The following is a 56431-nucleotide window of genomic DNA, read 5'->3' as shown; positions in this document are numbered from 1 at the left end:
CTGGAGATCGCCTTCGACGACGGCGCGCGCTTTCGCATCCCGTTCGAGCTGATGCGCGTGTACTCGCCCTCGGCCGAGGTGCAGGGCCACGGGCCGGGCCAGGAGGTGCTGCAGACCGGCAAGCGCGAGGTCACGCTGCTGGGGCTGGAGCCGGTCGGCCACTACGCGGTGCAGCCCGCGTTCTCCGACGGCCACGGCTCCGGCATCTTCACCTGGGAGTACCTGTACTTCCTGGGCCGCGAGCAGGCGCAGCTGTGGGAAGACTACGAGCGCCGGCTGCGGGAGTCCGGGCTGGACCGCGACGCCCCGATGCCGCCCCGGCCCGGCCACGGCTGCAGCCACTGACCGCGCCGCGCACGACTGTTGCGCAAACCCCCACGCAATCCCCGATCTGGGGCAGGGGTGTGGTCCTGCGCACACCGCTTGTCGCCTAGCATCGACCGCTTATGTCATCCACCCATTTCGGTTTCCAGACCGTCGAGGAGACGGAGAAGGCCGGCCGCGTGCGGCAGGTGTTCGATTCGGTCGCGCCCAAGTACGACCTGATGAACGACCTGATGTCCGCGGGGCTGCACCGCATCTGGAAGCGCTACACCGCGCTGGTCGCCAACGTGCGCCCAGGCCAGCGTGTGCTCGACATCGCCGCCGGCACCGGCGACCTGACGCGCATGTTCGCGCGCCAGGCCGGGCCGAGCGGCCTGGTGGTGCACACCGACATCAACGAGGCCATGCTGCGCACCGGCCGCGACCGCCTGCTGGACGACGGCATCGTCGTGCCCAGCATGGTGTGCGACGCCGAGGCGCTGCCGTTCGCCGACGGCAGCTTCGACCTGGTGAGCGTGGCCTTCGGCCTGCGCAACATGACGCACAAAGACCAGGCCCTGGCCGAGATGTGCCGCGTGCTCAAGCCCCGGGGCAAGCTGCTGGTGCTGGAGTTCTCCAAGGTCGCGCAGCCGCTGGAGAAGGCCTACGACTGGTACTCCTTCAAGGTGCTGCCGCGCCTGGGCCAGCTGGTCGCCGGCGACGATGCCAGCTACCGCTACCTGGCCGAATCCATCCGCATGCACCCGGACCAGCAGGCCCTCAAAGGCCTGATGCAGGCACAGGGATTCGGTCATGTGGACTATCACAACATGACCGGTGGCCTGGTGGCCCTGCACGTCGGCATCAAGTGCTGACCCGCTCGCTTTTTTTGACCTGACCGACGACGAGGAGACCTCGATGAAACTCTGGACCGCGATTCTGGCCGGCGCGCTGGTGCTGACGCTGGGCACCGACGCCGATGCCCAGCGCCGCCTGGGCGGCGGCCGCTCCATTGGCAAGCAGTCGAGCAACGTGACGCAGCGCGAGGCGACGCCGCAGCCGCCGGCCGCGCCGGCGCAATCGGCCAACAACGCCGCGCCGAGCAGGGCGCAGCAGCCCGGGCCGGCCACGGCGGCGCCGCAGCAGCCGCCCCGCCGCCCCTGGGGCGCCATGCTGGGCGGCCTGGCCGCCGGCCTGGGCCTGGCCTGGCTGGCCTCCTCGCTGGGCCTCGGCGAGGCCTTCGGCCAGTTCCTGCTGATCGCGCTGCTGGTCCTGGTGGCCATGGTGGTCATCGGCGCGGTGATGCGCATGCGCCGCGGCGCCCAGCCGCAGGCGGCCGGCCGCGGGCCGCTCGCGTTCCAGGGTGCCAGTCCGGCCGCGCCGCAGGCGCCCCAGGTGCCGCGCAGCTACCGGCCCGAGAACGTCGGCAACGATGCCTCGGCCCGCCCCTGGGAGCGCGGCACCCTGTTCGACGCCGGCAGCGGCGGCGCCGGCAACGCCGGCATCGTGATCGGCTCGGGCCTGAGCGGCTCGCAGAACTGGGGCGTGCCGGCCGGTTTCGACACCGAGGGCTTCCTGACGGCTGCCAAGCGCAACTTCGTGACGCTGCAGGCCGCCTGGGACCGCGCCGACATCCCCGCGCTGCGCGCGATGATGACCGACACCATGGTCGGCGAGCTGCAGTCGCAGCTGCGCGAGCGCGAGGCGCACACCGGCGGCCAGTCCAACAGCACCGACGTGGTGATGCTGGACGCCAAGCTGCTGGGCATCGAGGACCTGGGCGAGGACTACATGGCCAGCGTGGAGTTCTCCGGCATGATCCGCGAGGAGCCGTCGACCGGACCCAGCCCGTTCCGCGAGGTCTGGAACATGACCAAGCCCAAGAGCGGCCATGTCGGCTGGCTCGTGGCCGGCGTGCAGGCCCTGCAATGAGATGACCGGAACGCCCCTGCGCCCGCCGGATGCGGCGCAGACCGGCCGTCAATTGGAGAAATAATCGGGGGACCATGGCGACATCGTCCCCCTTCTCCTTTCTTGGCGAGCTGCTCGACCGCGCGAGCCGGACACTGCAGCCGCCGGCCTGGGCCGTCGAGGAATTCCAGCGCCGGCTGGTGCTGCTGCTGAACCACGTGCTGATGCAGGAGGAGCAGGCCATGGAACGGCTGGCCCGCCACGCCGGCCGCGCGGTACGCTTCCAGTGGCGCCAGTACACGCTGCACCTGCAGGCCACGCCGGCCGGCCTGCTGGACCTGGCCGACGCGCTGGCCGTGCCGGACCTCACGCTCACGGTGGCCGAGGACTCCCCCGCCGCGCTGGCCCGCGGCGCGCTGCGCGGCGAGAAGCCCGGCATCCGCATCGAGGGCGACGTGCAGCTCGCCGCCGACGTGAACTGGCTGATCGAGCACGTGCGCTGGGACATCGAGGAAGACCTCTCGCGCCTGATCGGCGACGCACCGGCCCATGCACTGGGCCAGGCCGGCCGCGCTGCGTCGGCCGCGCTGCGCAAGTTCGTCGCGTTCGGCAAGAAGGCGCCCCGGTGAGGCAGTTCGCCCGGGGCGCCTACATCTCCTGGATCGCCCTTCGCTACGGACTGGACGAACTCGTCCTGTCCTCCTTCCACCATCCCTGGCTGCACCGCGTGGCGCGGCTGCTGTCGGTCGGCCGCGACCTGAGCGCGCCGCGCGGGCAGCGGCTGCGCGAGGCGCTGGAGCGGCTGGGCCCGCTGTTCGTGAAGTTCGGCCAGGTGATGTCCACGCGGCGCGACCTGCTGCCGCCGGACATCGCGGACGAGCTGGCGCGGCTGCAGGACCGCGTGCCGCCGTTCCCGTCGGAAGTGGCCGTGGCCACCATCGAGCGCGCCTTCCGCAAGCCGCTGGACCGCATCTTCGTGCAGTTCGAGCGCGAGCCGGTGGCCAGCGCCTCGATCGCGCAGGTGCACTTCGCGGTGCTGCGCGACCGCCAGGGCCACGCCCGCGAGGTCGCCGTCAAGGTACTGCGCCCCGGCATGCTGGCCACGATCGAGAAGGACCTGGCGCTGATGCGCATGCTGGCCACCTGGGTCGAGCGCGCCTCGGCCGAGGCCAAGCGCCTGAAGCCGCTGGCCGTGGTCGGCGAGTTCGACAAGTACCTGCACGACGAGCTGGACCTGCTGCGCGAGGCCTCCAGCGCCGCCCAGCTGCGCCGCAACATGGACGGGCTGGACCTGGTGCTGATCCCCGAGATGTTCTGGGACTACTGTGCGCCGGACGTGATCGTGATGGAGCGCATGACCGGCGTGCCGATCAACCAGACCGCGCGCCTGCGCGAGGCCGGCGTGGACATGAAGAAGCTCGCGCGCGACGGCGTGACGATCTTCTTCACCCAGGTGTTCCGCGACGGCTTCTTCCACGCCGACATGCACCCCGGCAACATCCAGGTCAGCCTGGCGCCGGAGACCTTCGGCCGCTACATCTCGCTGGACTTCGGCATCGTCGGCACGCTGACCGAGTTCGACAAGGAATACCTGGCGCAGAACTTCACGGCCTTCTTCCGGCGCGACTACAAGCGCGTCGCCGAACTGCACATCGAATCAGGCTGGGTGCCGCCCGGCACCCGCGTGGACGAGCTGGAGGCGGCGATCCGCGCCGTCTGCGAGCCCTACTTCGACCGGCCGCTGAAGGAGATTTCGCTGGGCATGGTGCTGATGCGGCTGTTCCAGACCTCGCGCCGCTTCCATGTGGAGATCCAGCCGCAGCTGGTGCTGCTGCAGAAGACGCTGCTGAACATCGAGGGCCTGGGCCGCGACCTGGACCCGGACCTGGACCTGTGGGCCACGGCCAAGCCCTTCCTGGAGAAGTGGATGCTGGACCAGATCGGCCCGCGGGGGCTGCTGCGCCGCCTGCGCGAGGAGGCGCCGCGCTACGCCAAGCTGGTGCCCGAGTTGCCACGGCTGCTGCACGACTACCTGGCCCGCCGGCCCGACGACCACCGCGCCGAGCTGCTGGAGCTGCTGGCCGCGCAGAAGCGCAGCAACCAGCGGCTGCACAAGCTGCTCTACGCTGGCATGGGTTTTGTATTCGGCCTGCTCGCCATGCAACTGATCGTGGGCGTCCGGTTCTTCTGACCGGCACGGCGATAATCCGGCGCCGTCCAGCCCGCGCCCCCCGAGAACCCGCCGCCCCGACCGGCCCCCGTGAAAGGAACTTCATGAAGCTGCCTGCCCCGCGTCTCGCGTCCCGCCTCGTTGCCGCGACCCTGACCGTGGCGTCGCTCGTCGCCGGCCTGGCCCATGCCCAGGAGGAGCCCGTCCTCAACATCTACAACTGGGGCGACTACATCGCCGAGGACACGATCCGCAACTTCGAGAAGGAAACCGGCATCAAGGTCCGCTACGACCTGTTCGACAGCAACGAGGCGCTGCACGCCAAGCTGGTGGCGGGCATGTCGGGCTACGACATCGTGGTGCCGGGCTCGCACTTCGCCAAGCTGCAGATCCAGGCCGGCCTGCTGCAAAAGCTGGACAAGTCCAAGCTCCCGAACCTGGCCAACCTGGACCCGGCGATCCAGGCCCAGCTCGCCAAGGTCGATCCCGGCAACGAGCACCTGGTCGACTGGCTGTGGGGCTACACCACGGTGGGCATCAACGCCGACAAGGTCAAGGCCGCGCTGGGCGGCGCGCCGCTGCCGGACAACGTGTGGGACCTGGTGTTCAAGCCGGAGTACGCGAGCAAGCTCAAGGGCTGCGGCGTGTCGTTCCTGGACACGGCCTCCGAGATCATCCCGATCGCGCTGAAGTACGTCGGCAAGGACCCGCGCAGCAAGAACCCGGCCGACTACGAGGAAGTCGCCAGGATGCTCAAGGCCGTGCGGCCCAGCGTCACGCGCTTCGCCGGCTCGGGCTCGGACTACATCGACCAGATGGCGCGCGGCCAGCTGTGCGCGGTGGTCGGCTGGTCGGGCGACATCATGATCGCCAAGGACAAGTCGGCCAAGGCCAGGCAACCGCAGAACCTGCAGGTGCTGCTGCCCAAGACCGGCGGCCTGCTGTTCTTCGACACGATGGCGATCCCCAAGGACGCCAAGCATCCCGAGAACGCGCACAAGTGGATCAACTACATCCTGCGGCCCGAGGTGCACGCCTCGCTGACCAACAAGGTCTTCTACGCGAACCCGAACAAGGCCTCCATGAAGTTCGTGAACCCGGCGCTGGCCAAGGATCCGGCCGTGTTCCCCGACGCCGCGGCGCTGGCCGCGATGATCGCGCCGGACAATGCCGACCCGGCCACGCTGCGCCTGATGACGCGCACCTTCACCAACTTCAAGGCCAACCGCTAGAACATGGCCCAGCCACAGTCGTCGCGGACGTCGTTCCGCTCCGCCGCGCCCCTCCAGGAGGCACCGCCAGCGGCCCGGCAAAGCCGGTTCCGCGGCGGTCGCCGGCATGGCCTGCTCCGCGGCCTTCTGTCTGCTCGGGATTGAAATGAACGCTGCCGCCGGCGATGCCTTCCTGCGCATCGACGCCGTCACCAAGGACTTCGGCAGCTTCCGCGCCGTCGACGACCTGAGCCTGTCGATCGCCCGTGGCGAGATCTTCGCGCTGCTGGGCTCGTCGGGCAGCGGCAAGAGCACGCTGCTGCGCATGCTGGCGGGCTTCGAGTCGCCGAGCGCGGGCCGCATCCTGCTCGACGGCAGGGACCTGGCCGGCCTGCCGCCGTACGAGCGGCCGGTCAACATGATGTTCCAGTCCTATGCGCTGTTCCCGCACCTGTCGGTGTGGGACAACGTGGCCTTCGGGCTGCGCCGTGACGGCGTGCCCCGGGCCGAGACGGCCGAGCGCGTGGACGCGATGCTGCGCCTGGTGCAGATGGAGTCCATGGCACGGCGCAAGCCGCACCAGCTCTCCGGCGGCCAGCAGCAACGGGTGGCGCTGGCGCGCAGCCTGGTCAAGCGGCCGCAGCTGCTGCTGCTGGACGAGCCGCTCGGCGCGCTGGACAAGAAGCTGCGCGAGGCCACGCAGATCGAGCTGGTCAACATCATCCGCAGCATCGGCGTGACCTGCCTGATCGTCACGCACGACCAGGAGGAGGCGATGATGATGGCCTCGCGCATCGCGGTCATGAGCGCCGGCCGGCTGCTGCAGATCGGCGCGCCGGCCGATGTCTACGAAAACCCGGCGTCGCGCTTCGTGGCCGACTTCATCGGCAACGTGAACCTGATGGACGGCACGGTGGCCCGCGCGGCCGACGGCGCGGCCGAGGTGCACTGCGCCGACGTGGTCCACCGGCTGGCCGGGCCGCTGGCCGGCCACGACGGCCGGACCGTCACCGTGGCCGTGCGGCCCGAGAAGATCCGGCTGGACGCCGAGCCGCCTGCGCAACCGGCCAACCGCGTGCGGGGCGTGGTCAAGGCCTTCTCGTACTTCGGCGACTGCACGATGTACCACCTGGAACTGCCCAGCGGCGCGCGGCTGAAGGCCAACGTGGAGAACGACGAGCGCCACGGCGAGCTGGACTTCGCGATGGGCGACGCGGTCTGGGCCTCCTGGGCGCCCGGCGCGCAGGTCGTGCTGACCGAATAGCGCCATGGCCTCGTCTCGCGCGTCCTGGGGCCGCCGGCTGGTGGCCGGCGTGCCGGCCGCCTGGCTGCTGGTGTTCTTCCTGCTGCCCTTCCTGCTGGTGCTGCGGATCAGCCTGCTGCCCAGCGACGGCGTGCAGCTCGGCACGCTGTTCACACAGGTCGACGGCCAGTGGCGTTTCACCGGCCAGTTCGAGTCCTATGCCTTGATCCTGCAGGACAGCCTGTACCTGTCCACCTACGGCCGCTCGCTGCTGTACGCCGCCGTCACCACGCTGGTCTGCCTGGCCATCGGCTACCCCTTCGCCTATTTCATGGCCCGCGCGTCGGCCACGCTGCAGCCGCTGCTGCTGATGGGGGTGATGCTGCCGTTCTGGACCAGCTTCCTGCTGCGCGTCTATGCGTGGAAGGGCCTGCTGGACGCGCAAACCGGCTGGATCGGCCGGCTGCTGATCGACCTGGGCATGGACCGAGCGCTGTTCCGGCTGGGCATGATCCCGGCCGAAGGCCAGCTGATGTACAGCCCGTTCTCGCTGGTGCTGGGCATGGTCTACACCTACCTGCCGTTCATGGTGCTGCCGCTGTACGCCACGCTGTCGAAGATGGACCTGCGGCTGCTGGAGGCCGCGCAGGACCTCGGCGCCACGGCCTGGCAGGCGTTCTGGCGCGTCACCGTGCCGCTGTCGAGGAGCGGCATCGCCGCCGGCGCCATGCTGGTGTTCATCCCCTGCGTCGGCGAATACGTGATCCCGGAACTGCTGGGCGGACCGGAGACGCTGATGATCGGCCGCGTGCTCTGGGACGAGTTCTTCGCCAACAACGACTGGCCCGTGGCTTCGGCCGTGGCCGTGCTGATGGTGCTGCTGATCCTCCTGCCGATGGCGCTGCTGAACCGCAGCCAGGAGCAGGCCGACGGAGGGCGCCGGTGAAGCCCACCCCCGCCGCCCGCTGGACCGGCATCCTGTGGCTGCTGGCCGGCTTCGCCTTCCTGTACCTGCCGATCGTGGCGCTGGCCGTGTTCAGCTTCACCGACTCGCCGGTGCCCAACGTCTGGGCCGGCTTCAGCCTGCGCTGGTACCACAAGCTGGCGCAGGACGAGGACATACGGCGCGGCCTGTTCCTGTCGCTGCGCATCGCCGCGGCCACCGCGACCGGCGCCGTGGTGCTGGGCACGCTGGCCGCGCTGGCGCTGGAGCGGCTGCCGCGCTTTCGCGGCCGCGCGCTGTTCGCGGCGCTGGTGCGCGCGCCGCTGGTCATGCCCGAGGTGCTGGTCGGCCTGTCGCTGCTGCTGATGCTGGTCTCCGTGCAGCGCGCCTTCGGCCATCCCGAGCGCGGACTGGCCACGATCTGGCTGGGCCACCTGCTGGTCGGCACGGCCTACGCCACGGTGGTCATCGCCGCGCGGCTACGCGACCTGAATCCTCAGCTGGAAGAGGCCGCCCAGGACCTGGGCGCGCGCCCGGCCCAGGTGTTCTTCCTGGTCACGCTGCCGGTGATCGCCCAGTCGCTGCTGGCGGCCTGGCTGCTGACCTTCACGCTATCGCTGGACGACGTGGTGATCTCGGCCTTCCTCTCCGGGCCCGGCTCGACCACGCTGCCGCTGGTGATCTTCTCGCGCGCGCGGCTGGGCCTGGACCCGACCGTGAACGCGCTGGCGACCGTGGTGATCGCGGTCGTGGCGGTGTTCGTGGTGCTGTCCAGCTACCTGATCGCCGCCCGCGAACGGCGGCTGCAGCGCGAGCAACGGGCGGCGCGCCAAGGCGGTTGAGCGACACGCCCGCGGGGCCGGCCAACCTATAATCGCAGGTTTTGCAAGCGGCGGGCAGGGGCCCGCTCGCACCCTATCCTTCCCCGCCTTTCCATGCCCATCTACGCCTACAAGTGCAGCGCCTGCGGCCATGCCAAGGACGTGCTGCAGAAGATTTCCGACGCCCCCCTGACGGTCTGCCCGTCCTGCGGCGCCGCGGCATTCGCCAAGCAGGTCACCGCCGCCGGCTTCCAGCTCAAGGGTTCGGGCTGGTACGTCACCGACTTCCGCGACGGCGGCGGCAAGGGCGGCAAGGGTGCCGGCAACACGGCCGGCGAATCCACGGGCACCGCCTCCGGCGGCGAGGCGGCTGCCCCCGCGGCCGCGCCCGCCCCGGCCGCTGCCAGCCCGGCACCTGCGCCGGCCGCCGCGCCGGCGCCCGGCACCTCCTCCAGCTGACGCCGGCATCGGCCGCCTGCCACCATGAACGCCTTGCGCCGCTGGCTGCTGTCGGGCCTGCTCGTCATCGTGCCGCTGGCCGTCACGCTGGGCGTGCTGAACTGGGTCATCGGCCTGATGGACCAGACGCTGTGGCTGCTGCCGCAGCGCTGGCAGGACTGGCTGATGGCCGAAGGCCAGTTCGCCGGCTCCAACCGCATCCGCGGCGTCGGCGTGCTGCTCACGCTGGCGATCCTGCTGTCCGTGGGGGCCGTGGCCAGCAACTTCATCGGCAAGCGCCTGCTCGAATGGGGCGACGCACTGGTGCGCCGCATCCCGGTGGTGCGCTCCATCTACACCAGCGTCAAGCAGGTGTCCGATACCGTGTTCTCGGAAAGCGGCAACGCCTTCCGCACCGCGGTGCTGGTGCAGTGGCCGCGCGAGGGCATGTGGACCATCGCCTTCGTCACCGGCTCGCCGGCCGGCGAGGCGGCTCGCCACCTGGGCGGGGACGACTACCTGGGCGTGTACGTGCCGACCACGCCCAACCCCACGGGTGGCTACTTCGTGATGGTGCGGCGGCGCGACTGCATCGAACTGCGCATGAGCGTCGATGCTGCGCTCAAGTACATCGTCTCCATGGGCGTGGTGGTGCCGGGCGGGCCTGCCGCCGGCAGCCTGCCCACGCCGACGAACCACTCCTGAATCCGAAAGCAGGCGTCCCGCCGGGGCGCCGAAAGAAAGAAACCATGGCCATGCGTACTCACTACTGCGGTCTCGTGACCGAAGCCCTGATCGGCGAAACCGTCGCCCTGTGCGGCTGGGTCAACCGCCGCCGCGACCATGGCGGCGTGATCTTCGTCGACCTGCGCGACCGCGAAGGCTACGTGCAGGTGGTCTGCGACCCGGACCGGCCGGAAATGTTCGCCGCCGCCGAAGGCCTGCGCAACGAGTTCTGCATCCAGGTCAAGGGCCTAGTGCGTGCACGCCCTGAAGGCACGACCAACGACACCATCCAGAGTGGCAAGGTCGAGGTGCTGTGCCAGGAGCTGACGGTGCTGAACCCGTCGATCACGCCGCCGTTCCAGCTCGACGACGACAACCTCAGCGAGACCACGCGCCTGACGCACCGCGTGCTGGACCTGCGCCGCCCCTACATGCAGCGCAACTTGATGCTGCGCTACCGCGTGGCGATGGAGGTGCGCAAGTTCCTGGACGCGCATGGCTTCGTGGACATCGAAACGCCGATGCTGGGCAAGTCCACGCCCGAGGGCGCGCGCGACTACCTGGTGCCCAGCCGCGTGCACGACGGCCATTTCTTCGCGCTGCCGCAATCGCCGCAGCTGTTCAAGCAGCTGCTGATGGTGGCCGGCTACGACCGCTACTACCAGATCACCAAGTGCTTCCGCGACGAGGACCTGCGGGCCGACCGCCAGCCCGAGTTCACGCAGATCGACATCGAGACCTCGTTCCTCGGCGAGGAGGAAATCCGCGCGCTGTTCCAGGGCATGATCGAAACCGTGTTCAGGAACACGCTGGGCGTGGACCTGGGCGAGTTCCCGGTCATGACCTACCAGGAGGCCGCGCGCCGCTTCGGCTCGGACAAGCCGGACCTGCGCGTGAAGCTGGAGTTCACCGAGCTGACCGACGTGATGGCCGACGTGGACTTCAAGGTGTTCTCGCAGCCGGCCACGACCAAGGGCGGCCGCGTGGTGGCGCTGCGCGTGCCGGGCGGCGCGCGCGAAGGCACCGGCCTGACGCGCAGCGAGATCGACGCCTACACCGAGTTCGTCAAGATCTACGGCGCCAAGGGGCTGGCCTACATCAAGGTCAACGAAGCCGCCAAGGGCCGCGAGGGCCTGCAGTCGCCGATCGTGAAGAACCTGCACGACCAGGCGCTGCAGACCATCCTGGCGCGCACCGGCGCGCAGGACGGCGACCTGCTGTTCTTCGGTGCCGACAAGGAAAAGATCGTCAACGATGCGATCGGCGCGCTGCGCATCAAGATCGGCCACAGCGAGTTCGGCCGGAAGAACGGCCTGTTCGAGGACCGCTGGGCGCCGCTGTGGGTAGTGGACTTCCCGATGTTCGAGTTCGACGAGGAAGACCAGCGCTACACCGCCGTGCACCACCCGTTCACCTCGCCCAAGGACGGCCACGAGGACTGGATGGCGACCGCGCCGGAGAAATGCCTGTCCAAGGCCTACGACATGGTGCTGAACGGCTGGGAACTGGGCGGCGGCTCGGTGCGCATCCACCGCGCCGACGTGCAGCAGAAGGTGTTCGACGCCCTGAAGATCACGCCCGCGGATGCGCAGAAGAAGTTCGGCTTCCTGCTGGACGCGCTGCAGTACGGCGCCCCGCCGCACGGCGGCCTGGCCTTCGGCCTGGACCGCATCGTGACGCTGATGACCGGCGCCGAATCGATCCGCGACGTGATCGCCTTCCCCAAGACCCAGCGCGCTCAGGATCTGCTGACGCAGGCGCCCTCTCCGGTGGACGAGAAGCAGCTGCGCGAACTGCACATTCGCCTGCGCAACCCGCTGCCGGCGGCCTGACCCGGGCAGCGCCGGGGGACGTCAGCGCAGCTGCCCCTGGCGCTGCAATAGTGGCGCGATGAACTTCGCCGGGATCGCGTAGGTGATGCCCGAGGGCTGCGACAGCGCGGACTCGCGCGAGCCGCGCACGAACACCATGTTGATGACGCCGATCACGGCACCGGTGGCCGGATCGAACACCGGACCGCCGCTGTTGCCTGGGTAGGCGGTCGCATCGAGCTGGAAGATGTCGAATGCACCGTCGCGCGCGCTGCGGATGGAACGTGCGCTCAGGCGCTGGTCGTTCGCCGCAGGCAGCACGATGGGCGTGATCGATGAAACCATGCCGCGGTGGGTGACCGGCGAGAAGCCGAGCGCGCCACCGATCGGAAAGCCGGTGAAGGCCACGGCCTGCCCTTCCTTGACCGCATCCGAGTCGCCCAGCCGCAGCACGGGCGCCGGTTCACCCGAGAACCGCAGCAGCGCCAGGTCGTGCAGCCGATCCACCTCCAGCACGGACGCGCTGCGCATGTCGAGCTCACGGCCGCGGCGCACCTGCACCACGAGGTCGGAACCATCGGCCTCCTCCGGCTTGGGCAGCACATGCACATTGGTCACGGCCAGGTTGCCGCCGCCGATCACGAAGCCGGTGCCACGCAATGCGAAGCGGGGCGAGTTCGTGGCCTTGTAGGTGCCGACGATCAGGATCGACGGCCGGGTTTGCTCAATCAGCTCGACGTACTGGGCGCGCGCCAGGCCGGCCACGGCCGCTCCCAGGCCCGCCAGCGCTCCCGGCAGCCCGCGCCGCGTGATGCCGCCGCGCATCGCCTACAGCGTCGCGCGCAGCTTGGCGGCTTCGGCCTGGCCTGCGAACTTGTCGCCCAACTGGGCCAGTTCGTCCAGAAGCTTGCGCGCCTCGTCCTTGCGACCGGCCTGGGCATAGATCTTGGCCATGTTCAGCTTGAACAGGTCGTTGCTGCCCTGCATCTTCAGCACCTTGGTCTGCAGTTCGATCGCCTTGGCGTAGTCGCCGCGCGCAGCCAGCAGCGTGGCCAGCGTGTCCATGAACGCCGGCTGGTTGGGAGCGATTGCGTTGGCCTTCTCGGCGTACGAGACGGCTGCGTCGCGCTTGAGCTCGCCGCTGATCCAGGCCAGGTTGTTGTAGGCCAGCGCATGGTTGGGTTGCTGCTTGACGATGCGCAGGTAGTAGCGCTCGGCATCGTCCAGGCGCTTGTCGGTCATCGCGCGATCGGCCAGGTACAGGGGCACGGCCACGTCCTTGGGCTGCGTCTGCAGCCAGTTGTCGGCTACGCGCGCCGCTTCGGCCGCCTTGCCGGCCTGCAGCAGCGTACTGTGCAGGCGGACCATCAGGTCCGGACTGGCGGGCGCGGCCTTCAGGCCGTTCTGGTAGGCTGCCACGGCGCCGTCGAAATCCTTCTTCGATGCCCGCGCGTCGCCTTCCAGAAGGAAGCCCGCCATCTGCTTGGGCTGCTGCTTCTGCACGGTACGCGCCAAGCTGATTGCGTCGGGCAGCCGATCCTGCGTGAGGCGAATGCCGATCATGCGCTGGAAGGCGTCCAGATTGTTCGGCTGCAGATCCCACACCTTGCGCAGCGTCTGCTCCGCGGCGCTCGCATTCTTGGCTGCCAGTTGCGCATCGGCCAGACGCAGCAGCGGCGCCACCACACGCGGCTGCAGGCTTGCCACCCTGGCCAGCGTGGTCAGGCCCTGGTTGGTGTCGCCGGCGGCGAGCTGCGCGCGGCCAGCCGCGTCGAGTATCGCCAGGTCGTCGGGCAGCGCCGCAAGCGCAGACTGCGCCACCGATACGGCCTGCTTGGCATCCTGCTGGCGCAGCAGATGGTCCACCAGGAATACGCGCGGCGCAGGCTCCGTCGGCTCCGCTGCGATCGCCCGGTTCAACAGGTCCGTGACTTCCTTGGCGGCATTGGGTCCGCCGTCGCGGGCGCGCAGTTCCGCCAGCGCCACCAGCGCACGGCTGCTCTTGGGTTCGCGCTTGAGCAGTTCCTCGAAGCGCTTGCGGGCCTCGTCGGGCTTCTGGTCCTGCATGTCGAGCGCGGCCAGGCTGGCGATGGACGGGAAGTAGTTCGGGCTCCGCGCCAGCGACGCTTCCAGGCTCTTGCGCGCGCCGTCGCGGTCGCCCTTGGCGAGCAGCACGCGGCTGCGCAGTTGCCCGACCGCGGGATTGTCCGGCGTCTTCTTCGCCAGACCGTCCAGGGCCTTCAGCGCCTTGTCCAGTTCGTTGCCGCGCATGTAGGCGCTGATCAGCGCCATGTCGGCGGAAGTGCCCTTGTCGGTCGCGGCGATGTCCTGCAATTGCTCCAGGCCGGCTTCCATCTGGCCACTGGCCATCTGCGTCACGGCCAGCATGGTGCGCTTGCGGCCGTCCTCGGGATCGAGCTTGCTCGCCCGGGCGAACAGTTCCTCGGCCTTGCGTGCATCGCCGTTCATCATCTGCACCTCCCCGGCCAGCGCGAGCAGCGCCGGATCCGCGGTCTGGTCGTTGACGATCGGCGCCAAGGTCGCCTGCGCCTTGCCCGGCTGGCCGGAACGCAGATAGGTCATGGCCAGCCAGCGCCGCGCCATCGGCAGGTTCGGCGCTGCCTGCACGGCCTTGGTCAGATACTCCTCGGCCGTCGCCAGCGCATTGCGCTGCAGCTCGATCCCGCCTGACAGTTCCAGCGCGCGCGGGTTCGACGGCGCCAGGCGCAGCAATTCCTGGGCTTGCTCACGCGCCTTGGGGAAGTCGCGCTTGGCATAGGACAGCTGGGCGTCGAGGTACATCGTCTCGGGATGCTTGGCAGCAATCTTGCGCAGTGACACCAGTTCCTTCTCGGCGTCCTCCAGCTTGCCCTGGCGCGTCAACAGGCCGACGAGCCCGAAGTAGCCGCGCGCATCGGTCGGCTTCGCCTCGATGGCCTTGCGGTAGGAGGCCACTGCCTCGTCCGGCTGGCGCTTGACGTACTGCTGCAGGTCGCCCTTGAAGCGCCAGGCCTCGGCGTTCTTGGGATCGCGCGCCAGCAGCGCATCCACCTGCGCCAGCGCGCCGTCGACGTCCTGGTCGGCCAACGTATAGCGGGCCTTGGCCAGCAACGCGACCGCATTCTGCGGGTCGGCCGCCAAGGCCTTGTTCAGCGCCTCGCGCGCCGCCTGCTGATTGCCCGTGGCGCTGTAGGCGCCGCCCAGCGAGGTCTGCAGGTCCGCGACGGCCGAAGGCGACGACAGCTGCACCGACGCGAAGTCGTCGAGCACCTTCCTCGCCTTGCCCTGCTGCACCAGTGCCATCGCCAGCTTTGGCACGACCTGGTTGTCGTCGTACTTGAGATCGCGGGCCTTCTGCAGCTCGATCTCTGCCGCCGACGGGTCGCCCGACGCCAGCAATGCGGTGCCGAGCAGATAGCGCGCCTCGGCCGAATCGGGCTGCTTCTGCAGCACGTTCTTGATCTGGATCACCGCGGCCTTCGTGTCGTTCTTGGCCATGTAGTCCTTGGCCGAAGCGAGCAGTTTGTCGGGACTGTCACCGCAGGCCACGAGTAGCAAGGCGGCGGCAACGGCGACCGCGGTGGAAGCGAAGGAGGACTTGTTCAGCAGCATGGGAAGCTCCCGTGTGGATCTCGGATGAAAGGGTGGCGCCTACTACTTCAGGCCCAGGCGGTGCATCAGGTCGTACAGCGTGGGCCGGCTGACGCCCAGTAGCTCCGACGCCCTGACGATGTTGCCGTTGACACGCCCCAGCGCGGCGATGATGGCCTTGCGCTCGGCCTGCTCGCGCACGGTACGCAAATCCAGCGAGGGGTCCAGTCCGTCGTCGGGCTCGGGCACGGCCAGGCCGATGTCGTCGCGCGCGATCTGGTTGCCGTCGGCCATGATGACCGCGCGCTTGATGCAGTTTTCCAGCTCGCGGATGTTGCCAGGCCAGGGATAGGCCTCGATCGCACGCACCGCTTCTTCGGACAGCGCCATCGAGCCGCGGTTCTGCTCCTGCGCGAAACGCCGCACAAAGGCATGCGCCAGCAGCGCCGGGTCGCCCACGCGGGCGCGCAGCGGCGGGATGTTCACGACGATCTCGGCCAGGCGGTAGAACAAGTCCTCGCGGAAGCGGTTCTCCTTGCTCATGGCCTTGAGATCCTGGTGCGTGGCACAGACGATGCGCACGTCCACCGGGATCTCCTGGCGTCCACCGACGCGCTCGATGGTCCGCTGCTGCAGGAAGCGCAGCAGCTTGGCCTGCAGCGCCAAGTCCATGTCGCCGATCTCGTCGAGCATCAGCGTGCCGCCATTGGCCGTCTCGATCTTGCCGATCGTGGTCTTGGCCGCCCCGGTGAAGGCCCCCTTCTCGTAGCCGAACAGTTCGCTTTCGAGCAGTTCCTTCGGGATGGCCGCGCAGTTGATCGCGACGAACTTGCCGTTGCGCCGTGGCGAGGCCTGGTGCAGGCCCCTGGCCAGCACCTCCTTGCCGGTGCCGCTCTCGCCCAGCAGCATCACGGTAGCCGTGCTGCTGGCGACCTTCTCGATCGTGCGGCAGATGCGCAGCATCTCCGGATCGCGCGTGATCAGGCCGCCCAGCGCATCGGGCTGGGCCATGGCCTGCAGGCGGCGGTTCTCCTTCTGCAGCTCGTACAGGCGGAAGGCGCGGTCCACCGTGAGGTTCAGGATGTCCGGCTCGAACGGCTTGGGCAGGAAATCGTAGGCCCCCATGGCCACCGCGCGCAGCGCGTTGGCCTGGTCGTTCTGGCCGGTCAGCACGATGACCTTGGTGTCAGGATCCACCGCGAGGATCTGCTCCAGCAGCCGGAACCCCTCGCCGACCGAGTCCGGATCGGGCGGCAGCCCGAGATCCATCGTGACCACTGGCGGCGTGTGGCGACGCATCTGCACCAGGGCCGTCTCGCGGTCCTGCGCGGTCACGGACTCGAACCGGTCCAGCGACCACTTGATCTGCTTCTGCAGCGCCGGATCGTCCTCGACGATCAGCAGCGCCCGCATCTTCTCTGCGCTCATGCGTTCTCCATCGTGTGCAGGTCCGAGGTCTTGCTGACGTCGAACAGCGGCAACAGGATCCTGATCACCGTCCCGCGGCCGAGTTCGCTGTCCACCTGGATTTTTCCCCCCAGTTCCTGCACGTATTGATAACTCTCGTAGGCTCCGATACCCATGCCGGCCTGCTTGGTGGTCTGGAACGGCTTGAACAGGCGCTCGCGCACGAACTGCTCGGACATGCCCCTTCCCGTGTCCCCGACCTCCACCTCGGCCATGCCCACCGACCGCCGCAGCGCCAGCCAGACCCTGCCCGGCGGCTCCGTCGCATCGAACGCGTTCTGCACCATGTGGCCGATGATGCGTTCGAGCCGTTCCTCGTGCCCGCGGGCCACGACCTGCTCATCCAGGTCGAGCTCCAGGTGCCGGCCTCGCCCTTCGGCAGTGCGCGCGATGCGTTGCGCGATCGCCGCCAGGCCCACGCCGTGCACGGTGCCGGTCGGCGTCGCACCCTCGCGCAATTGAAGCATCAGCTGGCGCATCTTGTCCAAGGAGTTCTCCACGGTCATGAGCATGTCTTGCTGGAACTCCGGGTTGCCTTGCAGCCGCTTGGCGTTCTTCATCATCAACGACAGCTGGGTCACGATGTTCTTCAGATCGTGCACGACGAAGGCCGACATCTTGTTGAAGGCGTCGAACTTGCGCACCTCCAGCAGCGCCTCGGTCGCCTGCATCTGCGCCAGGAAGCTGGCCGCCTGCTTGCCGGCCGTCTTCAGCAGGTCGTTGACCTCCCAGTTCACGTCGATCTCGGCGCGAGCGCTGGCCAGTACGACGAAGCCCGTCAGATCATCGCCGACCGTCAGCGGCACGACCAGCCAGGCCTGGCGCACCTCCTGCAGCCACTGGGGCAACACCAAGTCGCCGTAGCGCTGCGGGAACGAGCGGAACTCCTCCAGATTGACGACCCAACCGCTGTCCAGCAGGAAGCGGCAGAACGGCGAACCGATGCCCTCCTTGTCGGATGGCGCGGGCATGTTCCAGCTGGCCGTGCAGCGCAGGCCGTCCTCGCCAGGGCTGCGCAGCCACAGGCAGCCGGCCGGACTTTCCAGCATGTCCGCCAGGCCGCGGATCACGCGCTGGCCCATCGCCAGCGGCGACTGGTGGTCCGACAGCGTCTGGGTGAAACGCAGCCATTCCTCCCGGTAGTCATAGCGGTAGTGGACAAAATGCTTGCCCAGCATCACGCGCAGGCGCGAGCGCACGGTGCCCGACATCAGCAGCACCATCAGGCCCACCGAGGCGAGCGCCACCAGCGCCAGTTGCAGACCCCGGCCCCAGTCGCCACCGAAGTAGCGCACGTAGTAGCCGACGGCCGAGATGAAGATCAGGTAGATGCCGGCCAGCAGCAGCGTGGCCGAATGCAGAACCGCCGTGCGCGAAACACGCATCTTGCCGACCCAGTCGCCACGACCTGCGACCGACATCCACAGCAGCGGAACCATCAGCGCATGCAGCAGCCCACGCACGCTGACCGCATCCGCATCCGCATCGGGCCGGTTGAACAGCACCGCCTGGGAGAACAGGTACAGGTCGAACAGGAACGTGCCGGCCAGACCCAGGCACAGCGGCTTGACGCTCCAGCGCACCTCCTCGGCCACGCTGCGGTAGACCTGCTCCAACAGGAACAGCGCGAACACCGGCAGGGCCATGGCGCTCAGCAGGAGCCAGTCGCCACCGGCAGCAGTCCAGGTACGGCCCACCAGGTTCAGCGCCTGCAGCACCAGGCTGCCGCCGATCAGCAGCACGGCCACGATGCCGGCACCGCCGAAGCGCTGCAGCACCGATCCGTCCTCCGCGCCGGGCAACCGCCACATCAGCAGCAGAAAGAAGATCCAGCTGGCGTAGCGCAGCCCATCGGCCAGCAGGCTGGCCCGCAACAGCTCGTTCCGGCCGGTCAGCAGCGCCGCCAGTACCAGCAGCGCCCAGACGATGGAAGCCAGCGCGGCCGCCACCAGCAGCCTCGAAGGCATCTGCCCCGGCAGCCACAGTGAACGCCGCCGCAGCAGCGCCACGGTGAACGCGCCGAAAGTCAGTCCGGCCAGCGCATAGCCCCAGACGCTCAGCAGCAGCGGCGCTTCGCCCACAGGACCTTCCTACTGAGACCGTGCCCCGGCGGCCTGGTCAGCGCGCGCCCTTGGCCATCACCACCACGCCGACGGTCTCGAACAGGATCACCAGATCCAGAAACAGCGAGTGGTTCTTCACGTAGTAGAGGTCGTACTGCAGCTTCTCTGCCGAATCCTCGAGCGAAGCCCCGTATGGATAGCGCACCTGCGCCCAGCCCGTCACGCCGGGCTTGACGCTCTGGCGCACCGCATAGTAAGGAATCTGGCGCGTCAGCTGGTCCACGAAGAAGGGACGCTCGGGCCGCGGGCCAACCAGGCTCATGTCACCCTTGAGCACGGAGAACAGTTGCGGCAACTCGTCGATGCGGACCTTGCGGATGAAGCGGCCGATGCGCGTGACCCGGTTGTCCTTGGCAGAGGCGAACTGCGGGCCGTCCTTCTCGGCATCGGTACGCATGCTGCGGAACTTCACCACGTTGAACAGCCGGCCGTTGAAGCCGACACGCTCCTGCCGGTAGAAGACCGGCCCGCGGCTTTCCAGCTTGATCGCCAGCGCGGTCATCAGCATGATCGGCGCCGTCAGCAAGATCAGCACCAGCGCGCAGACAATGTCGAAGATGCGCTTGATCACGTTGCGCACGCTGCCCTGGCTGAAGCCGTCGCCGAACACCAGCCAGCCGGCCGAGACCGAATCCAGCCGGATCTGGCCCTTGGTCTTCTCGAAATGCGTCGCCATGTCGACCACGCGCACGCCATGCAGCTTGCAGTCCAGCAGTTCGCGCAGCGGCATGCTTCCCCCGCGGCGCTCGACCAGGGCCACGACGATCTCATCGACTTCCAGTTCCAGCGCGGTGTCGGTCAGCGACTTGTTCCTCGACAGGATGCCCCAGGCCGACACCTCGGTCTCCGGTTCGTTGGGGCTGGCGTAGTAGCCGACCACGTCGACATGCGGATCGTCCTTCTTCAGCGTCCGCCCGACCAGCGCCGCCCGCTGCCCGGTGCCGAACACCAGCACGCGGTGCCGCAGCGCCGACTGCGGCGCCGAATGCGCCACGTAGACGCGGTGCACCAGCACCAGCACCAGGCCCAGCATGGCCGCCAGCGCCAGCGATTTCCGGCCTTCGATGCCCAGTGGCACCAGGCCGAACAGCGCGTAAGTGACCGGCACCGCCAGCAACACGGCCAGCACGGCCCGCGCGCGCGACTGGCTCAGCGTGCGGTTGTGCACGCGCTGGTAGAACCCCATGGCCGCGTTGATGACCAGCATGCCGATGGCCAGCACCGCGGTGTAGGCCAGCACGGGCACGATCACCGACCAGTCAGCCCGCCGCCACAACAATTCGGCCAGCACCGCGGCCAGCACCAGCAGGAAATCCAGCACGACCTGCTGCACCGTGCGCCGATGCAGGTAGTGGTTGAAGAGTTTGATCATGTGCGGAGTCCTCGCAATGCCCCGCCCGCCGGTTTCGCCCCGGCGCACTCCGCTGTGCTGCTACGTCGTTGTCGATTCATCCGATGCCGTTCCGGTCCAAAAACAGAACGCCCCCTACCCATGGGACTGTACGAGACGGCGGCGACACGACGGAAACGGCCGCGCCACCGAATCCCAAATTGCTCACATTCCGAGCAGAATTCGCGCAAAACGCTGCTTGGATTCGATCGATTGTAGGAAGTAGGCAACGTCAATCCGTGACGCGCCAGTGCCGCCCCTATCGACCCGGCTTGTACGCCCGCTTCCTGGCATCGCGCGGCACGAAGACCTTACCGCCGCCACCATGCCCGTCGCCGCGCGCTCCGTCGGCACGCGACGCCGGACGAGCCTGGCTGCCGAAGCCGCCCCGTTCGTTGCCCTGCCAGGCGCCGAAGCCGCCAGCCGGCCCGCGCGGTGCGCCAAAACCCCGCCCGCCGCCGCGATGCCCATGCTCGCGCGGTCCGCCGTGGCCGAAGGCCGGCCTGCGCTGTTCGGGAGGACGCTCGCGCGGCTCCAGGCCGGCGATGGTTTCGGCCGTGAACGGCTGGCGCGTGAACTGCTCGATGTCGTGGATGCGCCGGCGATCACGGAACTCGGCGAAGGTCACGGCCAGGCCATCGCGGCCGGCTCGGCCCGTGCGACCGATGCGGTGGGTGTAGTCCTCGGCCTTCATCGGCAGGCCGAAGTTGAAGACATGGCTGATGGTGGGCACGTCGATGCCGCGCGCGGCCACGTCGGTAGCGACCAGGATCTGCACGCGCCCCTGGCGCAGCGCCATCAGGCGGCGGTTGCGTAGGCCCTGGCTCAGCGCGCCATGCAGCGCCACGGCCGAGAAGCCGTCCTGCTGCAGGTCGTTCGCCAAGCCATCGCACTCGATCTGGGTGCTGGCGAACACGATGGCCTGGTCGATCGAGGCGTCGCGCAGCCAGTGGTCCAGCAGCTTGCGCTTGTGCTGGGCGTTGTCGGCCCAGTACAGCGTTTGGCGGATGTTCTCGTGCTTGTGCTGCGGCGTGGCGATCTGCACCTGCTGCGGCTCGCGCATCACGCGGCGCGCCAGCTGCTGGATGCGCGGCGCGAAGGTCGCGCTGAACATCATGGTCTGCTCGCGCTGCGCCGTCAGGTCGTGGATCTCGGCCAGGTCGTCGGCGAAGCCCAGGTCCAGCATGCGGTCGGCTTCGTCCACGACCAGGAACCGCACCTGGTCCAGCTTGATCTGCATGGAACGCTGCAGGTCCAGCAGGCGGCCCGGCGTGGCCACGACCAGGTTGGCGTTCTGCAGCTTGGCGATCTGCATCGCATACGGCATGCCGCCGACCACATTGGCGATGCGCAGCCCACGGCAGTGCTTGACCAGCTCGATCGCGTCGTGCGCGACCTGCTGCGCCAGTTCGCGCGTGGGGCACAGCACCAGCGCGCCGGGCTCGGCGGCCTTGAAATGGCGCGGATTCGTCGGGTCCTTGCGGCGCGGCTTCTTCGGCGCGGCCTCGCCGCGGGCGGCAGCCTCGGCTGCCAGGCGCTCGCGCTCGGCTTGCTCGGCCGCCTCACGGGCCTCCTGCTGGCGGATCAGCGTGTGCAGCACCGGCAGCAGGAAGGCCGCGGTCTTGCCGCTGCCGGTCTGGCTGGAGACCATCAGGTCGTTGAAGCCGACCGCGCCGCCCATGGCCAGCGGGATGGCCTGGCGCTGCACGGCCGTGGGCTCCACGTAGCCCAGGTCGGCCACGGCTTGCAGCAGCGGCTCAGCCAGGCCCAGCGCGGCGAATGCCGATACGTCGGGTGCCGCAAGCGCGGTCGCAGGAACTTCAGGGGTTTCGGAAAGGAATTCGGGGGCAGCCATGGGCGCGGCTGCCCGATCGTCGTACACGTCGGTCATCGTCGGTCTCTCACGCGAACGCGCCGCACCAGGCAGCGGTCGTTCTCGTCGGGGGTGGAACAGACATCCACCTTCAAACGAGACCGGGCCGCCGGACGACGGCACCGGGAATCCGATTCGCGGATCCGTGAGTGTGAGGGGAGATGTGCGGGGGAACAGTCTGGCGCTGCCAGACCGAAGCCTGCGATTATCGCACGGCTGCTCAGTTCACGCGCAGGAAGTGCGTACGGTAGTGTGCGAGTTCGTCGATGGATTCGTGCACGTCGGCAAGCGCGGTGTGCTTCTGCTGCTTCTTGAAGCTGTTGTAGACCTCCGGCCGCCAGCGCTTGGCCAACTCCTTGAGCGTGCTGACGTCCAGGTTGCGGTAGTGGAAGAAGGCCTCCAGCTTCGGCATGTACTTGACCAGGAAACGCCGATCCTGGCCGATGCTGTTGCCGCACATCGGCGCGCTGCCCTTGGGCACGTAGCGGGCCAGGAACTCCAGCAGCTGCGCCTCGGCCTGCGCCTCGTCGACCGTGGAGGCGCGCACCTTGTCGATCAGACCGCTGCGGCCGTGCGTGCCCTTGTTCCAGGCGTCCATCTTGTCGAGCTGCTCGTCGGACTGGTGGATCACCAGCACCGGCCCTTCCACGCGCGGCGCCAGATCCGGGCCGGTCACGACGACGGCGATTTCGATCAGCCGCTCCACCTCCGGGTCCAGCCCGGTCATCTCGCAGTCCAGCCAGACCAGGTTCTTGTCGGATTTGCCCAGCACGGCGGGCGCGGAAGAAGGGTTCGCTCGGTCCATGCGGCCATTCTCGCCGATGGCTAAACTGCCCGGATGCCCGCCTCCCTGTCCGCCGCGGACCTGTTCACCGCCGTCTTCGCCGTCGCCCTGCTCGCTGGCCTGGCCATCAAGTTCTGGCTGACCGGCCGCCAGATCCGCCATGTCGCGCGGCACCGCGACCACGTGCCGCAGGCCTTCGCGCAGACCGTCACGCCGGCGGCGCACCGCAAGGCGGCCGACTACACCATCGCCAAGTCCCGCTTCGGTCTGCTGGAGATGGCCTTCGGCGCGGCCGTGCTGCTGGGCTGGACGCTGCTGGGTGGCCTGAACCTGCTGAACGCGCTGCTGCTGCACGTGTTCGGGCCCGGCCTGCTGCAGCAGCTGGCGCTGCTGGCCGCCTTCGCGCTGATCGGCGGACTGCTGGAACTGCCGTTCTCCCTGTACCAGACCTTCGTGATCGAGCAGCGCTTCGGCTTCAACCGCATGGACGGCCGGCTCTGGCTGGCGGACCTGGCGAAGTCCACGCTGGTCGGCGCGCTGGTCGGGCTGCCAATCGCGGCGCTGATCCTGTGGCTGATGGGCGCGGCCGGCCCGCGCTGGTGGCTGTGGGCCTGGCTGGCCTGGATGGGCTTCAACCTGGTGCTGCTGATGGTCTACCCGAGCTTCATCGCGCCGCTGTTCAACCGCTTCCAGCCGCTGCGCGACGAAACGCTGGCCGCGCGCGTGACGACCCTGATGCGGCGCTGCGGCTTCGCGGCGAAGGGGCTGTACGTGATGGACGGGAGCCGGCGCAGCGCGCACGCCAACGCCTACTTCACCGGCTTCGGTGCGGCCAAGCGCGTAGTCTTCTACGACACGCTGCTGGCGCGGCTGTCGCCCGACCAGGTCGATGCCGTGCTGGCGCACGAGCTGGGCCACTTCCGGCACCGGCACATCGTGCAGCGCATCGTGCTGATGTTCGCGCTGAGCCTGGCCGGCTTCGCGCTGCTGGGCTGGCTGTCGGGGCAGAGCTGGTTCTATGCCGGCCTGGGCGTGCAACCGTCCATGGCCGTGCTGGCGGACGGCCGTGCGGCACCGAACGACGCGCTGGCCCTGCTGCTGTTCCTGCTGGCCGTCCCGGTGTTCGGCTTCTTCGTCGCGCCGCTGTCGGCCCAGCTGTCGCGCCGGCACGAATTCCAGGCCGATGCCTTCGCCGCCGCGCAGACCAGCGGCGCCGACCTGTCCGGCGCGCTGCTGAAGCTGTACGAGGACAACGCCAGCACGCTGACGCCAGACCCGGTGTACGTGCGCTTCTACTACTCCCACCCGCCCGCGTCCGAACGCCTGGCGCGCCTGCAGCCTGCGGCCTGACGCACGAGGAGAAGCTTCCATGAGCATGCTGAAGAAGAAGGACTGGTCCGCCCAGCCGGCGCGCCGCGCGCTGCGGCCGACCGACATCGTCACCCGCCTGGCCCAGCTCTCCGGATGGACTCTGCGCGGCGACGGCGAAGGCGTGGCGATCGAGAAGACCTACCGCTTCGCGAACTACCACGAGACCATGGCCTTCGTGAACGCGGTCGCCTTCATCGCCCACGTGCAGAACCACCACCCCGAACTGCTGGTGCGCTACGACCACTGCGTGGTGGCGCTGAACACGCACGACGCGCGCGGCATCTCCGAGACCGACCTGGACTGCGCCGCCCGCATCGACGCCCTGCTGGACAGCCCTTGAGCGCACGCCTGCCCGGCCTGGTCGTCGCCGCGCACGGGCGGCACTGCCTCGTCGAATCCCCCGACGGCGCGCGCCGCATCTGCCATCCGCGCGGCAAGAAGAGCCAGGCCGTGGTCGGCGACCGCGTGCAGTGGCAGCCCCCGCCCGCCGGCCAGGGCGACGAGGGCACGATCGAGGCCGTGGAGCCGCGCCGCAACCTGCTGTACCGGCAGGACGAGGTCCGCACCAAGTCCTTCGCCGCCAACATCGACCAGGTGCTGGTGCTGGTCGCGGCCGAACCCGAGCCTTCCGAGCACCAGCTCGCGCGCGTGCTGATCGCGGCCGAGGCCGAGCACATCGCCCCGCTCGTCGTGCTGAACAAGCGCGACCTGGAGCAACCCTTCGCGCGCGCCTGGCAACGCCTGGCGCCCTACGCCGCCATGGGCTACCCGCTGCACGCCGCCAGCCTGCGCCGCGAGGGTGCCGGCGCGCTGCCGGCGCTGCTGCAGGGCAGGGCCACGCTGGTGCTGGGCCCGTCCGGGGCCGGCAAGAGCACGCTGATCAACCTGCTGGTGCCCGGCGCCGCCGCACAGACGCAGGAGATCTCGCAGGCGCTGAAGTCCGGCCGGCACACCACCACCACCACCACCTGGTACTGGATCGACGCCGCACGCAGCACGGCCGTGATCGATTCCCCGGGCTTCCAGGAATTCGGGCTGCGCCAGATCGCGCCGCGTGAACTCGCCGGGCTGATGCCCGACATCGCCGCGCATGCCGGCGACTGCCGCTTCTACAACTGCACCCACCTGCACGAGCCCGGCTGCGCCGTGCTGGCCGCCGTCGGCGAGGGCGGGCCGGTCGAACCGCGCCGGCATGCGATCTACCGCGCGCTGTTCGAGGAACTCAGCCAGCCGCCGCGATACTGATGCATTCAACGCCATCCCCGGAGGACCACCCATGAAATCCCGCGCTGCCGTCGCCTTCAAGGCCGGAGAGCCACTGCAGGTCGTCGAAATCGACGTCGCCCCGCCCCAGAAGGGCGAGGTACTGGTCAGGATCACCCACACCGGCGTGTGCCACACCGACGCGTTCACGCTCTCGGGCGACGACCCCGAGGGCCTGTTCCCGGCCGTGCTGGGCCATGAGGGTGCCGGCATCGTGGTCGAGGTGGGCGAAGGCGTGACCAGCGTCCGGCCCGGCGACCACGTGATCCCGCTGTACACGGCCGAATGCGGCGAATGCCTGTTCTGCAAGAGCGGCAAGACCAACCTGTGCGTCTCGGTGCGCGCCACCCAGGGCAAGGGCGTGATGCCCGACGGCACCACGCGCTTCTCGTACGAAGGCCAGCCGGTCCACCATTACATGGGCTGCTCGACCTTCAGCGAGTACACGGTGGTGGCCGAGGTCTCGCTGGCGAAGATCAACCCCCAGGCCAATCCCGAGCAGGTCTGCCTGCTGGGCTGCGGGGTGACGACCGGCCTGGGCGCGGTCTGGAACACCGCCAAGGTGCAGGAGGGCGACACGGTCGCCGTGTTCGGCCTGGGCGGCATCGGCCTGGCCGTGGTGCAGGGCGCCAGGAAGGCCAAGGCCGGCCGCATCATCGCGATCGACACCAACCCGTCCAAGTTCGACCTCGCCAGGACCTTCGGCGCGACCGACTGCGTGAATCCCAAGGACCACGACAAGCCGATCCAGCAGGTCATCGTCGAGATGACGGGCTGGGGCGTAGACCACAGCTTCGAGTGCATCGGCAACGTCAACGTGATGCGCGCGGCGCTGGAATGCGCGCACCGCGGCTGGGGCCAGAGCGTGATCATCGGCGTGGCCGGCGCAGGCCAGGAGATCTCGACCCGGCCGTTCCAGCTGGTCACCGGCCGGCGCTGGCTCGGCACGGCCTTCGGCGGCGTCAAGGGCCGCAGCCAGCTGCCGGGCATGGTCGAGGACGCGATGAAGGGCGACATCCAGCTCGCGCCCTTCGTCACGCACACCATGCCGCTGACGGAGATCAACGCGGCCTTCGACCTGATGCACGACGGCCAGTCGATCCGCAGCGTCGTGCACTACTGAACCCACCCCGCCCCACTGCGCACGAAGGAAGCGACGATGGAACGAGTGGAACAGCACGCCAGCTTCGGCGGCCGGCAGGAGGTCTGGAAGCATGCGTCCGGCGTGCTCGGCTGCGAAATGAAGTTCGGCCTCTACCTGCCCGAGGCCGCGCTGCGCGGCGAGACATGCCCGGTGCTGTACTGGCTTTCGGGCCTGACCTGCAGCGAGCAGAACTTCATCACCAAGGCCGGTGCTCAGGAGCACGCCGCGCGCCACGGCCTGATCGTCGTCGCGCCGGACACCAGCCCGCGCGGCGCGGCCGTCGCCGACGACCCGGCCTACGACCTGGGCCAGGGCGCCGGCTTCTACCTGAACGCCACCCAGGCGCCTTGGGCTGCGCACTACCGCATGCAGGACTACGTGGCCGAGGAACTGCCGGCGCTGGTCGAGCAGCACTTCCCGGCCAGCGCGGCGCGCGGCATCAGCGGCCACTCCATGGGCGGCCACGGCGCGCTGGTCACGGCGCTGCGCCATCCGGGCCGCTACCGGAGTGTTTCCGCGTTCTCGCCCATCGTGGCGCCGACGCAAGTGCCGTGGGGCCGCAAGGCCTTCGCGGCCTACCTGGGCGAGGACCGCGACGCCTGGCGCGCCTGGGATGCCGTGGAACTCGTGAAGACCACGCCGGAGCGCCTGCCGCTGCTGGTGGACCAGGGGGAAGCCGACGAATTCCTGGCGCGCGAGCTCAGGCCCGAACTGCTGCAGGCCGCCTGCGCCGCCGCGGGCCATCCGCTGGCGCTGCGGCTGCGGCCCGGCTACGACCACAGCTACTACTTCATCGCGAGCTTCCTGGGCGAGCACTTCGCGCACCACGCGCAAGCGCTGCGGCGCGCCTGACGGCGCGATACAGGCGCCATGGGCCACCTCGTCGATTGCCTGCCCGACGTCTTCGCGCCGCTGGGCCGCGTGGCGGTCAAGCGCATGTTCGGCGGCCACGGCATCTGGCACGACGGGCTGATGTTCGCGCTCGTGGCCGGCGGCACGCTGTACCTGAAGGCCGACGCGGCCAGCGCGTCCCACTTCGACGCGCTGGACCTGCCGCCCTTCGGATACGAGCGCCGGGGCCGGCGCATGCAGACCTCCTACCGCCAGGCGCCGGAGATCCTGTTCGAGGACCGGCAGCAGGCCGCCCTGTGGTCGCGGCGCGCCTTCGAGGCTGCGCTGCGCGCCGCCAACGCCAAGCCGGCCCGCGCGAAGAAGGCGCGGCCGCGCCCGCCAGCCGGCTGAACGCGCACCCCGCCGGCGGCCCGGCAGGCCTGGGCTGTTGCGGTCAGAGGATGGCGGCCAGGACTTGCAGCAGCCGCTCGCATTGCGCCGGCGTGCCGATGCTGATGCGCAGGTACTGGTCGATGCGCGGCTGCGCGAAGTGGCGCACCAGCACCTTGCGCTCGCGCAGTTGCAGCGCCAGCCGCGCCGCGTCATGAGCCGGATGGCGCGCGAACAGGAAGTTGGCCTGCGAGGGCAGCACCTCGAAGCCCAGGTCCTCCAGCTGCAGCAGCAGGCCCTCGCGGCAATGGACGACGGCATCGCGCCGGCGTTCGAAGTACGCCTGGTCCTCGATCGCGGCGACGGCGCCGACCTGCGCCAGCCGGTCCAGCGGATAGGCATTGAAGCTGTTCTTCACGCGCGCCAGCGCATCGACCAGTGCCGGCTGCCCGATGGCCCAGCCCACGCGCAGGCCGGCCAGCGCGCGCGACTTGGACGCCGTCTGCACCACCAGCAAATTGTCATGGCGTTCGACCAGCGCGACGGCGGACGACGCCCCGAAGTCCACGTAGGCCTCGTCGACCAGCAGCACGCGCTGCGGATGCAGGCGCGCGAGGCGCTCCAGCGCCGACAGCGGCAGCGCGATGCCGGTCGGCGCGTTGGGGTTCGGCAGGACGATGCCGGCCACGCCCTCCCCGGCCGTGGCCTCGAAGGCCGCCAGGTCGATGCGCAGGCCCTCGTCCACCGGCACGGTGCGCGGCACGATGCCGTACAGCGCGCACACCGCGCGGTAGAAGCCGTAGGTCACGTCGGGCAGCAGCAACGGCTGGCCGTGGCGGAAGAAGGCATCGAAGGCCAGGGCCAGCACCTCGTCCGAACCGTTGCCGACGAACACCTGCTCCACCGCCACGCCATGGTGGCGTGCGAGCGCGCGGCGCAGGACCTGCGATTCCGGGTCCGGGTAGAGCTGCAGGCCGGCGTGCGCGGCGGCCTCGATCGCGGCCAGCACGCGCGGCGACGGCGGGTACGGGTTCTCGTTGGTGTTGAGCTTGACCAGCCCGTCGATGGCCGGCTGCTCGCCCGGGGTGTACGGCGCCAGGGCCGCCAGGTGCGGGCTGGTGAAGCTCATCCCAGCAGCCGGGCCAGCGTCAGCAGTGCCAGCAGCCCCAACCACAGCACGACCGAGCGCCAGACCAGGCCGACCACGCTGCGCAGGTGCGCGAACTCCGGCTCGCGGCCGGGCGTGGCGGCCGTGTCCTGCGGCGGCTGCAGCCCGGCCTCGAACGGCAGCAGTGCACTGGCCGCAGGCTTGGCCTTCAGCGCCTCGCCGCCCAGGCGCACGTTCACGGCGCCCGAGGTGGCGGCCAGGATCACGCCGTCGTTGTCGTTCGGGAACTGCTGGGCGTGGTGGCGCCAGCTGTCGATCGCGTCCTCGAAACTGCCGACGACGGCGAAGCCCAGCGCCGTGGCGCGCGCGGGCAGCCAGTCGACCACGGTCCAGGCGGCGCCTGCGACCTGCTGCAGTGCCGCACTGGCCGGCTGGGTCCGCACGCTGGCGCGGTAGCGCCAGTAGCGCGCCACGAATTCGGCCAGCCGGTAGAACACGGCGCCGGCCGGCCCCAGGCCCAGCGCCGCCAGCACCGAATACCAGGCCAGCACGCCGAACACGTGCCGGTGCGCGGCCAGCACCGAGTACTCGATCACGTGGCGCACGATCTCGCGGCGCGGCAGCTCGCTGGCGTCCACGCGCTGCCAGGCGGCCAGGTGCTCGCGCGCCTGCGATTCGTCGCCGGCTTCCAGCGCATTGCGGATCTCGGTGAAGTGGTGGCTGAACTGGCGAAAGCCCAGCGTCAAGTACAGCACGGCGACGTTCCACGCCACGGCCAGCGGCCAGCCCACCCCGCGCGCCAGCAGCCAGTGCACGCCCGTCGCCACCAGCGCCGGCAGCACGACGGCCAGCGCCCAGCTAATCCAGGCGTGGTGCGTCTTGCCGGCGTCGAAGTTGTCGCTGGTCCAGCGCGCCCAGGCACGCAGCCAGCCGTGGATGGCGCTGTCGCGCCCCAGGGGCCGCACCTGTTCCAGCAGCAGCGCGCTGAAGATGGCGAAGAAAATCATCGGGCGGCCATGATAGCCCCGCGCTCCAGGCCCGCGCCGGCGGGCGTCAAGCCGCCAGGAAGCGGTAGAAGTTGCGCAGCATGCCGGCCGTGGCACCCCAGATGAAGCGCTCGGCCCGGCCGTCGTCGAACGGCATGGAGAACCACTCGCGCCGCGTGCCCTGCCACTCCATCAGGTGCCGGTGGTGGTGGGCCGGGTCCATCAGGAAGGCCAGCGGGACCTCGAAGGCGTCGGCCACCTCGGCCGGGTTCGGCGCCAGCGTGAAGCCGGGCCGCACCAGGCCGACCACGGGCGTCACCACGAAGGCGGTGCCGGTCACGTAGTTGGACAGCGCACCGACGATCTCCACGCGGCCACGGTCCAGGCCGATCTCCTCCTCGGCCTCGCGCAGCGCGGCGGCCGGCGCATCGGCATCGGCAGCGTCGATGCGACCGCCCGGGAACGCGACCTGGCCCGAGTGGTTGGCGAGCGCCAGCGAACGCTCGGTCAGCAGCACGGTCGGCGCGCCGGCGTGCTGCACGATGGGGACCAGCACCGCGGCACGGGCCGGCGCACGGTCGGTGAAGCGCGGCTCGCGCCGCACCTCCGGCTCCCAGACCGGCGGCGCGCGGAAACGCTGGCGCAGCGCCTCGGGTTGCAGCCGGTCGGCGGAAATCGCCGGCAGGTGCGCATCCGTGCCCTGCGACGGCACGCGGCGCGGATCGAAATTCGGCAGCTTGGACAGCGGCGTCAGGGGCAGGTCGGACACGGCGGAGACAGGAATGAAAAAGCCGCCACGAGCCTGGTGCTGGTGGCGGCTGGACCGGTAGGCCGGACGGCTTACCGAGCGTCGGTGGCCGCCGACTTGACCGTCAGCTTTTCCTTGATGCGGGCCGACTTGCCGCTGCGCTCGCGCAGGTAGTACAGCTTGGCGCGGCGCACGTCGCCGCGGCGCTTGACCTCGATGCCGGCGATCAGCGGGCTGTAGGTCTGGAAGGTGCGCTCCACGCCTTCGCCGCTGGAGATCTTGCGCACCGTGAAGCCGCTGTTCAGGCCGCGGTTGCGCTTGGCGATGACCACGCCTTCGTAGGCCTGCACGCGCTTGCGCGAGCCTTCGACCACGTTGACGCTGACGATCACGGTGTCGCCGGGCGCGAATTCGGGGATCTTCTTGCCCAGGCGGGCGATTTCTTCCTGCTCGAGGATCTGGATGAGGTTCATGGTTTCCTGGGATCGTGCCCGCGCCCCGGGTTGGTCAGAGCCTGCAAGACAGTGTGCAGGCAGCCGGGCAGAGGATCCGAAAAGCCCGCGATTATAGCGTGCCGCCTGGCGGCGGGGCCAGTGCCGCCTCGTCGGCCCGGTCCAGCCGGCCAGCCGCGCGGGCCTGGGCCAGCAGGTCGGGCCGGCGCTCGGCCGTCAGCCGCAGCTGCATGTCGCGCCGCCAGCGCGCGATGCGGTCGTGGTGGCCGGACAGCAGCACTTCGGGCACGCGCATGCCGCGCCAGTCCTCGGGCCGGGTGTAGTGCGGGCAGTCCAGCAGGCCGTCGAGCGCGGGATGGAAGCTGTCGAGCTGGTGGCTGGCGGCATCGTTCAGCACGCCGGGCTGCAGGCGCGCCACGGCGTCGAGCAGCGCCAGCGCGGCGATCTCGCCGCCGGACAGCACGAAGTCGCCCAGGCTGATGGCGTGCGTCACGTAGCGGTCGACCAGGCGCTGGTCGATGCCTTCGTAGCGGCCGCACAGCAGCACGGCGCCTTCGCCCGCGGCCCACTGCGCGACGCCGGCGTGGCGCAGCGGCTCGCCGGCCGGCGTGAACAGCACGACCGGCGCCGCGCCGCCGCGGTCGGCCACGATCGCGTCCAGGCAACGCGCCAGCGGCTCGGCCATCATGACCATGCCGGGGCCGCCGCCGAAGGCGCGGTCGTCCACGCGGCGGTAGTTGCCTTCGGCCTGGTCGCGCGGATTCCACAGCCGCACGTCCACCTGGCCGGAGGCGAAGGCACGGCGCGTGACGCCGCTTGCGAGGAAGGGCGCGAACAGTTCGGGGAACAGCGTGACGATGTCGAAGCGCATGGCTTCAGTAGTCGGGCTGCCAGTCGACCGTGATGCGGTGGCCGGGCAGGTCGACCGCATCGACGTAGGCCGCGACGAACGGGATCATGCGCTCGACGGGCTTGCCGCCTTCGGCGCCGGGCTGCTCCACCACCAGCACGGTCTGCGGGCCGGTGGACAGCAGGTCGCGCACGCGGCCCAGCACCACGCCCTCGCGGTTGCGCACGTCCAGGCCGATCAGGTCGACCCAGTAGTACTCGTCCTCGGCGGCGCTCGGGAAGCTCGCGCGCGAGACGAACACGCGCGCGCCCTTCAGGGCGTCGGCGGCATCCTTGTCCGCGATGTCCTGCACCTGGGCGACCACGCCGGCGCCCTGCTCGCGCGCCTCGCGCACGCGCAGCAGCAGCGTGCCTTCGAACGCCGGCGGGCCAGCGCGTTCGGCAGCCTGCACGTACCAGCGCCTGGAAGAAAAAAGCGCCTCGGGACGGGCGCTGTGGGGCTGGAGCTTGAGCCAGCCCTTGACACCCCAGGCGCCGACGATGCGCGCGACTTCGATCGCATCGGCCGGCAGGGGCGCCGGATCGAGTGCCTGCAGCATCGGCAGGCCGGCCTCGTCAGGCCGCGGCTGCGGCCGCGTCGGCCGCCGGAGCCGCACCGGCCGCCTGGGCCACCAGGCGCTCGACCGTGGGCGAAGCCTGGGCGCCGACGCTGCGCCAGTAGCTCAGGCGGTCCTGGGCGATGCGGATGCTCTCTTCGTTGTCCTTGGCGATCGGGTTGTAGAAGCCGATGCGCTCGATGAAGCGGCCATCGCGGCGCACGCGCTTGTCGGCCACGACGATGTTGAAGAAGGGACGGGCCTTGGCACCGCCACGGGAAAGCCGGATGACAACCATGATTTATCCTCAGGGGCTCGGCCCGAGCGCTACCACCATCATTGGTGCCGCGCGGGCCATGGAGCTAACAAGATTTAGAAGTCAGATTCAGCGCTGAGACACGCGCTGTAGCCACCCGGCCAGCGACACGCTGAAAAAGCCCGCCATTATAACCAGCCCGACTCCATGCCCCAGATCCGCGCCAGCCGCGACGCCGACGTCCCGGCCATCACCGCCCTCTACGCCCACCACGTGCTGCACGGCACCGGCACCTTCGAGATCGACCCGCCGACGCAGGCCGACATGGCCGCCCGGCGTGCCGACGTGCTGGCCAAGGGCCTGCCCTACCTCGTGGCCGAGCACGAAGGCCGCGTGCTCGGCTTCGCCTACTGCAACTGGTTCAAGCCGCGGCCGGCCTACCGCTTCTCGGCCGAGGACTCCATCTACCTGGCGCCCGAGGCCGCCGGCCGCGGCCTGGGCAAGCAACTGCTGGCCGAACTGGCGGCGCAGGCCGAGGCCTGCGGCCTGCGCAAGCTGATCGCGGTGATCGGCGACTCGGCCAACGCCGGCTCGATCGGCGTGCACCGGGCCCTCGGCTTCGCGCCGGCCGGCGTGATCCATGCCTGCGGCTGGAAGTTCGACCGCTGGCTCGACATCGTGCTGATGGAGAAATCGCTCGGCGCCGGCGACGGCGCGCCGGCCGCCTGATGGCCGCCCCGCTCCGCAGCAAGACGCTGGCGACCTGGCTGGCGCTGCTGGGCGGCCCGCTCGGGCTGCACCGCTTCTACCTGCGCGGCTTCGGCGACGCCTGGGGCTGGCTGTACCCGCTGCCCACCGCGCTGGGCCTGTACGGCATCGAGCGCGTCCAGCAGTTCGGGCAGGACGACCACCTGAGCTGGGTGCTGATCCCGCTGCTGGGCCTGTCCATCGCCGCCAGCGCGCTGACGGCCATCGTCTACGGCCTGCGGGCGCCGGAGCGATGGAACGCGGCCTTCGGCGCCCCGTCCGACGCCCGCGCCGGGCAGACCAACTGGTTCACCGTGATCGGCGTGGCCGCCGCGCTGCTGATCGGCACCGGCGTCCTGATGGCCAGCCTGGCGTTCAGCTTCCAGCGCTACTTCGAATACCAGATCGAGGAAGCGCGCAAGATCTCGCAGTAGGTCAGAAGACCGTCAGGCTGATCCAGTACGCGATCGCGGCCACGAAGGCGCTGGCCGGGATCGTCAGGATCCAGGCCCAGACGATGTTGCCGGCCACGCCCCAGCGGACCGCGCTGGCGCGCCGCGTGGAACCCACGCCGACGATGGCGCCGGTGATGGTGTGCGTGGTCGACACCGGAATACCCAGCACGGTCGCCAGGAACAGCGTCAGCGCGCCGCCGGTCTCGGCACAGAAGCCGCCGACGGGCTTGAGCTTGGTGATCTTCTGCCCCATGGTCCTGACGATGCGCCAGCCGCCGAACATGGTGCCGGCGGCGATCGCCACGTAGCAGCTGATGATGGCCCACAGCGGCGGCGCCGCGTCACCGGCCGAGCTGTAGCCGGTGGCGATCAGCAGCAGCCAGATGATGCCGATGGTCTTCTGCGCATCGTTGCCGCCATGGCCCAGGCTGTAGGCGCCGGCGGACAGCAGCTGCAGCCGGCGGAACCAGCGGTCCACGCGCGAGGGCGTGAAGCGGCGGAAGATCCAGGACACCGCCACCAGCATCAGCGAACCGAGCACGAAGCCCAGCAGCGGCGACACGAAGATGAAGGCCACGGTCTTGGCGATGCCCGCGCCCACCAGGCCGCTGGTGCCCGTCTTGGCCATCACCGAGCCGACGATGCCGCCGATCAGCGCATGCGAGGAACTGCTGGGAATGCCGTAGTACCAGGTGATCAGGTTCCAGCTGATCGCGCCGACCAGCGCGCCGAACACCACGTGCACGTCCACCACGCCCGGCTGGGCGATGCCCTTGCCCACCGTGGCCGCCACGCTCAGGTGGAACACGAACAGCGCGATGAAGTTGAACGTGGCCGCGAACACCACGGCCTGGCCCGGCTTGAGCACCCCGGTGGACACCACGGTCGCGATCGAGTTGGCCGCGTCGTGGAAACCGTTCATGAAGTCGAACACCAGGGCCAGGGCGACCAGCATCACCACGACCCACAGGGCCATCTGCACCGTTGCCATCGCGGGCCGCCCGGCTCAGGAATGCTCGAGGACGATGCCCTCGATCTGGTTGGCCACGTCCTCGCACTTGTCGGTGATGGTCTCCAGCAGCTCGTAGATCGCCTTGAGCTTGATGACCTCGCGCACGTCCGGTTCCTCGCGGAACAGCTTGCTCATGGCCGAGCGCATCACGCGGTCGGCGTCCGACTCGAGCCTGTCGATCTCCTCGCAGGTCTTCAGCGCCGCCTCGGCCGTGGCCGCCTCGGCGATGTTGGGCAGCATCCGCACGGCGTCCTTCAGCCGCTCGCAGCACTTCACGCACAGCTCGGTCAGCCGGCGGATCTCGTCGGTCATCGTCCGCACGTCGTACAGCGCCATGGTCTCCGCTGAGTCCTGTAGCAGGTCGGCCACGTCGTCCATGGTGTTGATCAGCGAGTGGATCTGCTCGCGGTCGATCGGCGTGATGAAGGTCTTGTGCAGCGTGCGGTTGACCTCCTGCGTCACGCGGTCGGCCGCGCGCTCGGCGTTGTCGACGTCGCGGTTGTACTGCTCGCGCAGATGGGTGTCGTGGTAGTTGGCAACCAGCTGCGAGAAGGCCCGCGCCGCCTCCAGGATACGGTCGGCATGCTGGTTGAACATGTCAAAAAAATTGCCGTCGCGCGGCATCAGCTTGCCAAACAGCATGCGCAGTCCTGAGGCTCGGGGGGATGTCTGAAATGTGACGGATCGATGACAGGGGCGGAGTGTAAGTGACCGGAACCACCACGGCCGATCCGGCCAATCCGCGCCGCGCTCAACGGTGCAGCGCCCCCCGCTGGAACACCTCGGCACGCCCCGACGCCGCAAGCGCCATCTGCACGACCCAGTGGTGCACCTCTGCCGGGCGCCCCAGTTGCGGCGCCAGCACCAACACAGCGCACAGCGACGGCACCAGCCAGGGCAGTCCCAGGGGTGCCGACGGTAGGCGCCGCCACGACATCGGCAGACAGGCTGCCGCGGCCCCGAGCACGAAACCCGCAACCACTTCCGACACCGAATGCGCGTGCAGCACCACGCGCGACACACCGACCAGCGCACCGACGCACAGGCCCACGGCGATGGCCAGCAGGCGCGCCCGGCGCCCCCGGTCCGCGGCCCAGAGCCAGGCGCCGAAGGTGAACACCGCGGTCGACACCATGCTATGTCCGCTGATGCCGGTGAAATCCAGCCATGCACTGCGCACGCCCCAGCCGAGGAACGCCAGCTTGCTCGCCAGCACCAGCAACACGGCCGCGCCGAAGCTCAGCGACCAGGCCAGCGCCAGCTGCCGCTGTCGCGCCCCCGCCAGCCACAGTGCCAGCACCAGGGCCGCGGGCAGCAGCATGCTGGAGTTGCCCAGGTGCGTCACGGCGCGCCAGAAATCGATCGGCATGAAAAAAAAGTCGAGTGCATCGATGACGCAGCGATTGTGGCCAACAGCGTGTAGGCGCTCTCCGACAGGCTGCCCGACGCAGGATCGGCAGCGGGTACTGGCACATTTGTTGCGGCGCACCATGCAAGTGCCGCGCATGCTCCGGCAGCGATCCGGCCCCGTTCAACGCCCCCTGACGACCAAGGCGACCCATCAAACCACATGACGATCCTGAACAGCCTTTCCAATGAAGACCGTGGGCGGTGCTTCGATCTCATGGCCGAGGCCGTCACGGTTCGCACGCATCTGGACCTGTTCAACTGGCTGCGTGGCGGCATGCAGTACTTCCTGCCGCACGACATCCTGGTCGCCGCCTGGGGCGATTTCCGGCACGGCGCGCTGCGCTACGACATCGTGTCCGCGCTGCCCAGCGTACGCACCGCCATGGCCGACACGGCGGCGCTGGCCTCGCGCATGCAGAGTCTGTTCTCGAGCTGGTCGGCGGCCGACCGGCAGCCCTACATGACCTACGCCGATCGCCTGAGCGGCGTCTTTTCACAGCGCCCGCTGCAAGAGCCGCTGCGCCACGTCGTCCCGCCGGTCCGGACCGCGCTGGTGCACGGCCTGCGCGACGAGCGCACCGGGCAGGACGGCCTGTACGTGGCGCTGAGCCGCTACGCCATCTCGGAAAAGGAATGCAAGGAGGCGATGCACATGCTGCTGCCCTGCATCGACGCAGCGATGCGCCAGGTACCGCCACTGCCCTGCGCATCCACCTGCGCTGCCAGCGCCGGCGGCACGGGCACGCGGATGCCGCTGCGCCCGGCCGTGCCGCAGATCGACGTCCTCGGCGGCGAGCCGCCGTCGGCCGACAACGGCATGACCGCCCGCGAAATGCAGATCATGCGATGGGTCGAGATGGGCAAGACCAACCAGGAGATCGCGTCCATCCTGAACATCAGCGCCTTCACCGTGAAGAACCATCTGCAGCGCATCTTCAAGAAACTGGACGTCTACAACCGGGCACAGGCCGTGTCCCGCTTCAAGGACAGCTATGCCCATGGCTAACCCGAGCCTTCACGTCTCCGATGCCGCATCCAGTGCCCGCTCCATCGGCGCACTGGGCAAGGAACATCCCCTGAGCCTGATCGAATCGCTGATCGACCCCGGCATGCTCGTGCTGTCGCTGTGGGCCATGGCCTGGATCTTCGAACGCACCCTGTCGCCGCCCTATCTGATCCTGTCCGTCATCGTGTTCGCGATGACGTTTCCGGGCACGACGCAGTTGCAATCGTCCTGGGCGCGCCTGATCGGCCAGACACTGGTCAACTGGATCGCGATCGCCGCGCTGCTGCTGGCGACCGGCATCGCCACCGGCTACATCCGCGAGTTCTCGCCTATGGCGCTGCTCACCTGGCTGTGGCTGGCGCCGCTCGCGCAGATCATCGCCCACGGCGCCCTGCGCCTGGCCGCCCCGTCCGTGCTGAGCCTGCGCGGGCCGCCGCGCAAGGCCGTCATCGCCGGCATGAACACCCAGGGCCTGGCGCTGGCGCGCCGCATCCGCGATACCCCTTACTCGCGCATCGAGGTGGTGGGCTTCTTCGACGACCGCAACCTGCAGCGCCTGAACGCGCCGATGGGCTTCGGCCTGATCGATCGGCTGTCCAGCCTGCCGGACTACGTGAAGGCCAACGGCATCCAGCTCATCTACCTGTCGCTGCCCATGGCCTCACAGCCCCGCATCCTGCAGGTGCTGGACGGCCTGAAGGACACCACGGCCTCGATCTACTTCGTGCCCGACATGTTCGTGACCGACCTGATCCAGGGCCGCACGAGCTCGGTCTGCGGCACGCCCGTGATCTCGGTGTGCGAGACGCCCTTCCGCGGGACCAACGGACTGGCCAAGCGCCTGTGCGACATCGTCATCTCCGCGCTGATCATCCTGCTGATCTCGCCCTTGCTGCTGGTCATCGCGCTGGCCATCAAGCTCAGCTCGCCCGGCCCGGTCGTCTTCAAACAACGCCGCTACGGCCTGGATGGCCGCGAGATCGTGGTCTACAAGTTCCGGTCGATGACGGTGACCGAGGACGGTGCCAAGAACTACACCCAGGTCACGCGCAACGACGCGCGGGTCACGCCGGTCGGGGCCTTCATCCGCAAGACGTCGCTGGACGAACTGCCGCAGTTCTTCAACGTGCTGTTCGGCAGCATGAGCGTGGTCGGCCCGCGGCCGCACGCCATTGCCGTCAACGAACAGTACCGCCAGCTCATCTCGGGCTACATGATCCGCCACAAGGTCAAGCCCGGCATCACGGGCTGGGCCCAGGTCAACGGCTGGCGCGGCGGCGACGATCTGGACTCGATGCGGCACCGCATCGAGCACGACCTGGACTACCTGCGCAACTGGTCGCTGCGGCTGGACCTGTTCATCATCGCCAGAACCGTGGGTGTGGTGTTCAAGGACAGCCGGGCGTATTGAGCGGCGGCGCGCCCTATCCGATGCCCGTGCAGCGCATCGTGCACTGGTTCACGGCATGCGCACTGCTGCTGGCTGGCAGTGGCGTCGCATGGGCCGACGACACGCTGACCCTCACGGCGGAGCAACGCTTGCGTACCGACAGCAACCTGTTCCGGCAGCCCACGGCCCCGCCATCCGGTCCGGACGACGCCGGCAAGTCGGACGTCATCTCCACCAGCATCCTGGGTGTCGAACTGGACAAGCGCTACGCGCTGCAGCGGGTGGAGCTGGACGCCCAGGTGGCGGCGCAGCGCTACCGGCGCTTCGGCTACCTGGACCACGACACCTTCAACTACCGCGCGGCCTGGCACTGGAGCCTGACACCACGCCTGCACGGCCTGCTGGGCCGTGAACGCAAGGAGTTCCTGAACGACTTCGCGGACTTTCGCAGCCGCACCCGCAACATGCGCATGGAGCACATCACCCGCGCCGAGGGCGAGGCCGAACTGGGCCGCGACTGGCATCTGCTGGCAGCGCTCGGCCACGTCAAGCGGACCAACGACCAACCGGTCGAACAGGAAGGCGATTTCGCGCTGCGCAACACGTCCGTCGGCCTACGCCGCTCTTCGCCGTTCGGCAGCTGGATCAGCTACCGCCTGCGCAAGGGCCATGGCGACTACCTCAACCGCGTGGCCGCCGACGCGGCGCCGCCGGTCTCGTTCGACGAGCTGGAACACGAGCTGCGCGTCTCCTGGCCGATGACGGGCAAGACCACGCTGTCCGGCCGCGTGGCCCATCTGGAACGCCGCCATGCAGGCCAGCCGGCGCGCGACTACGGCGGCGTGGTCGGCAGCATCGTCCTCAACTGGGACATCACGTCCAAGCTCGGCCTGCAGCTGGGCGCCGACCGGAACATCTTTTCCTACCAGACGGCCGGCAGCAGCTACACGGTGGCGCGCAGCCTCACGTTGACGCCGTACTGGCAGATCGGCCCGCGCACACGCCTGCAGCTGAACTACACCCACAGCGCGCAGGATTTCGGTGGCGCGTTGTCCGCCGACGCCATCGATGCCGGCCGGCGCGACACCACCCGGTCGGCGACCCTCGCACTGCAATGGCGACCCTTGCATGCCTTGTCGCTGACTGCCGGCGTGCACCAGCTGCGGCGCGGCTCCAATGTGGCCGCATACCGCTACGACAGCCACGGCGCCGAACTCTCCGCCAAGTTGGACTTCTGACAGGCCGAACCGCATCACCGATGGAAACCCGCCCATGACCCACCGCCCCGTCTTCCCGTTCTTCAAGTTCTGGTATGTGCTGCTGTCGTATGCGCTGCTGACGGCAGCCGCCGCCGCGCAGGAGCAGCGGGCACCGGACTACCAGCTCGGCGCCGGCGACACGGTGCGCGTGCTCGTGTTCCAGAGCCCCGACCTGACCGTCGAGGCGCGCGTCTCGGAGAGCGGCAACATCCGCCTGCCCCTGATCGGCAGCATCGCCATCGGCGGCATGAGCATCGGCGATGCCGAGAAGAAGATCGCGGACGCCTTCCGCACGGGCGGCTTCCTGCAGCAGCCGCAGATCAACATCGTTCTGCTGCAGATGCGCGGCAGCCAGGTCGCCGTGCTCGGACGCGTCAACCACCCGGGCCGCTTCCCGCTGGAGACGGCCAACATGCGCGTGACCGATGTGCTGGCGATGGCAGGCGGTACCACGCCCGACGGCAACGACGTGATCGTCCTGTCCGGCAGCCGCGACGGCAAACCGTTCCGGCGGGAGGTCGACATCGCCGCGCTGTTCGTCGGCGAGCAGCCGGCGGACAACCCGTCCGTGCTGGCCGGCGACACCGTCTACGTGCACCGCGCGCCCCAGTTCTACATCTACGGCGAAGCGCAGCGCCCCGGCCCCTACCGGATCGAGCGCGGCATGACCGTCATGCAAGGACTGGCCACGGGCGGAGGCCCCACCAGCCGCGGCAGCGAAACCAGGTTGCGCCTGCACCGCCGCGACGCCACCGGCACGGTGCAACAGCTCACGCCGGCGCTGACCGATCCATTGCTGCCCGACGACGTGATCTACGTCCGCGAAAGCCTGTTCTGACCGGCGGGCAGCACATTGCAACAGGGAGGAACCGCGACATGAAGATCGCTTTCGTAGGGTGTGGGTACGTTTTCGACATCTACATGCGCACGTTGTGGGCGCACGGGGAACTGGAGATCTGCGGTGTCTTCGACATCGATGCCGCGCGGGCGGCCACGGTATCGCGGCACTACGGCTTTCACGTCTACCCCAGCCTGGACGCCCTGCTGGCCGACCCCGCGGTCGAGACCGTCGTCAACCTGACCAGCATTCGCTCGCACCACGACATCAGCAAGCGTGCGCTGCGCGCGGGCAAGCACGTCTACTCCGAGAAGCCGTTCACGACCGAGCTCGACCAGACGAAGGAGCTGTTCGACATCGCCGAGCGACACGGCGTGGTGCTCAGTGGCGCGCCCAGCAACCTCTATTGCGACGCTGTCGGCACCCTGTGGAAAGCGGTGCTGGACGGCGCCATCGGCAAGCCCGTCCTCGTCTACGCCGAGCTCGACGACAACCCGGCCCACCTGATGCAGCTGGAAAAAGTGCAAAGCCCGACCGGCGCACCCTTTCCCTACGTCGAGGAACTGCAGGAGGGCTGCACGGTCGAGCACGTCGCCTACCACCTGGTGTGGATCTGCGCCATGTTCGGCCCGGCCGTCTCGGTCACCGCGTTCTCCAAGCATCTCGTGGCCCACAAAACCGATACGCCCCTGTCCCCGGCGGACACGCCCGACTTCTCGGTCGCATGCCTGCACTTCGCCAACGGCGTGGCCGCCCGCATCACCTGTACCTGGGTCTCGCCGCGCGACCACCGCATGCGCATCATCGGCGAGGAAGGCGAGATCACCGCGGACAACGCGTTCCACGACCAGGCCCCCGTGCACCTGGAACGCTTCTCACGGGTCAGCCTGAGCGCACGCAAGGCCTACTCGGTGCGGACCCAGCCGCTGCTCGGGCGGCTGTTCGGCGTGGGCGGCCGCCGGCTGCCGCTGGTGCGGCGCTGGAAATCGTACGCCGTGGAAGCCGAGAAGGGCGTGGGCCGGTCGCCCAAGCACAAGCTGGTCAGTTGGCTGCGGCGGCGGGAAATCTATGCACAGGACAAGCTGCTGGGCATTGCCGAGATGGCGCGCGCGCTGCGCGAAGGCAAGCCGCAGCCGATGCCGCCGGACTTCCACGTGCACATCAACGAGCTGACCCTGCTGATCCAGCGCGCCGGCCATGACAGCGTGGCCATGCAGCCGCAGACAAGCTTCGCGCCCATGGCCCCGCTGGCGGACCTCGCTGTCCATCCTGGCAACTACCGCAGCAGCTACCGGCCGCGCCTATTCGAGCGGCTCACGGCCGGCCTGGTGGAGGCCCTGCACAAGCGCTGAACCGGCCCGCCCGTCCTTCAGCCACCGTCGCGCGACACCTGGCGCACCCGGCGCCAGGTCAGCAGGAAGATCGCGACCATGGCCAGGGCCTGCACGACCGAGCACGCGATCGCGGCCGTCAGCGGTGGCAGGCGCATGGCCGCGACCGCCGCGATGCTGGCAAAGACCGCCAGACCCCGGCCGACATCGAGCGCCGCCGACAGCCTCTGCTCCTTCAGCATCTGCAAGGTATGCATGACGGGGTGCAGCACCGAGGTCGGGAAGTAGCCGATCGCCAGGATCTGCACGTACTTCGCGGACTCGCCCCATTGCGCCCCGAACACCGCCGGGATCAGGTACGGCGCCGCCACGACGATCGGTCCGATCCAGGCCACCGAGAGCAGCGCCTGCCGTCCCGCCACGCGCTGGAACAGGCTGGACAGCCGCGCCGGATCGGTCTGCCGCGTCCGCACCACCTCCTTGGTGTAGACGGGAAGGATCGAGGAGGTGATCAGGAACAGCGGGCGCATCAGGATGCGCTCGCCCAGGAACATGTAGGCGCTGATGGCCGGCCCGTAGAGGAACGCGAACGCCACCGTCATGCTGTAGCTGGCCGCCGCATTCACCACCCCCGTCCAGCTGGAGAACAGCACGAAATTGCGGTGCCGGGAAATACCGGCGCACACGGATGCTCGCGAGATCCGCCGCAGCGGCGATGCCGGCCCGCGCAGCAGCTTGCGCACCAGGCCGAAGGTGCCGGCGCTCTGCCCGATGACATAGCCGGCGATCAGGCCGGGTGTTCCCAGCCCCCCGAGGCCGAGCCCGATCTGGCACACCGGCCCGCTGAACGCCTGCGCCACACGCGTGCGCGCGATGTCGCCGAATCTCGCCTGGCGCGTCGCCTCGCCGACCATGATGACGTAGCCGCCGAACGCCAGCAACGCGACGGGCAGAGCCCAGCGGTACTGATAGGCCACTGCCATGTCGGCAGGCCAGGCCGCCGGCATCAGCAGCAGCACGCACGTGATTGCCAGTGAAGTCAGCATCAGCGCGCCCGCGCTGGCCGCCAGCATGCTGCCGGCCTCGCGGTTCGTGCGCGCCAGCGGCAGCGCCATCTCCAGCCGCAAGGCCGAGGCCGGCGCCAGAATGGTCACGGCCGCCATCAGCGTCGACAGCAGGCCGATCTGCGCGGGCGCATAGATGCGCGTCAGGATCGGATAGGCCGCCAGCGTCAGCACCTGGGCGAATGCATTGCCGGCCAGCAGGCGCAGGACATTGCCAGCCACCGGACTGGCGCTCAACCGCTGCCGAAGCCGCCCGCGCACGCGGCCCAAGAAACGCATCGGCGGCACTATCCCGTGTGCAGGCGCGCGCTCAGCGCATGGTTCCATACGTGCTCGTACCTGCTGAACATGTTCTGCATGTTGAACTCCTGGCTCTTCTTGCGGCACGCCTTGAAGAACTTGCCGCCTTCCCACCCCTTGCGGTGCTGCGCGACCAGTATGTCCTTCAAAGCGCCCGCATCGCCAGCGGCAAACACGAAGCCGGTCACGCCCTCGTCGACGATCTCGGGCATGCCACCCGCCCTCGATACGGCGGACGGCACCCCGTACTCGTAGGCCTCGTAGATCACGCGGCCCAACGGCTCTTCCCACAGCGACGGCACGACGAGCAGGTCGATCTGCGCGAACAGGTCCGCCGGCTTGGTGAAGCCGAGGAAGACGATGTCCGCCCCGGGATAACGGGCCTTCAGGGTAGCCGTGTACGCATCCTCTCCCTTGCCCGCCAGCAGCACGCGCACGCTGCCCGGCGCCATGCCGGCTGCGGCGTCGAGCAGCACCTCGATGCCCTTGGTGGCTTCGATCCGGCCGAGATAGCCGACCGTGAGCATTTCGCCTGGCGCCCGGTCGACACGCGGCACGGGATCGGCTCGCTCGCTGTTGGCGCCATGGTTGATGAACTTGTGCGACACGCGCGAGAACGATCCGGCCGACTCGATGCGCTCCAGCGTGCGCCGGCTCAGGCTCGTCACGGCCACCGGGATGTTGGACAAGGTCCGGCGCGGCGTGCAGAACACGCGGCAGGTCGCACATTGCGTGGCGCAGTTGCGGCCGTTGCGGAACATCGAGGAATTCGGGCACGCCAGGTAGTAGTCGTGCAGCATCTGCACCACCGGAATGCCACGCCGGCGCGCCGCGCTCCACGCCGAGACCGAGAAGCCCAGCAGATTGCCCGTCTGCACGACGTCCGGCTGCTCGGCATCGAGGATGGCGCCGACGCGCCTGCCCATCACCGGGTTGTAGGCATCCAGCACATGCCACAGCATCCGGGTCGGCAGCGACGGGCGCTTCTTGCCGAATGGCCAGTAGACGTTCGCCAGCGGCACGTAGTAGGTCTTCACCGGCCCCACCTGCCCCTGCGTGGCCTTGCCGTCGGGCGCCAGGCTGATCACCACCGCCTCGTTGCCATTGGCCACGAGCGATTCCGCCAAGGTGCGTACGGTGCGCTCGGCACCGCCGATCTCGTTGGGCGCATAGAGCGTGGACAGGAAAGCGATCTTCATGGTCTGGGAACGTCAGGAGGATTGCGGCATCGCCATGCGCTTGAAACGGCCCAGCACATGCTCGATTCCTCTGCGGAATGCCAGCTTGCGCTGCTCGGTGAAGCGCGCAAGCACGGCGCAGGCGGCCAAGGTGAGAACCAGGACCAGCAGCACGCGCTGCGCCACGGGCAGCGTGTCGGGCGCAGCCGCCGTGAGCACGAGCAGGATCGGCAGATGGCACAGGTACAGCGTGAAGGTGCAGGCCGCCGCCGGACGCACCCAGCGTTCGATACGGGCGAGCGGGAGACGGCAGGCCTCGAAGCTCCAGATCAGTCCGCCAACGCACAGGGCGATGGGGAAATCGGCGATCGAGAAGCCGGTCGGCAGCCACGGCAGGTCCACGCGCGTGCGGTATCCCAGCAGGTACAGCACCGGCAGCGACGCGAGGCACGCCCCGAAGAGCAGCCGCGCCCTGGCCGTGGGCAGCGGGCAGCGGCCCTTGCCATACAGCCACACGCCGAACCACCAGATCGGCAGGTAGACGAGGATCTTGGGCCCGGCGACCAGGGCGACGCCCACGGCGGCCCACACCCGCTGCCGCCCACGCAGGTGCAGGATCGCGCCGAACAAGGCGTAGAACCAGAACTCGTACGGCAGCGACCAGAACGGCTCGTTCGACAGAGGCGTGATGTCGAGAAACCAGATCTGCCCCAGGAACAGGGCGGCCGATGCCAGGGCCACCCATGGATCGCCGAGGCTCTGCGCGCTGTACAGCTCCGGCTTGAGCGTGGAGCCGATCTTGTCGAGACACGCCGTCAGCAGCAATGCCGGGAGCGCGACGGACCACAGGCGCGACAGGCGGTTCAGCACATAGTCGCGCGGCCCGTTCTCCCGCTGCGTCGCGGCGTACGCCACCACGTAGCCGGACAGCACGAAGAACACGATCACGGCCGCATGGCCCGGCAGGTAGGGCAGCACGCCACCTGACAGCTTGGGCCACGTGGCGTGCGACACCACGACGAAGAGCGCGGCCAGCACGCGCAGCAGATCCAGGAATACCGAGACGTTGCGTGTCATGGCGTGGCGCCTCGGGAGAGGTGGTGCAGCAGCAGCACCGCAGCGGCGACGGCGCAGCGTGCGACGTCGGGTGCAGGCACGCGCGTGCAGCCGGTCCCGGCGCTGGGCGCAGGCCTCATCGCGCGGCGGGCCCGAGTGCTGCCACCGCCGGAGCCGCAGGCCGCGCGCGCCGCGCCGCCAGGCCGGCCACCGCCTCCAGCAAGGCCGTCCCGCGGTCTTCCCACCGGTAGCGCGCCTGCGCCGCCGCCAGGGCGTCGGCCTGCATGCGGTCCAGCGTCTCGGTGTCGTCGATCTGCTCCACGATGGCCTGCACCAGCGCCGGCAGACGGTCGCGGCAGATCATTGCGTCGCGGACCTCGGCGGGCAGCCCGGCGGTGGCATGCGTCAGGCTGGCCACCGCCACGCGCCCGAAGATGTAGTCGAGGAACTTGAGCTTGAAACCGCCGCCGATCTCCTCCGGCACGACGGCGATGCGCGCGTTCGCGAAGTGCGGCGCGATGTCGTCCACGAAGCCGTGCAGCACGGTCGCCCGCGTGCTGGCGCGCAGTTCGCTGGCCAATGCCTGCGGCATCGAGCCGATCACGTGCAGCGTGATGCCGTTGCGGTGGAACTCCGCATCGGCGGCGGCGACGAACTGGCGCAGGTTCTCGGACTTGGCCACCCACTGGTAGTTGCCGACCATGACCACGTGGCGCGGCGTGTCGACGGGCATGCGCGTCCTGCCCGACACCGTGCCGTCGTAACCCGGCGTGAGCACGAGGCCGGCGGTGCCGGGCGCGTCCACCCGGAAGCGCCCGGAATCGTCGGGCGTGATGGCGGTGACCAGGTCGACCGTGCGCGCGATGCGGCGCTCCAGCGCCTGCGTCTTGCGCCAGTTCTGCCACAGGCCGGCACGCTTGAACACGGAGCCCTTGAAGCCGCGGACCAACGAGGCATAGACCGAAGCCTCATGGTCGTGCGCGACATGCACCAGGACCGGACCGGCGGGCCCCTGGCGGAACGGCGCCATGGCCCACCCCATCGCATAGTGGTCGAACACGACGAAATCCCACGGCTGCAGCGCCAGCTCGCCCACCAGGCGGCGGTAGGCGGGCGTGGCGTGCGCAGCGGCGACCAGCGGCATGGTGCTGGCCAGCGCCCGCGCCGTACCATGCGGCGCCCCCGCCACCAGACGCCAGCGCAGCGGCCAGTCCGACGGCACGGCGCCGGCGCTCTCGCCGGGAAAGCCGACGCACGTGAGGTCCGCCCCGGCCTGCGCAGTGGCACGCATCAGACGCGCGCTGTAGATGCGATCGCCGGTGCTCAACGGGAAGGGCCGCGCCCGCGCAAGCCAAAGACCTTTCATGTCACCACCTCCGTGCCCATGCGGGCTCGCTTGCCGAACAGGCCTTGCAGGCGCCCCTTGAGGGCAAGCGCGCGGCGCTCGACGAGCACCCAGCTCAGGACAGCGCACACCGCCGTCCCCGCCAACACCAGCGCCCCTCCTTGCCAACCCGCCCATCCCAGCACGATCAACGCATTGCAGATGGGCATGTGGTACAGGTACACCCCGTACGACACGTCGTAGCCGCGCAGCCAGCGCGCCGCCAGGCCGGGATAGGAGTAGGCGAAGGCGAGGCAGGCCAGGCCATTGGCCAGCGCGTTCAGCACGCCGATCTCGTTGCCGGGCAGGTGCAGCAGGGGCGGCAGGTCCACCACCAGCGACAGCCCCCCGACCGCGGCGGCGAGCGCCAGGAAGCGTCCCGCCCGGCCCGCCACCCAGGGCCGCAGCCGCTCGAACTCCAGCTGCGCCAGCACCCCCAGCAGGAACATCCACAGCCAGCTCACGAACGACACCGGAGACACGGTCATGACCTTGCGCAGCATCTCGACGTGCGGATCGTGCGGCGACAGCCAGTCCGTGGCCCACCAGCACAGCAGCAGCGAGAGGCCGGCCGTGCCCAGCAGCACGGTGCGCGGCCGGGCCAGGCGCTGACCCAGGACCCAGAGCACGGGCAGGACGACATAGAACGCCAGCTCCACCGGAATGGTCCACAGCACGGGATTCGCGACCCCCATGCCGTAGGTCCGCAGGAACGGCGGATTCCAGGACTGCAGGAAGCTCAGCTGCATCGCCATCCAGCCGACGACAGTGCCCAGGTTGTCCAGCAGCGGCCCCGTGAACAGCAGCAGCAGCAGCACCAGGTTGAACAGGCACGCCACCCACAGGGCCGGAAAGATCCGCAGCACGCGGCTGGCGACGTAGGCAGGCGCGTTGGGATTGCGCCGCCACGACCCGCCGATCAGGAAGCCGCTGATGAAGAAGAAGATCGGAACGCCCGGGAACAGGCTCAGCACCCGGAGCCAGCCGTCGTGGCGCAGGTCGGGCATCCAGCTGACCACATGCACCAGCACCACCTGGGTAGCGGCGAACAGCCGCACCAGGTCGAAGTTGTTGTGGCTGTGGGACTGTTCCATGGGATACGGCTTCATGCGTTGCCCGCTTCCACGGCCCCTTCCGATCGCGCGACGGCCAGCGCGCGCCGGTAGGCCTGCACGTTTTCCTGCAGATGCTCCAGCCGCGTCGTCCCCACGAGCACGCCTTCCACGGCAGGCAGCGTGAACGCCTGCCCGAACGCGGCGACCAAGCTCTGCGGCATGGCGGCGCCCTGCGCCGCTGCCGACAGAAAGCCCCGCAGCACGCCCCGCTTGCCGCGTTCGGCGAGTGCGCGAAGCAGGGCCCGGCCTGGCTCGCCTCCGTCGAAGGCGAACTGCACGACCTCCACGGCGTCGTGCCGGGCCGCCTTCCAGGCCACATCGTGCTCGTCGCACGACACGCCGATGGCCCGCACCATGCCGCGCGCGCGCAGTTGCAGCAGGCGCTGCATCAGCCGGTCGTCGTCCAGCACGGATGCGTCGGGGCTGTGCAGGTAGAAGACGTCCAGGTAGTCCGTCTTCAGCCGCTTGAGGCTGGCGGCCAGCGAGCGCTCGACGTAGTCCGGCTCGAAGCAGCGTGGGACTCCCTGGGCCCGCTGGTCCGCCACGCGCCGGTGGACCGTGCCCCGCCGAGCAGCCAGCCAGCGGATCGGCCCCTTGAACTGGGACACGATCGCCTGCTTCGCCGTCAGGCGCTGCCCGGCCTTGCTGGCCAGGTGCACCTGGGCCCGGTGAGCATGCAGGGCCTCGCCCAGGTAGCGCTCGCTGTCGCCCTGCCCATAGATGCTGGCCGTGTCGAAATGACGCACGCCCAGCGCCAGCGCGGCCTCCAGCAGCGCGACGCATTCGTGTCGCCCCAGCGGCGTCAAGGCAGAGCCGATGCGTGCGCAACCGAGGGCCAGGGCAGGCACCGCCTTCACTTTCGGCCTCCAAACGCGCGCAGGTATTCCGCCTCGGCCAGCGGCCTCCTGCCATCGGACAAGCGGCCGTCGTAGTCCGAGGCGGGGTAGTCCCAATAGATGTGGTAGAGCACCGGATTCGCCTGGATCCAGGCAATCATGTTCCGCATGAAAACCGGGTCATCGCCTCCGCCATGCCCGTCCGGCCGGCTACCCGTGCCCCATTCCGGAAATGACATCGGCTTGCGATGCTCCATTGCAAAGCGGCGGTGCCATTCGAGCCCGTAAGGAGCACGCAGGATCAACTGCCACCGTTGCTCCGCGCTCAGTGAATTGTTCCAGTTGCCGTTGTACACGTCGGCACCGATGACATCGACGACGTCATCTCCCGGATAAGCGGCCTCGGGTGAAGGTGCGCTGGCATGCACAATCACGCACCAGTCAAAGATGAAGTATTCCCCGGGGACGGACCGCATCGTCTCCACGATCTGGCGCCAATAGGCCTTCCAGGACTCCGGATCGCGCAGCGCGTTCCAGGGGAACCACGACGCGTTGAGTTCCCATCCAATTCGGATGACGGCGCGCTGATGCCCGTTCTCGATCAATGCCTGGGCAATGGCGCGGATGTGGTCGTTGTAGGCGCCCTGCGCCCCTGCAGCGATGGTCGAGACACCATCCCTCGGCAACATCGGCAGGCTAAATACCAGGGTCTTCTCGCTACCGCGCCAGCAGCGTGCTATCCACCCGGCCCCTGCCACCATCGATGTCCAGGAATCCTGTGCCGGTCCGTCCAGGACCATGTCGACCGGCCGGCCAAGCCATGCCTCATGCGCCGGCAATCGGTTGCGCCCCGTGCAGCCCGCCCCCTGGTAGGTACCGATGGCAGCACCATTCAAGGCGTATGCGTCACCCCAGCAACAAGCAGCGATGACCAGACTCAACAGGATTCTTACCACGGCATCACCTCCAAACGACGGACTTCCTGGAAGAAGTGCTCCAGATCAGCACCACGAATGCCACGCCATGCGCGAACGGCACATAGTTCTGGATCAGCAATGGGACGAAGATCGCCACCTTCAGCTCCAGCGGCGCGTCGGACGTCGAAAAGCAGTAGACCAGGAACGCGAAGTAGGCAACAGCGCCGACCAGGCCGAACTCAAAGATCATCTTGAACAAGGCCATGCCATGCGCAGCATAGTTGGCCACCTCGCTGTAGCCGAGGAATGATCCCGCGCCAAATCCGAACAGCGTACGCCACATGTCCGGCCAAAGGAATTGCTCGAACATGTAGTAGCCGCCGACAAACCGGGCGAATCCGCTGGAGCCGGTGGAAGTGAATTCGTTGCTGCGATCCAGGAAGACTTTCAGAATTTCACTGTCACCGGCCCAGCCAGACGCGTAGACCGCAGCCATCAGCAATGCCGCGCAAAGAATGCAGAGCGCCACGTCCCAGCGGCGTCGCCGGACAATCCAGACGGGAAGGCACGCCATCAACGAGAGAAGTCCGGTACCGGAGTACGAAACCAGAATCCCGCAGACATAAATGGCCATCCGAACCAGGCTGGGCTTGCCCATGACCAACTCGCCGATCAATGCGATGGCCAGGAGCTGGCTGAAGAAGGAAGCCTCCAGCATGAAGACCCCATTGGAGCGAATGATGGATGATCCATATTCGATCCAGCCCTGCCCGTTGAAGCCGAGAACGCGCAATGGCTCCGGCACCAGATTGTCCATCGGGAATGCCAACTGCGGTCCGACAGCGAACTGCACAAAATACTGCACCAGGCCGCAGACGGCAATCAGCGTGGAAATTTCCCGGTACGCGCTCCAGCCACGCGCCATGCCACCAGCGGACGTCCTGCCGGCAAATACGTACGGGAAGTGGAGCACACTCAGCATCAGCAAGGACAGCAGGGAAAAGTGGTCTCCCTGGATGATCTGCAAAGACCATAGCAAGGCCATTGTTGCCATGAACAGCATGCAGCGGCCCGGATCCACCACCAGGCGCCCGGCCGCCAGGCCGACCAGCCATCCCAGATAAATGAACGGGATCGCCAATGAAATACCCAGAGACGCAAGCTTGGGAGCGCCGATCTTGGATACGAATGTCACCCCGGCGAGCGGCAGCCTGGCGGCCCACCAGTCGATCCGACGGAAGAAACTTCGTCGATCGAAGCATGCAACGCTGCCGTCCGGCCTGGTCCATGGGACGGCCGAAACACCCGCCGGCCGAATGGCTTGCTGCTCCGTCATTCCGAACCAGCACCTGAAGCCGCGGCGCACGGCGCATCGTGCGACCACGGACGTTCGCGGACGTTGATCAGGCCGCCAAGGAACCCGAGCGCCCATGCCCAGTGCATGACGGCGGCGGCCGGACCCGCCAACAAACCGCAGGCAGATCCTTTGCGCACGGCCAGCGCCAACGAGACGGCAAGCAGAACCGCCGCATACGCGGCCGGCAGCAGCAGCAGCCACGGCTGCCAGACGCTCAATGCAATGGCTGCGATGCACGTCGCGACAAACAGCGGCACCGCGAGTTGGCGCACGCGCACAGAGCCTGGGTGGCGCCGTACCGTGCGCGAGCGCCCGCGCCCGTATCCGAAATATTGGCGCCACAGGCCCCGCACTGTCGCGCGCGGCTGATAGCCCAAACGGATCCGGGCGTCCAGGTAGATGCGGCTGCCGAGAGCACGCTGACGGCAATCCAGCTCGGCATCCTCGTTGTGGGTGAAGCTTTCGTCGTAGCCGCCGGCCCGAAGGAAGCTCGCCATGCGAAAGGCGGCATGGTGGCCGTGGTCGATGAAGCCACTGGTCTGCCCGCCACGGTGCGCCGATCCGCCCGAACCGACCGGCGTATCGGACACCCAGGCGACAGCCCGCTGCCAGCAGCCACTGCCATGCGAATCCATGGGCACGACGACGGCGTCCGCCCCGGTCCGTTCCAGCGTCTGTACGAGCTGCCGCACGAACCCCTCCGGATAGTCCGCGTGCGCGTCGCAACGGACCAGGATGTCGGCATCACGCCCTTCGACCCGCGCCGCCAGATTCACCGCGGCACTCTGGATGCGCTTCGGATTCGGGAGCAGCGACAGCCATGGCCGCGTCTGCGCCATCTGCTGCACACGCTGTACCGTCCCGTCGGTGCTGCCGCCATCGGCGACCACGATCTTCACGGCCCGTCCTGGCGGCCAATCCCGCGCCAGCGTGTCGATCACGCCTTCGATCGTGGCGTTCTCGTTCAGCGTGGGAATCACGACCAGGATGGAACGCAGGGCCTCAGTGGTCATTGAGCATCACCCCCGCAAGCTTGGCGTGGGCACGGCCCACCTGAGTCACCAGGGATTGCAGCGCGTCCATGCGCGTACGGTTGCGGCGCCCCAGCACCAGGCCGGCACCGCAACGCGCCGCCAGCACGCGGCTGTCGGCGCCATGCATGGCCGCCGGCGTGTCGACCACGACATGGTCGTACCGGGACAGCAGATCCTGTAGCAGGAAGCCGAAATTGGCGCGCTGCATCAGTTCCAGCGGATTGGGTGGCAGCGTGCCGGCCGACAGCAGGTACAGGCCCGGCAGGGCCGGTATCGGGACGGCCACGTCGCTGGCGGCCCGCCCGGCGAGGATGTTGGACAGGCCGGCCCCGGGCCCGACGCCGAACAACTGGTGCTGCCGCGGGGTGCGCATGTCTGCGTCCACCAGCAGCGTGCGCTCGCCCAGCTGGCTGAACGCCACCGCCAGGTTCGCCGCGAAGAAGGTCTTGCCGTCGCCGATGTCGGGGCTCAGCACGGCCAGCGCGCGGCGTGGCTGGTCGACGGCCAGCACGCCCATCAGCAACTGGCTGCGCACGTCGCGGAACACCTCGGCCGCCTCGCCGAACGGGTCGCCGGCGGTGACCAGCTCGTCGCTCAGCTGTGTCAGGTCCCCCTCCGCCGCGTAGGGGTAGTGGAACTGCTGCGACAGCGCCCACAGCACGTCGTCGCGCGAGGCCAGCTGCAAGGCGATGGCGGCCTCGCCGAAACGCACCCCGTGCTGGCGCTGGTGCTGCAGGATCAGCTCGATCTGGCGTGCATCGAGCCGGCGCAGCTCGCTGATGAGATCGCCAATCGGCCGCTCCTCCAACGCTCCGGCCGCGGGCGCGGGAGCCACGGCCCGCAACGTCTCGACATGCGGCGCCTGCGGCTCCGCATCGGCTGCCGGCCCCTCCGGCTGCGGCGTCCTGGCGCGCAGCGTCTGCCGGCTGAAAGACGAGGTGGTCATGAGTGCGATCCCTCCTGCTGTGGCAACGAACGCAAGCCGTGCGCCGGCCCGGCTGCGATCTGCGCCGCCCAGCGCGCACCACGGCCTTCGACACCGCGGCGCTGACGGTGCGCATGGCCCGGCAGCACGCCCAGCAGCGGCTGCCTCAAGCCCTGCAGCACATCGGCTGTGGTACGCACGCGCCGGTCGCGCAGTTCTCGCATCAACGCTGTCGCCAACGCGAGCAGCACGCCCACGATGACCGCCACCGCCATATTCAATACGGTTCGCGGCGATGAAGGCGTGGGCGGCGGCGTCGCCTGCTTCAGCACGCTGACGTTGGTCTGGGTGGCATGGCTCTCCACGCTGGCCTGGCTGGCCTTGGCCAGCACCGCGTCGTAGGCGCGGCGGGCGTTCTCCACATCGCGCTCCAGCACCCCGGCTTCGTCGCGCTGCGCCTTCAGCCGCAACAGCTTGGCGCGCTGCGCGTCGATGGCCGCGATCGTCTGGCCCAGCCGCTCGCGGTTGACGCTGTGGTTCACCGCAATGCCCTCGGCAACGCGCCGGGTCTCGGCCGTCACGCGCCGGCGCAACTCGGCGATCTTCCCGGCCAGCTCCCTCATCTCCGGGTGGTTGGCGCCGAGCCGGGTGCCCAGCTCGCGCTGTTGTGCCTCGTAGCGGGCCAGTTCGGTCGTCATGGCACCGATGACGGGATTGGCCAGCACCTCGGGCATCTGGTCCGGATGGGCGGTCGACTGGCGCAGCCGGCCAGCGGACTCGTCGGCCTGCCCCTGCAGGGCCACCAGTTGCGACGACAACTCGGCGAGTCGCTGGTTCTCGACGTCGACGCGCTCGTCGGTCGCCACCAGGCCGTTCCTGCGCTGGTAGGACGACAGTCGCGCCTGCGCCTGTTCGAGCTCCTCGCGCAGCTGCTTGCCATGGGCGTCGAAGAAGCCGCTGTACTGGCGCGCCGGTTGCACGCGCAGTTCCAGCGTGGTGTCGATGTAGGCGCGCACCCAGGCATTGACGACGTCCGCCGCGCGTTCCGCATCGGCCGCCGTGTAGGAGATGGTGATCATGTTGGAGTCGCGCGTCGGCGTGGCGTCCAGCTTGCGCAGCAACCCGGCCACCAGCCAGGACGAGAAGCTGCCCTTGCCTCCGGTGGCCTCCTGCCAGGCGGCACGCAGGCTGGCGTCCTGCTCGAGCCCGAGCGACTGCACCACGCGCAAGGCCACGCGCTCGCTCTGCACCACGCTCAGCTGCGTGCCCATGTAGCTGGACACGGTCATGCCCGGCAACACCACGCCCGCGATCGGATCGGGCGACTTCACGTCCAGCACCACCGCAGCGGTGGCGGTGTATTCGGGCGTACGCAGCCAGGTCACCGCGCCCACGACCACCACCACGGCGAGCCACACCAGCGCGGCGCACTTCCAGCGTGCACGCAACAGCACCAGAAATTCAGCGAGTCTCATGCGCACTGCTGCGTGCAATTCTTAGGCCAGACAACCCGGTCGAACCGGCTTGCTAGTCCATTCGGGCCAGCTAGTCCATTCAGACTATTGCTGCACTGCAGCATGTCCTCCAGACTGGCCGCAATGCCTGATGTCCAGGCATGCCGTAGGGAGGCCTAAATGCGTAAATCGCTGTCCATCGTCTTGTCTGCCGTGGTACTGGCCTGTGCGGGTGTCTCGCAGGCTTCGGTCGACGGCGGTCCGCGCGTATCCGGGGTCGATTCGTTCACCCTGCGCGTCCAGCAATTCACCGGCTGGCTGCAACCTTCCGCGGACACGCTGCGCGGCACGGGCACAGCGGCCAGCGGCGGCCCGCGCAGCAGCACCCCCAGCGCCAGCACGTCGACCAGCGAGGAAGAGGACAACCAGCTCATGCTGCTGGTCAGCCTGATGATCATGGCCGTGATCATCAGGCGGCACTACGGCACGCGCGAATAGGGCGCAGGCGATCCGTCCCGGCGGCGCCGGCAGTCCCTGCAGGCCTGCGTCACGGGCACACGTCACATCGCTGGCCAGCGCACTGGCCGGCGGCCAGCAGGCCTGTGCGACACTGCCCGCCCCGCCCCTCGCGCCCCTGGCATGTACGAACGCATCCTGACCGTCTGCACCGGCAACCTGTGCCGCAGCCCGCTCGCCGAGGCCCTGCTGCGGCTGCAGCTGGCGCGCGACGGGCGCCACGATGCGCAGGTGCGCTCGGCCGGGTTGCGGGCGCAGCCGGGCAAGACGGTGGACGACACCATGCTGTTCATCGCGCGCGCGCAGCCGGCGCTGCTGCGCGAGCTGGAGGCCCACCGCGCGCAGCCGGTCAACGGCACGCTGCTGTGGTGGGCGGACCTGATCCTGGTGATGGAGCCGGGCCAGGCGCGGGAGGTGGCCAAGCTCGACCCCATGGCGCGCGGCAAGGTGCACCTGCTCGGCGAGCTGACGCAGGCCCGCAGCATCGGTGACCCGTACCTCCGGCATGAATCGGTGTACCGCGAAACCTGGCAGGCGGTGGAAGCCGCGGTCGCGGCCTGGCGCGGCCCCATCAACCAGCCCGGCTGACGCCGCGGGCATGGGCGGGCGGCGGTCAGTCCGGCAGGCGCTCGATCCGCTGGCCGGCCACCGGCTGCAGCAGGTGCTCGGGCACCCGCTGCGGCGCGATCTCGCGCAGCGGATGCAGCACGAAGGCGCGCTGCCACATGCGCGGGTGCGGCACAGCCAGGCGCGGCTCGTCGATCGTGGCGTCGCCGTACAGCAGCAGATCCAGGTCCAGCGTGCGTGGCGCGTGGCGGTAGGGGCGCAGGCGGCCGGCCGCGTGTTCCAGCGCCTGTAGCCGGTCGAGCAGCGCCAGCGGCACCAGCGTGGTGGCGACCTCCGCCACGGCGTTGAGGTAGTCGGGGCCGCCGGCATCGACCGGCGCCGTGCGGTACACCGATGAGGCGCGCACCAAGCGGGTGCCGGGCAGGCGATCCAGCGCTGCCAGGGCGGACGCGATGGCCGCCTGCGCATCGCCCAGGTTGGC

The 56431-nt window shown here is 69.1% G+C and carries 56 protein-coding genes (2 of these 56 running past the window's edge); 27 read left to right on the top strand and 29 right to left on the bottom strand.

The features are described 5' to 3' along the window. From QM782_RS14715 to aspS, 12 genes are all read left to right on the top strand, one after another. Positions 1–345: the 3' portion of a gamma-butyrobetaine hydroxylase-like domain-containing protein gene (locus tag QM782_RS14715; RefSeq protein ID WP_415203652.1), read on the top strand. It extends 57 nt beyond the left edge of the window; only the last 345 of its 402 coding nucleotides appear in the window; its start codon lies beyond the left edge, outside the window; its stop codon occupies positions 343–345. A gap of 101 nt (positions 346–446) precedes the next feature. Then, positions 447–1178, top strand: a complete 732-nt coding sequence (gene ubiE, locus QM782_RS14710; RefSeq protein ID WP_415203651.1) for a bifunctional demethylmenaquinone methyltransferase/2-methoxy-6-polyprenyl-1,4-benzoquinol methylase UbiE — start codon at positions 447–449, stop codon at positions 1176–1178. A gap of 43 nt (positions 1179–1221) precedes the next feature. Further along, positions 1222–2235: a Tim44 domain-containing protein gene (locus QM782_RS14705; RefSeq protein ID WP_415203650.1), complete on the top strand. Its 1014-nt coding sequence runs from the start codon at positions 1222–1224 to the stop codon at positions 2233–2235. Between the two features lie 74 nt (positions 2236–2309). Further along, positions 2310–2843 (top strand): SCP2 sterol-binding domain-containing protein, encoded by a 534-nt coding sequence (locus QM782_RS14700; protein WP_415203649.1) that lies wholly within the window; start codon positions 2310–2312, stop codon positions 2841–2843. Further along, positions 2840–4405, top strand: coding sequence for a ubiquinone biosynthesis regulatory protein kinase UbiB (ubiB, locus tag QM782_RS14695; protein WP_415203648.1), 1566 nt, complete (start codon positions 2840–2842; stop codon positions 4403–4405). Before QM782_RS14700 ends, ubiB begins: the two co-directional genes overlap by 4 nt. An 83-nt stretch (positions 4406–4488) precedes the next feature. Further along, a complete protein-coding gene (locus QM782_RS14690; protein ID WP_415203647.1) occupies positions 4489–5616 on the top strand; it encodes a polyamine ABC transporter substrate-binding protein in 1128 nt (375 codons plus the stop codon). Positions 5617–5761: 145 nt separating this feature from the next. Next, positions 5762–6859: an ABC transporter ATP-binding protein gene (locus tag QM782_RS14685; RefSeq protein WP_415203646.1), complete on the top strand. Its 1098-nt coding sequence runs from the start codon at positions 5762–5764 to the stop codon at positions 6857–6859. Positions 6860–6863: 4 nt separating this feature from the next. Beyond that, positions 6864–7784 carry an ABC transporter permease gene (locus QM782_RS14680; RefSeq protein ID WP_415203645.1) on the top strand — a complete coding sequence of 307 codons (921 nt, stop codon included), beginning with the start codon at positions 6864–6866 and terminating at the stop codon, positions 7782–7784. Next, positions 7781–8623, top strand: coding sequence for an ABC transporter permease subunit (locus QM782_RS14675; RefSeq protein ID WP_415203644.1), 843 nt, complete (start codon positions 7781–7783; stop codon positions 8621–8623). The genes QM782_RS14680 and QM782_RS14675 overlap by 4 nt, the downstream gene beginning before the upstream one ends. 93 nt (positions 8624–8716) lie before the next feature. Next, complete coding sequence (locus QM782_RS14670; RefSeq protein WP_415203643.1) at positions 8717–9061, top strand: FmdB family zinc ribbon protein; 345 nt, start codon at positions 8717–8719, stop codon at positions 9059–9061. A 24-nt stretch (positions 9062–9085) separates the two neighbouring features. Next, on the top strand, positions 9086–9745 hold the full coding sequence (locus QM782_RS14665; protein ID WP_415203642.1) for a DUF502 domain-containing protein: 660 nt from the start codon (positions 9086–9088) through the stop codon (positions 9743–9745). A 44-nt stretch (positions 9746–9789) separates the two neighbouring features. Then, the gene (gene aspS / locus QM782_RS14660; RefSeq protein WP_415203641.1) at positions 9790–11598 is read left to right on the top strand and encodes an aspartate--tRNA ligase; all 1809 of its coding nucleotides are present in this window, start codon (positions 9790–9792) and stop codon (positions 11596–11598) included. 21 nt (positions 11599–11619) lie between these two features. Here aspS and QM782_RS14655 read toward each other — a convergent pair whose 3' ends face one another. The 7 genes from QM782_RS14655 to orn all read right to left on the bottom strand — a co-directional run bounded on the left by QM782_RS14655 (position 11620) and on the right by orn (position 22826). After that, a complete protein-coding gene (locus QM782_RS14655) occupies positions 11620–12402 on the bottom strand; it encodes a S1C family serine protease (protein ID WP_415203640.1) in 783 nt (260 codons plus the stop codon). 3 nt (positions 12403–12405) lie between these two features. After that, the gene (prsT, locus tag QM782_RS14650) at positions 12406–15189 is read right to left on the bottom strand and encodes an XrtA/PEP-CTERM system TPR-repeat protein PrsT (protein WP_415203639.1); all 2784 of its coding nucleotides are present in this window, start codon (positions 15187–15189) and stop codon (positions 12406–12408) included. Positions 15190–15231: 42 nt separating this feature from the next. After that, positions 15232–16596: a PEP-CTERM-box response regulator transcription factor gene (gene prsR / locus QM782_RS14645; RefSeq protein ID WP_415203638.1), complete on the bottom strand. Its 1365-nt coding sequence runs from the start codon at positions 16594–16596 to the stop codon at positions 15232–15234. Further along, positions 16593–18716 (bottom strand): XrtA/PEP-CTERM system histidine kinase PrsK, encoded by a 2124-nt coding sequence (gene prsK, locus QM782_RS14640; protein WP_415203637.1) that lies wholly within the window; start codon positions 18714–18716, stop codon positions 16593–16595. The genes prsR and prsK overlap by 4 nt, the downstream gene beginning before the upstream one ends. 37 nt (positions 18717–18753) lie before the next feature. After that, positions 18754–20130, bottom strand: a complete 1377-nt coding sequence (locus QM782_RS14635; protein WP_415203636.1) for a TIGR03013 family XrtA/PEP-CTERM system glycosyltransferase — start codon at positions 20128–20130, stop codon at positions 18754–18756. Between the two features lie 277 nt (positions 20131–20407). Next, positions 20408–22003, bottom strand: coding sequence for a DEAD/DEAH box helicase (locus QM782_RS14630; protein ID WP_415203635.1), 1596 nt, complete (start codon positions 22001–22003; stop codon positions 20408–20410). A 238-nt stretch (positions 22004–22241) separates the two neighbouring features. Further along, on the bottom strand, positions 22242–22826 hold the full coding sequence (gene orn / locus QM782_RS14625; RefSeq protein ID WP_415203634.1) for an oligoribonuclease: 585 nt from the start codon (positions 22824–22826) through the stop codon (positions 22242–22244). 33 nt (positions 22827–22859) lie between these two features. Between orn and QM782_RS14620 the strand changes: the two genes are divergently transcribed. From QM782_RS14620 to QM782_RS14595, 6 genes are read left to right on the top strand one after another with little or no spacing between them, the layout of a single operon-like run. Beyond that, on the top strand, positions 22860–24155 hold the full coding sequence (locus QM782_RS14620; RefSeq protein ID WP_415203633.1) for a M48 family metallopeptidase: 1296 nt from the start codon (positions 22860–22862) through the stop codon (positions 24153–24155). 19 nt (positions 24156–24174) lie between these two features. After that, positions 24175–24516 (top strand): 4a-hydroxytetrahydrobiopterin dehydratase, encoded by a 342-nt coding sequence (locus QM782_RS14615; RefSeq protein ID WP_415203632.1) that lies wholly within the window; start codon positions 24175–24177, stop codon positions 24514–24516. Beyond that, complete coding sequence (rsgA, locus tag QM782_RS14610) at positions 24477–25421, top strand: ribosome small subunit-dependent GTPase A (protein ID WP_415205651.1); 945 nt, start codon at positions 24477–24479, stop codon at positions 25419–25421. The genes QM782_RS14615 and rsgA overlap by 40 nt, the downstream gene beginning before the upstream one ends. A 31-nt stretch (positions 25422–25452) precedes the next feature. Next, positions 25453–26562: an S-(hydroxymethyl)glutathione dehydrogenase/class III alcohol dehydrogenase gene (locus QM782_RS14605; RefSeq protein WP_415203631.1), complete on the top strand. Its 1110-nt coding sequence runs from the start codon at positions 25453–25455 to the stop codon at positions 26560–26562. A 36-nt stretch (positions 26563–26598) separates the two neighbouring features. Continuing rightward, positions 26599–27435 (top strand): S-formylglutathione hydrolase, encoded by an 837-nt coding sequence (gene fghA / locus QM782_RS14600; protein WP_415203630.1) that lies wholly within the window; start codon positions 26599–26601, stop codon positions 27433–27435. 18 nt (positions 27436–27453) lie between these two features. Beyond that, positions 27454–27825, top strand: a complete 372-nt coding sequence (locus QM782_RS14595; RefSeq protein ID WP_415203629.1) for a TfoX/Sxy family protein — start codon at positions 27454–27456, stop codon at positions 27823–27825. Positions 27826–27868: 43 nt separating this feature from the next. On the opposite strand, the gene hisC is transcribed toward QM782_RS14595, so the two are convergent. The 7 genes from hisC to rpsP all read right to left on the bottom strand — a co-directional run bounded on the left by hisC (position 27869) and on the right by rpsP (position 32841). Next, positions 27869–28933, bottom strand: coding sequence for a histidinol-phosphate transaminase (gene hisC, locus QM782_RS14590; RefSeq protein WP_415203628.1), 1065 nt, complete (start codon positions 28931–28933; stop codon positions 27869–27871). Then, entirely contained in the window at positions 28930–29919 is a 990-nt protein-coding gene (locus QM782_RS14585) for a CobD/CbiB family protein (RefSeq protein WP_415203627.1), read from the bottom strand. Before QM782_RS14585 ends, hisC begins: the two co-directional genes overlap by 4 nt. A 46-nt stretch (positions 29920–29965) precedes the next feature. Continuing rightward, positions 29966–30667, bottom strand: a complete 702-nt coding sequence (locus QM782_RS14580) for a CoA pyrophosphatase (protein ID WP_415203626.1) — start codon at positions 30665–30667, stop codon at positions 29966–29968. A gap of 71 nt (positions 30668–30738) precedes the next feature. Beyond that, positions 30739–31119, bottom strand: a complete 381-nt coding sequence (gene rplS, locus QM782_RS14575) for a 50S ribosomal protein L19 (protein ID WP_415203625.1) — start codon at positions 31117–31119, stop codon at positions 30739–30741. A 91-nt stretch (positions 31120–31210) separates the two neighbouring features. After that, positions 31211–31969 (bottom strand): tRNA (guanosine(37)-N1)-methyltransferase TrmD, encoded by a 759-nt coding sequence (gene trmD, locus QM782_RS14570; RefSeq protein WP_415203624.1) that lies wholly within the window; start codon positions 31967–31969, stop codon positions 31211–31213. Positions 31970–31973: 4 nt separating this feature from the next. Further along, a complete protein-coding gene (rimM, locus tag QM782_RS14565; protein WP_415203623.1) occupies positions 31974–32546 on the bottom strand; it encodes a ribosome maturation factor RimM in 573 nt (190 codons plus the stop codon). A 16-nt stretch (positions 32547–32562) separates the two neighbouring features. Continuing rightward, positions 32563–32841: a 30S ribosomal protein S16 gene (gene rpsP, locus QM782_RS14560; protein ID WP_415203622.1), complete on the bottom strand. Its 279-nt coding sequence runs from the start codon at positions 32839–32841 to the stop codon at positions 32563–32565. A gap of 165 nt (positions 32842–33006) precedes the next feature. Between rpsP and QM782_RS14555 the strand changes: the two genes are divergently transcribed. Both QM782_RS14555 and QM782_RS14550 read left to right on the top strand, forming a co-directional pair. Then, positions 33007–33528 (top strand): GNAT family N-acetyltransferase, encoded by a 522-nt coding sequence (locus tag QM782_RS14555; protein WP_415203621.1) that lies wholly within the window; start codon positions 33007–33009, stop codon positions 33526–33528. Then, entirely contained in the window at positions 33528–33980 is a 453-nt protein-coding gene (locus QM782_RS14550) for a hypothetical protein (protein WP_415203620.1), read from the top strand. The genes QM782_RS14555 and QM782_RS14550 overlap by 1 nt, the downstream gene beginning before the upstream one ends. A gap of 1 nt (position 33981) precedes the next feature. On the opposite strand, the gene QM782_RS14545 is transcribed toward QM782_RS14550, so the two are convergent. The 3 genes from QM782_RS14545 to QM782_RS14535 all read right to left on the bottom strand — a co-directional run bounded on the left by QM782_RS14545 (position 33982) and on the right by QM782_RS14535 (position 36382). After that, complete coding sequence (locus tag QM782_RS14545) at positions 33982–34992, bottom strand: inorganic phosphate transporter (protein ID WP_415203619.1); 1011 nt, start codon at positions 34990–34992, stop codon at positions 33982–33984. Positions 34993–35007: 15 nt separating this feature from the next. Beyond that, the gene (locus QM782_RS14540) at positions 35008–35655 is read right to left on the bottom strand and encodes a DUF47 domain-containing protein (RefSeq protein ID WP_415203618.1); all 648 of its coding nucleotides are present in this window, start codon (positions 35653–35655) and stop codon (positions 35008–35010) included. Positions 35656–35764: 109 nt separating this feature from the next. Continuing rightward, positions 35765–36382, bottom strand: a complete 618-nt coding sequence (locus QM782_RS14535) for a phosphatase PAP2 family protein (protein WP_415203617.1) — start codon at positions 36380–36382, stop codon at positions 35765–35767. 201 nt (positions 36383–36583) lie between these two features. On the opposite strand from QM782_RS14535, the gene epsA reads away from it, so the two are divergent. Genes epsA through QM782_RS14510 form a run of 5 tightly spaced genes read left to right on the top strand, consistent with a single transcriptional unit; the run spans position 36584 to position 42268 of the window. Next, on the top strand, positions 36584–37429 hold the full coding sequence (epsA, locus tag QM782_RS14530; RefSeq protein WP_415203616.1) for an XrtB/PEP-CTERM-associated transcriptional regulator EpsA: 846 nt from the start codon (positions 36584–36586) through the stop codon (positions 37427–37429). Next, positions 37422–38840, top strand: a complete 1419-nt coding sequence (locus QM782_RS14525; protein ID WP_415203615.1) for an undecaprenyl-phosphate glucose phosphotransferase — start codon at positions 37422–37424, stop codon at positions 38838–38840. The genes epsA and QM782_RS14525 overlap by 8 nt, the downstream gene beginning before the upstream one ends. Before the next feature lie 26 nt (positions 38841–38866). Next, positions 38867–40057, top strand: a complete 1191-nt coding sequence (epsL, locus tag QM782_RS14520) for an XrtB/PEP-CTERM-associated polysaccharide biosynthesis outer membrane protein EpsL (RefSeq protein ID WP_415203614.1) — start codon at positions 38867–38869, stop codon at positions 40055–40057. Positions 40058–40091: 34 nt separating this feature from the next. Then, positions 40092–40916 carry a polysaccharide export protein EpsE gene (gene epsE / locus QM782_RS14515; RefSeq protein WP_415203613.1) on the top strand — a complete coding sequence of 275 codons (825 nt, stop codon included), beginning with the start codon at positions 40092–40094 and terminating at the stop codon, positions 40914–40916. A gap of 38 nt (positions 40917–40954) precedes the next feature. Beyond that, positions 40955–42268 (top strand): Gfo/Idh/MocA family protein, encoded by a 1314-nt coding sequence (locus QM782_RS14510; protein ID WP_415203612.1) that lies wholly within the window; start codon positions 40955–40957, stop codon positions 42266–42268. A gap of 17 nt (positions 42269–42285) precedes the next feature. Here QM782_RS14510 and QM782_RS14505 read toward each other — a convergent pair whose 3' ends face one another. The 11 genes from QM782_RS14505 to epsF all read right to left on the bottom strand — a co-directional run bounded on the left by QM782_RS14505 (position 42286) and on the right by epsF (position 54888). After that, complete coding sequence (locus QM782_RS14505; RefSeq protein ID WP_415203611.1) at positions 42286–43698, bottom strand: lipopolysaccharide biosynthesis protein; 1413 nt, start codon at positions 43696–43698, stop codon at positions 42286–42288. Next, the gene (locus QM782_RS14500; RefSeq protein ID WP_415203610.1) at positions 43599–44810 is read right to left on the bottom strand and encodes a glycosyltransferase family 4 protein; all 1212 of its coding nucleotides are present in this window, start codon (positions 44808–44810) and stop codon (positions 43599–43601) included. The genes QM782_RS14505 and QM782_RS14500 overlap by 100 nt, the downstream gene beginning before the upstream one ends. Positions 44811–44822: 12 nt before the next feature. After that, positions 44823–45866, bottom strand: coding sequence for an acyltransferase family protein (locus QM782_RS14495; protein WP_415203609.1), 1044 nt, complete (start codon positions 45864–45866; stop codon positions 44823–44825). Between the two features lie 115 nt (positions 45867–45981). Further along, positions 45982–47136: a glycosyltransferase gene (locus QM782_RS14490; protein WP_415203608.1), complete on the bottom strand. Its 1155-nt coding sequence runs from the start codon at positions 47134–47136 to the stop codon at positions 45982–45984. A gap of 71 nt (positions 47137–47207) precedes the next feature. Continuing rightward, a complete protein-coding gene (locus tag QM782_RS14485; protein ID WP_415203607.1) occupies positions 47208–48323 on the bottom strand; it encodes an acyltransferase family protein in 1116 nt (371 codons plus the stop codon). An 11-nt stretch (positions 48324–48334) separates the two neighbouring features. Continuing rightward, positions 48335–49192: an aldo/keto reductase gene (locus QM782_RS14480; protein WP_415203606.1), complete on the bottom strand. Its 858-nt coding sequence runs from the start codon at positions 49190–49192 to the stop codon at positions 48335–48337. Between the two features lie 5 nt (positions 49193–49197). Beyond that, the gene (locus QM782_RS14475) at positions 49198–50121 is read right to left on the bottom strand and encodes a glycoside hydrolase family 26 protein (protein ID WP_415203605.1); all 924 of its coding nucleotides are present in this window, start codon (positions 50119–50121) and stop codon (positions 49198–49200) included. Positions 50122–50140: 19 nt separating this feature from the next. Next, a complete protein-coding gene (locus QM782_RS14470) occupies positions 50141–51433 on the bottom strand; it encodes a hypothetical protein (RefSeq protein WP_415203604.1) in 1293 nt (430 codons plus the stop codon). Further along, positions 51430–52467, bottom strand: a complete 1038-nt coding sequence (locus tag QM782_RS14465; protein WP_415203603.1) for a glycosyltransferase family 2 protein — start codon at positions 52465–52467, stop codon at positions 51430–51432. The genes QM782_RS14470 and QM782_RS14465 overlap by 4 nt, the downstream gene beginning before the upstream one ends. Then, the gene (locus QM782_RS14460; RefSeq protein ID WP_415203602.1) at positions 52457–53434 is read right to left on the bottom strand and encodes a polysaccharide biosynthesis tyrosine autokinase; all 978 of its coding nucleotides are present in this window, start codon (positions 53432–53434) and stop codon (positions 52457–52459) included. The genes QM782_RS14465 and QM782_RS14460 overlap by 11 nt, the downstream gene beginning before the upstream one ends. Continuing rightward, positions 53431–54888 (bottom strand): chain length determinant protein EpsF, encoded by a 1458-nt coding sequence (gene epsF, locus QM782_RS14455; protein WP_415203601.1) that lies wholly within the window; start codon positions 54886–54888, stop codon positions 53431–53433. Before epsF ends, QM782_RS14460 begins: the two co-directional genes overlap by 4 nt. Positions 54889–55047: 159 nt before the next feature. Between epsF and QM782_RS14450 the strand changes: the two genes are divergently transcribed. After that, entirely contained in the window at positions 55048–55365 is a 318-nt protein-coding gene (locus QM782_RS14450; RefSeq protein ID WP_415203600.1) for a hypothetical protein, read from the top strand. A gap of 141 nt (positions 55366–55506) precedes the next feature. After that, positions 55507–55971 (top strand): low molecular weight protein-tyrosine-phosphatase, encoded by a 465-nt coding sequence (locus tag QM782_RS14445; RefSeq protein ID WP_415203599.1) that lies wholly within the window; start codon positions 55507–55509, stop codon positions 55969–55971. A 25-nt stretch (positions 55972–55996) separates the two neighbouring features. On the opposite strand, the gene folK is transcribed toward QM782_RS14445, so the two are convergent. Beyond that, positions 55997–56431, bottom strand: the 3' portion of a protein-coding gene (folK, locus tag QM782_RS14440) for a 2-amino-4-hydroxy-6-hydroxymethyldihydropteridine diphosphokinase (RefSeq protein ID WP_415203598.1). 54 nt of this gene lie beyond the right edge of the window; only the last 435 of its 489 coding nucleotides appear in the window; the start codon falls outside the window, past its right edge — the gene reads right to left on this strand; the stop codon is at positions 55997–55999.

Origin of the sequence: Pseudorhodoferax sp. (assembly GCF_047601025.1) — a bacterium.
Classification (GTDB): Bacteria; Pseudomonadota; Gammaproteobacteria; order Burkholderiales; family Burkholderiaceae_C; genus Pseudorhodoferax.
Note: the sequence above shows the minus strand (reverse complement) of the source record. Positions and strands in the feature narration are given on the sequence as shown.

Coding starts and splice junctions, on each gene's coding strand:
- QM782_RS14690 (WP_415203647.1), top strand. CDS start 4,489: ATGAAGCTGCCTGCCCCGCGTCTCGCGTCCCGCCTCGTTGCCGCGACC.
- QM782_RS14585 (WP_415203627.1), bottom strand. CDS start 29,919: ATGATTTTCTTCGCCATCTTCAGCGCGCTGCTGCTGGAACAGGTGCGG.
- orn (WP_415203634.1), bottom strand. CDS start 22,826: ATGGACCGAGCGAACCCTTCTTCCGCGCCCGCCGTGCTGGGCAAATCC.
- QM782_RS14680 (WP_415203645.1), top strand. CDS start 6,864: ATGGCCTCGTCTCGCGCGTCCTGGGGCCGCCGGCTGGTGGCCGGCGTG.
- QM782_RS14445 (WP_415203599.1), top strand. CDS start 55,507: ATGTACGAACGCATCCTGACCGTCTGCACCGGCAACCTGTGCCGCAGC.
- trmD (WP_415203624.1), bottom strand. CDS start 31,969: ATGCGCTTCGACATCGTCACGCTGTTCCCCGAACTGTTCGCGCCCTTC.
- rimM (WP_415203623.1), bottom strand. CDS start 32,546: ATGCTGCAGGCACTCGATCCGGCGCCCCTGCCGGCCGATGCGATCGAA.
- QM782_RS14535 (WP_415203617.1), bottom strand. CDS start 36,382: ATGCCGATCGATTTCTGGCGCGCCGTGACGCACCTGGGCAACTCCAGC.
- QM782_RS14685 (WP_415203646.1), top strand. CDS start 5,762: ATGAACGCTGCCGCCGGCGATGCCTTCCTGCGCATCGACGCCGTCACC.
- QM782_RS14495 (WP_415203609.1), bottom strand. CDS start 45,866: ATGACACGCAACGTCTCGGTATTCCTGGATCTGCTGCGCGTGCTGGCC.
- QM782_RS14595 (WP_415203629.1), top strand. CDS start 27,454: ATGGGCCACCTCGTCGATTGCCTGCCCGACGTCTTCGCGCCGCTGGGC.
- QM782_RS14670 (WP_415203643.1), top strand. CDS start 8,717: ATGCCCATCTACGCCTACAAGTGCAGCGCCTGCGGCCATGCCAAGGAC.
- QM782_RS14460 (WP_415203602.1), bottom strand. CDS start 53,434: ATGACCACCTCGTCTTTCAGCCGGCAGACGCTGCGCGCCAGGACGCCG.
- rpsP (WP_415203622.1), bottom strand. CDS start 32,841: ATGGTTGTCATCCGGCTTTCCCGTGGCGGTGCCAAGGCCCGTCCCTTC.
- QM782_RS14615 (WP_415203632.1), top strand. CDS start 24,175: ATGAGCATGCTGAAGAAGAAGGACTGGTCCGCCCAGCCGGCGCGCCGC.
- QM782_RS14545 (WP_415203619.1), bottom strand. CDS start 34,992: ATGGCAACGGTGCAGATGGCCCTGTGGGTCGTGGTGATGCTGGTCGCC.
- aspS (WP_415203641.1), top strand. CDS start 9,790: ATGGCCATGCGTACTCACTACTGCGGTCTCGTGACCGAAGCCCTGATC.
- QM782_RS14555 (WP_415203621.1), top strand. CDS start 33,007: ATGCCCCAGATCCGCGCCAGCCGCGACGCCGACGTCCCGGCCATCACC.
- QM782_RS14630 (WP_415203635.1), bottom strand. CDS start 22,003: ATGGCTGCCCCCGAATTCCTTTCCGAAACCCCTGAAGTTCCTGCGACC.
- ubiE (WP_415203651.1), top strand. CDS start 447: ATGTCATCCACCCATTTCGGTTTCCAGACCGTCGAGGAGACGGAGAAG.
- QM782_RS14605 (WP_415203631.1), top strand. CDS start 25,453: ATGAAATCCCGCGCTGCCGTCGCCTTCAAGGCCGGAGAGCCACTGCAG.
- rplS (WP_415203625.1), bottom strand. CDS start 31,119: ATGAACCTCATCCAGATCCTCGAGCAGGAAGAAATCGCCCGCCTGGGC.
- QM782_RS14510 (WP_415203612.1), top strand. CDS start 40,955: ATGAAGATCGCTTTCGTAGGGTGTGGGTACGTTTTCGACATCTACATG.
- QM782_RS14525 (WP_415203615.1), top strand. CDS start 37,422: ATGGCTAACCCGAGCCTTCACGTCTCCGATGCCGCATCCAGTGCCCGC.
- QM782_RS14705 (WP_415203650.1), top strand. CDS start 1,222: ATGAAACTCTGGACCGCGATTCTGGCCGGCGCGCTGGTGCTGACGCTG.
- epsF (WP_415203601.1), bottom strand. CDS start 54,888: ATGAGACTCGCTGAATTTCTGGTGCTGTTGCGTGCACGCTGGAAGTGC.
- hisC (WP_415203628.1), bottom strand. CDS start 28,933: ATGAGCTTCACCAGCCCGCACCTGGCGGCCCTGGCGCCGTACACCCCG.
- QM782_RS14450 (WP_415203600.1), top strand. CDS start 55,048: ATGCGTAAATCGCTGTCCATCGTCTTGTCTGCCGTGGTACTGGCCTGT.
- QM782_RS14470 (WP_415203604.1), bottom strand. CDS start 51,433: ATGACGGAGCAGCAAGCCATTCGGCCGGCGGGTGTTTCGGCCGTCCCA.
- QM782_RS14500 (WP_415203610.1), bottom strand. CDS start 44,810: ATGAAGATCGCTTTCCTGTCCACGCTCTATGCGCCCAACGAGATCGGC.
- QM782_RS14485 (WP_415203607.1), bottom strand. CDS start 48,323: ATGGAACAGTCCCACAGCCACAACAACTTCGACCTGGTGCGGCTGTTC.
- QM782_RS14490 (WP_415203608.1), bottom strand. CDS start 47,136: ATGCGTGCCACTGCGCAGGCCGGGGCGGACCTCACGTGCGTCGGCTTT.
- QM782_RS14620 (WP_415203633.1), top strand. CDS start 22,860: ATGCCCGCCTCCCTGTCCGCCGCGGACCTGTTCACCGCCGTCTTCGCC.
- QM782_RS14465 (WP_415203603.1), bottom strand. CDS start 52,467: ATGACCACTGAGGCCCTGCGTTCCATCCTGGTCGTGATTCCCACGCTG.
- QM782_RS14540 (WP_415203618.1), bottom strand. CDS start 35,655: ATGCTGTTTGGCAAGCTGATGCCGCGCGACGGCAATTTTTTTGACATG.
- prsR (WP_415203638.1), bottom strand. CDS start 16,596: ATGAGCGCAGAGAAGATGCGGGCGCTGCTGATCGTCGAGGACGATCCG.
- QM782_RS14665 (WP_415203642.1), top strand. CDS start 9,086: ATGAACGCCTTGCGCCGCTGGCTGCTGTCGGGCCTGCTCGTCATCGTG.
- QM782_RS14635 (WP_415203636.1), bottom strand. CDS start 20,130: ATGATCAAACTCTTCAACCACTACCTGCATCGGCGCACGGTGCAGCAG.
- QM782_RS14700 (WP_415203649.1), top strand. CDS start 2,310: ATGGCGACATCGTCCCCCTTCTCCTTTCTTGGCGAGCTGCTCGACCGC.
- epsA (WP_415203616.1), top strand. CDS start 36,584: ATGACGATCCTGAACAGCCTTTCCAATGAAGACCGTGGGCGGTGCTTC.
- QM782_RS14655 (WP_415203640.1), bottom strand. CDS start 12,402: ATGCGCGGCGGCATCACGCGGCGCGGGCTGCCGGGAGCGCTGGCGGGC.
- epsE (WP_415203613.1), top strand. CDS start 40,092: ATGACCCACCGCCCCGTCTTCCCGTTCTTCAAGTTCTGGTATGTGCTG.
- QM782_RS14550 (WP_415203620.1), top strand. CDS start 33,528: ATGGCCGCCCCGCTCCGCAGCAAGACGCTGGCGACCTGGCTGGCGCTG.
- prsT (WP_415203639.1), bottom strand. CDS start 15,189: ATGCTGCTGAACAAGTCCTCCTTCGCTTCCACCGCGGTCGCCGTTGCC.
- fghA (WP_415203630.1), top strand. CDS start 26,599: ATGGAACGAGTGGAACAGCACGCCAGCTTCGGCGGCCGGCAGGAGGTC.